49 protein-coding genes and 1 tRNA gene (2 of these 50 cut by a window edge) are annotated in these 56,882 nt (G+C 67.7%); 29 read left to right on the forward strand and 21 right to left on the reverse strand.

Going from position 1 to position 56,882, the window contains the following annotated elements:
- On the reverse strand, nt 1–2,362 hold the 5' portion of the coding sequence (locus tag H7H34_RS03610) for an ATP-binding protein (protein WP_209006143.1). 1,964 nt of this gene lie to the left of the window's left edge; 2,362 of the gene's 4,326 nt are visible here — the first part of the coding sequence; the start codon lies at nt 2,360–2,362; the stop codon falls past the left edge of the window.
- A gap of 417 nt (nt 2,363–2,779) precedes the next feature.
- Between H7H34_RS03610 and H7H34_RS03615 the strand changes: the two genes are divergently transcribed.
- The 8 genes from H7H34_RS03615 to H7H34_RS03650 all read left to right on the forward strand — a co-directional run bounded on the left by H7H34_RS03615 (nt 2,780) and on the right by H7H34_RS03650 (nt 8,627).
- Complete coding sequence (locus H7H34_RS03615; RefSeq protein WP_371811352.1) at nt 2,780–3,166, forward strand: phasin; 387 nt, start codon at nt 2,780–2,782, stop codon at nt 3,164–3,166.
- Between the two features lie 245 nt (nt 3,167–3,411).
- The gene (locus tag H7H34_RS03620) at nt 3,412–3,927 is read left to right on the forward strand and encodes a phasin (RefSeq protein ID WP_120268574.1); all 516 of its coding nucleotides are present in this window, start codon (nt 3,412–3,414) and stop codon (nt 3,925–3,927) included.
- Between the two features lie 181 nt (nt 3,928–4,108).
- Nucleotides 4,109–4,185: transfer RNA gene (locus H7H34_RS03625), tRNA-His, on the forward strand.
- A 176-nt stretch (nt 4,186–4,361) separates the two neighbouring features.
- Complete coding sequence (locus H7H34_RS03630; protein WP_120268579.1) at nt 4,362–4,769, forward strand: hypothetical protein; 408 nt, start codon at nt 4,362–4,364, stop codon at nt 4,767–4,769.
- Nucleotides 4,770–4,941: 172 nt separating this feature from the next.
- A complete protein-coding gene (locus H7H34_RS03635) occupies nt 4,942–5,364 on the forward strand; it encodes a helix-turn-helix domain-containing protein (protein WP_185924286.1) in 423 nt (140 codons plus the stop codon).
- A gap of 252 nt (nt 5,365–5,616) precedes the next feature.
- Complete coding sequence (locus tag H7H34_RS03640; protein WP_120269225.1) at nt 5,617–6,147, forward strand: GcrA family cell cycle regulator; 531 nt, start codon at nt 5,617–5,619, stop codon at nt 6,145–6,147.
- A gap of 301 nt (nt 6,148–6,448) precedes the next feature.
- Complete coding sequence (locus H7H34_RS03645) at nt 6,449–6,829, forward strand: hypothetical protein (RefSeq protein ID WP_120269226.1); 381 nt, start codon at nt 6,449–6,451, stop codon at nt 6,827–6,829.
- A 124-nt stretch (nt 6,830–6,953) separates the two neighbouring features.
- Nucleotides 6,954–8,627 (forward strand): thiamine pyrophosphate-binding protein, encoded by a 1,674-nt coding sequence (locus H7H34_RS03650; protein ID WP_185924287.1) that lies wholly within the window; start codon nt 6,954–6,956, stop codon nt 8,625–8,627.
- An 18-nt stretch (nt 8,628–8,645) separates the two neighbouring features.
- Here H7H34_RS03650 and H7H34_RS03655 read toward each other — a convergent pair whose 3' ends face one another.
- Nucleotides 8,646–11,372 (reverse strand): bifunctional acetate--CoA ligase family protein/GNAT family N-acetyltransferase, encoded by a 2,727-nt coding sequence (locus H7H34_RS03655; protein ID WP_185924288.1) that lies wholly within the window; start codon nt 11,370–11,372, stop codon nt 8,646–8,648.
- A gap of 222 nt (nt 11,373–11,594) precedes the next feature.
- Nucleotides 11,595–12,425: a universal stress protein gene (locus tag H7H34_RS03660; RefSeq protein WP_120268583.1), complete on the reverse strand. Its 831-nt coding sequence runs from the start codon at nt 12,423–12,425 to the stop codon at nt 11,595–11,597.
- A 318-nt stretch (nt 12,426–12,743) separates the two neighbouring features.
- Between H7H34_RS03660 and H7H34_RS03665 the strand changes: the two genes are divergently transcribed.
- Complete coding sequence (locus tag H7H34_RS03665; protein WP_120268584.1) at nt 12,744–13,232, forward strand: fasciclin domain-containing protein; 489 nt, start codon at nt 12,744–12,746, stop codon at nt 13,230–13,232.
- 82 nt (nt 13,233–13,314) lie between these two features.
- Here H7H34_RS03665 and H7H34_RS03670 read toward each other — a convergent pair whose 3' ends face one another.
- Nucleotides 13,315–14,469 (reverse strand): acyl-CoA dehydrogenase family protein, encoded by a 1,155-nt coding sequence (locus H7H34_RS03670; RefSeq protein ID WP_185924289.1) that lies wholly within the window; start codon nt 14,467–14,469, stop codon nt 13,315–13,317.
- Nucleotides 14,470–14,531: 62 nt separating this feature from the next.
- On the opposite strand from H7H34_RS03670, the gene H7H34_RS03675 reads away from it, so the two are divergent.
- From H7H34_RS03675 to H7H34_RS03695, 5 genes are all read left to right on the forward strand, one after another.
- Nucleotides 14,532–16,481 (forward strand): ATP-binding protein, encoded by a 1,950-nt coding sequence (locus H7H34_RS03675; protein WP_185924290.1) that lies wholly within the window; start codon nt 14,532–14,534, stop codon nt 16,479–16,481.
- Nucleotides 16,482–16,515: 34 nt separating this feature from the next.
- Nucleotides 16,516–17,925 carry a sigma-54-dependent transcriptional regulator gene (locus H7H34_RS03680; RefSeq protein ID WP_185924291.1) on the forward strand — a complete coding sequence of 470 codons (1,410 nt, stop codon included), beginning with the start codon at nt 16,516–16,518 and terminating at the stop codon, nt 17,923–17,925.
- 261 nt (nt 17,926–18,186) lie between these two features.
- The gene (gene dctP / locus H7H34_RS03685; RefSeq protein ID WP_120268588.1) at nt 18,187–19,197 is read left to right on the forward strand and encodes a TRAP transporter substrate-binding protein DctP; all 1,011 of its coding nucleotides are present in this window, start codon (nt 18,187–18,189) and stop codon (nt 19,195–19,197) included.
- A 175-nt stretch (nt 19,198–19,372) separates the two neighbouring features.
- A complete protein-coding gene (locus H7H34_RS03690; protein WP_120269227.1) occupies nt 19,373–20,017 on the forward strand; it encodes a TRAP transporter small permease subunit in 645 nt (214 codons plus the stop codon).
- On the forward strand, nt 20,014–21,381 hold the full coding sequence (locus tag H7H34_RS03695; RefSeq protein ID WP_185924292.1) for a TRAP transporter large permease: 1,368 nt from the start codon (nt 20,014–20,016) through the stop codon (nt 21,379–21,381). Before H7H34_RS03690 ends, H7H34_RS03695 begins: the two co-directional genes overlap by 4 nt.
- A gap of 834 nt (nt 21,382–22,215) precedes the next feature.
- On the opposite strand, the gene xseA is transcribed toward H7H34_RS03695, so the two are convergent.
- Nucleotides 22,216–23,694, reverse strand: a complete 1,479-nt coding sequence (gene xseA, locus H7H34_RS03700; protein WP_185924293.1) for an exodeoxyribonuclease VII large subunit — start codon at nt 23,692–23,694, stop codon at nt 22,216–22,218.
- A gap of 118 nt (nt 23,695–23,812) precedes the next feature.
- On the opposite strand from xseA, the gene H7H34_RS03705 reads away from it, so the two are divergent.
- From H7H34_RS03705 to H7H34_RS03715, 3 genes are all read left to right on the forward strand, one after another.
- Complete coding sequence (locus H7H34_RS03705; protein ID WP_185924294.1) at nt 23,813–24,565, forward strand: 16S rRNA (uracil(1498)-N(3))-methyltransferase; 753 nt, start codon at nt 23,813–23,815, stop codon at nt 24,563–24,565.
- A 131-nt stretch (nt 24,566–24,696) separates the two neighbouring features.
- Nucleotides 24,697–26,070, forward strand: a complete 1,374-nt coding sequence (locus H7H34_RS03710) for a glutamate--cysteine ligase (RefSeq protein ID WP_185924295.1) — start codon at nt 24,697–24,699, stop codon at nt 26,068–26,070.
- 82 nt (nt 26,071–26,152) lie between these two features.
- Nucleotides 26,153–26,917 carry a DUF937 domain-containing protein gene (locus tag H7H34_RS03715; protein ID WP_185924296.1) on the forward strand — a complete coding sequence of 255 codons (765 nt, stop codon included), beginning with the start codon at nt 26,153–26,155 and terminating at the stop codon, nt 26,915–26,917.
- A gap of 20 nt (nt 26,918–26,937) precedes the next feature.
- On the opposite strand, the gene H7H34_RS03720 is transcribed toward H7H34_RS03715, so the two are convergent.
- The 4 genes from H7H34_RS03720 to H7H34_RS03735 form a co-directional block, all read right to left on the reverse strand.
- A complete protein-coding gene (locus H7H34_RS03720) occupies nt 26,938–27,918 on the reverse strand; it encodes a sensor histidine kinase (protein ID WP_209006144.1) in 981 nt (326 codons plus the stop codon).
- The gene (locus tag H7H34_RS03725) at nt 27,915–28,592 is read right to left on the reverse strand and encodes a response regulator transcription factor (protein ID WP_120268595.1); all 678 of its coding nucleotides are present in this window, start codon (nt 28,590–28,592) and stop codon (nt 27,915–27,917) included. The genes H7H34_RS03720 and H7H34_RS03725 overlap by 4 nt, the downstream gene beginning before the upstream one ends.
- Complete coding sequence (locus H7H34_RS03730) at nt 28,570–30,195, reverse strand: DUF4153 domain-containing protein (protein ID WP_185924297.1); 1,626 nt, start codon at nt 30,193–30,195, stop codon at nt 28,570–28,572. The genes H7H34_RS03725 and H7H34_RS03730 overlap by 23 nt, the downstream gene beginning before the upstream one ends.
- Nucleotides 30,196–30,434: 239 nt before the next feature.
- On the reverse strand, nt 30,435–30,743 hold the full coding sequence (locus H7H34_RS03735) for a DUF1127 domain-containing protein (protein ID WP_120268597.1): 309 nt from the start codon (nt 30,741–30,743) through the stop codon (nt 30,435–30,437).
- Between the two features lie 228 nt (nt 30,744–30,971).
- On the opposite strand from H7H34_RS03735, the gene H7H34_RS03740 reads away from it, so the two are divergent.
- Complete coding sequence (locus H7H34_RS03740) at nt 30,972–31,859, forward strand: LysR substrate-binding domain-containing protein (protein ID WP_185924298.1); 888 nt, start codon at nt 30,972–30,974, stop codon at nt 31,857–31,859.
- 17 nt (nt 31,860–31,876) lie between these two features.
- On the opposite strand, the gene H7H34_RS03745 is transcribed toward H7H34_RS03740, so the two are convergent.
- From H7H34_RS03745 to H7H34_RS03780, 8 genes are all read right to left on the reverse strand, one after another.
- A complete protein-coding gene (locus tag H7H34_RS03745) occupies nt 31,877–32,818 on the reverse strand; it encodes a DMT family transporter (protein ID WP_120268599.1) in 942 nt (313 codons plus the stop codon).
- A 122-nt stretch (nt 32,819–32,940) separates the two neighbouring features.
- A complete protein-coding gene (locus H7H34_RS03750; protein ID WP_185924299.1) occupies nt 32,941–33,198 on the reverse strand; it encodes a hypothetical protein in 258 nt (85 codons plus the stop codon).
- Between the two features lie 152 nt (nt 33,199–33,350).
- Nucleotides 33,351–33,983, reverse strand: coding sequence for a hypothetical protein (locus H7H34_RS03755; RefSeq protein WP_185924300.1), 633 nt, complete (start codon nt 33,981–33,983; stop codon nt 33,351–33,353).
- Between the two features lie 7 nt (nt 33,984–33,990).
- Nucleotides 33,991–34,623 (reverse strand): thioredoxin family protein, encoded by a 633-nt coding sequence (locus H7H34_RS03760; RefSeq protein ID WP_097175758.1) that lies wholly within the window; start codon nt 34,621–34,623, stop codon nt 33,991–33,993.
- 125 nt (nt 34,624–34,748) lie between these two features.
- On the reverse strand, nt 34,749–35,438 hold the full coding sequence (locus H7H34_RS03765; RefSeq protein WP_185924301.1) for a LutC/YkgG family protein: 690 nt from the start codon (nt 35,436–35,438) through the stop codon (nt 34,749–34,751).
- Entirely contained in the window at nt 35,435–36,901 is a 1,467-nt protein-coding gene (locus H7H34_RS03770; protein ID WP_185924302.1) for a LutB/LldF family L-lactate oxidation iron-sulfur protein, read from the reverse strand. Before H7H34_RS03770 ends, H7H34_RS03765 begins: the two co-directional genes overlap by 4 nt.
- A 41-nt stretch (nt 36,902–36,942) precedes the next feature.
- Entirely contained in the window at nt 36,943–37,761 is an 819-nt protein-coding gene (locus H7H34_RS03775) for a (Fe-S)-binding protein (RefSeq protein ID WP_185924303.1), read from the reverse strand.
- Nucleotides 37,758–38,588, reverse strand: coding sequence for an FCD domain-containing protein (locus tag H7H34_RS03780; protein ID WP_120268606.1), 831 nt, complete (start codon nt 38,586–38,588; stop codon nt 37,758–37,760). The genes H7H34_RS03775 and H7H34_RS03780 overlap by 4 nt, the downstream gene beginning before the upstream one ends.
- A 361-nt stretch (nt 38,589–38,949) precedes the next feature.
- Between H7H34_RS03780 and H7H34_RS03785 the strand changes: the two genes are divergently transcribed.
- The 4 genes from H7H34_RS03785 to H7H34_RS03800 all read left to right on the forward strand — a co-directional run bounded on the left by H7H34_RS03785 (nt 38,950) and on the right by H7H34_RS03800 (nt 43,957).
- Nucleotides 38,950–39,996, forward strand: a complete 1,047-nt coding sequence (locus tag H7H34_RS03785; RefSeq protein ID WP_199681145.1) for a TRAP transporter substrate-binding protein — start codon at nt 38,950–38,952, stop codon at nt 39,994–39,996.
- A 160-nt stretch (nt 39,997–40,156) separates the two neighbouring features.
- Entirely contained in the window at nt 40,157–41,119 is a 963-nt protein-coding gene (locus tag H7H34_RS03790; RefSeq protein WP_209006145.1) for a TRAP transporter small permease subunit, read from the forward strand.
- Nucleotides 41,120–41,135: 16 nt separating this feature from the next.
- Nucleotides 41,136–42,518: a TRAP transporter large permease gene (locus H7H34_RS03795; RefSeq protein WP_120268607.1), complete on the forward strand. Its 1,383-nt coding sequence runs from the start codon at nt 41,136–41,138 to the stop codon at nt 42,516–42,518.
- Nucleotides 42,519–42,613: 95 nt separating this feature from the next.
- A complete protein-coding gene (locus H7H34_RS03800) occupies nt 42,614–43,957 on the forward strand; it encodes a DUF3422 family protein (RefSeq protein WP_185924304.1) in 1,344 nt (447 codons plus the stop codon).
- Nucleotides 43,958–44,601: 644 nt separating this feature from the next.
- Here H7H34_RS03800 and H7H34_RS03805 read toward each other — a convergent pair.
- Together H7H34_RS03805 and H7H34_RS03810 are read right to left on the reverse strand one after the other, a co-directional pair.
- Nucleotides 44,602–45,000 carry a c-type cytochrome gene (locus H7H34_RS03805; protein WP_120268610.1) on the reverse strand — a complete coding sequence of 133 codons (399 nt, stop codon included), beginning with the start codon at nt 44,998–45,000 and terminating at the stop codon, nt 44,602–44,604.
- Between the two features lie 293 nt (nt 45,001–45,293).
- Nucleotides 45,294–46,253, reverse strand: a complete 960-nt coding sequence (locus tag H7H34_RS03810; protein WP_185924305.1) for a LysR family transcriptional regulator — start codon at nt 46,251–46,253, stop codon at nt 45,294–45,296.
- A 183-nt stretch (nt 46,254–46,436) separates the two neighbouring features.
- On the opposite strand from H7H34_RS03810, the gene H7H34_RS03815 reads away from it, so the two are divergent.
- From H7H34_RS03815 to glcF, 3 genes are all read left to right on the forward strand, one after another.
- Nucleotides 46,437–47,933 (forward strand): FAD-linked oxidase C-terminal domain-containing protein, encoded by a 1,497-nt coding sequence (locus H7H34_RS03815; RefSeq protein WP_185924306.1) that lies wholly within the window; start codon nt 46,437–46,439, stop codon nt 47,931–47,933.
- A gap of 76 nt (nt 47,934–48,009) precedes the next feature.
- Entirely contained in the window at nt 48,010–49,227 is a 1,218-nt protein-coding gene (locus tag H7H34_RS03820) for an FAD-binding protein (protein WP_185924307.1), read from the forward strand.
- Between the two features lies 1 nt (nt 49,228).
- Nucleotides 49,229–50,578 (forward strand): glycolate oxidase subunit GlcF, encoded by a 1,350-nt coding sequence (gene glcF / locus H7H34_RS03825; protein ID WP_185924308.1) that lies wholly within the window; start codon nt 49,229–49,231, stop codon nt 50,576–50,578.
- A 91-nt stretch (nt 50,579–50,669) separates the two neighbouring features.
- Here the strand turns inward: glcF and H7H34_RS03830 are convergent, their stop codons facing one another.
- Nucleotides 50,670–51,398, reverse strand: coding sequence for a L,D-transpeptidase (locus tag H7H34_RS03830; protein ID WP_120268614.1), 729 nt, complete (start codon nt 51,396–51,398; stop codon nt 50,670–50,672).
- Nucleotides 51,399–51,612: 214 nt separating this feature from the next.
- Nucleotides 51,613–52,347 (reverse strand): DUF2927 domain-containing protein, encoded by a 735-nt coding sequence (locus tag H7H34_RS03835; protein WP_209006146.1) that lies wholly within the window; start codon nt 52,345–52,347, stop codon nt 51,613–51,615.
- Nucleotides 52,348–52,563: 216 nt separating this feature from the next.
- Here H7H34_RS03835 and H7H34_RS03840 point away from each other — a divergent pair, with 216 nt between their 5' ends.
- The 4 genes from H7H34_RS03840 to H7H34_RS03855 all read left to right on the forward strand — a co-directional run.
- Nucleotides 52,564–53,283: a protein phosphatase CheZ gene (locus H7H34_RS03840; protein WP_120268615.1), complete on the forward strand. Its 720-nt coding sequence runs from the start codon at nt 52,564–52,566 to the stop codon at nt 53,281–53,283.
- A gap of 373 nt (nt 53,284–53,656) precedes the next feature.
- On the forward strand, nt 53,657–54,337 hold the full coding sequence (locus H7H34_RS03845; protein ID WP_185924309.1) for a DNA-3-methyladenine glycosylase I: 681 nt from the start codon (nt 53,657–53,659) through the stop codon (nt 54,335–54,337).
- A 1,376-nt stretch (nt 54,338–55,713) separates the two neighbouring features.
- A complete protein-coding gene (locus H7H34_RS03850) occupies nt 55,714–56,712 on the forward strand; it encodes a TRAP transporter substrate-binding protein (protein ID WP_120268617.1) in 999 nt (332 codons plus the stop codon).
- A gap of 84 nt (nt 56,713–56,796) precedes the next feature.
- Nucleotides 56,797–56,882, forward strand: the beginning of a protein-coding gene (locus tag H7H34_RS03855; RefSeq protein WP_185924310.1) for a TRAP transporter small permease. It continues 421 nt past the right edge of the window; 86 of the gene's 507 nt are visible here — the first part of the coding sequence; it begins with the start codon at nt 56,797–56,799; its stop codon lies off the right edge, out of view.

The following is a 56,882-nucleotide window of genomic DNA, read 5'->3' on the forward strand; positions in this document are numbered from 1 at the left end:
GGGCCTCGTCTTCGGTGGGAGCGGTCTCTTCTGCTCCAGTCTCGGTTTCAGCTCCAGCCTCAGTTTCAGCCTCAGCCGTAATCCCGGCTTCGGTCCCGAGTTCGCCTTGGGCTTCCGGTTCCACTTCGTCCTGCGCGAAGGTGGCCTCGTCCTCGGCAACCGGAAGGACCGGTTCCGCAGGGGCGGCCGGCGGCTCATCGGCCTGCAGGTCATCGCCTTGCTGGTCGGGCGTCTCTTGCACGCTCGCTTCGTCGCTGCCGACCGGCGAGAAGGCCGCGTCGGTCGTGTCCGCATCGTCCGCGGCAAGGATGTCGTCGATCTCCCGCGCGCCCGGCAGGTCCAGCAGATCGGCAACGTCGGCGGTCAGTTCCCGGGGGGCGGGCTCGGCCGCGTGCTCTTCCGGGTCCGAGGCCAGCATGGCTGCCGACACGGCGGCCGGGATGGCGGCAAGATCGGTCGTGCTGTCTTCTGCCGGCGGCACGGCGTCGGCCGTCTCCGCCGTCTCCGTGACGGGGGGCGTCTCCGGTTCGTGCGTCTCGATGCCACCGGTTTCGGCCTCGGCTTGCGCGTCCTCGCGCAGCGTCAGCGCAAGGCCGGTCGCCGCCGGATCCTGTGACGCCTCGCCGGTCCGGCATACACCGAACCCGCGGAAGCCCTCGAACACCCGCTGGCGGTCGAAGGCCGGCAGCGCCGCCATATCGACGGGCACGCGCAGGGCCGCACCGCTGACCGGCCAGTCGACGGTGCGTCCGCTCCAGGTGTCGCGGCGGCGCAGCGCGGCCGCAACCCGGCCGTCCTGATCGAGGTCGAACCTCTCGGCCACCTCTTCCCAGCTGAGCCCGACCACATCGGCGGCCTGCGGGCCGAGCGCCTCGGCAAACTCCGGCGAGATGAAGGTGAAGCGCCGGTCGATATCCATCTTCCAGGCAAAGCGCACCGGCCGCTCGCGCGCCTCGAAGGCGAAACCGGACGTGGCGCCGGCAGGCAGGGCGCCGGCAGGTAGGGCCTCGACAGGCGCTGTGGCCTCACCGTGTCCGTCGTCGATCTCGGTATCGGCGTCGGATTGCGGCTCGGCCTCCACCTCAAGGCGTACCTCGTCCACTGTCTCGATGGCGGGCGCGGTCTCGTCCTGAACAGGCATGTCTTCCTGGGCGGGCGAGGGCGCCGCGATCTCGTCGGCCTCGCGTGTTTCGCCCGTGCCCTCCTCGTGCAGATCCGCCTCGTCCGCCTCCGGGGCGGTCTCGGCAAGGGCCGCGTCCGGCACTTCGTCGGCGATCACGACCGCCTCGGCCGCAGCGACCAGCGTTTCGGTCGTCTCGAGAACAGGGGCCTGCGACGCCGCGTCTCGGGCTTCGGCGGTGTCCGCATCGGCGCCGTCGTCATCTACAGCAATCTCCTGCGACACAGGAGCAGGGGGGAGCGGTTCGCCCGCGTCTGCGGGTGGGATATCCGCAGGCTCGGCGCTTGCTGTCCGGCCCGCCGGGAGAAAGCGCGTGCCGCTGGCAAAGGCGAAAAGGCCGCCCCTGCTGAGGCGGCTGCGCGTCGGCGCTTCGGTTTCTGTCTCGCTCTCGGTCACGGTTTCGGCGGGGACGGGCGCGGCGGCCTCGACAGGGCCGGCCTCGTCCGGCTGTTCCGCTGCCGTCGTCTCGTCGGCCGGCGTTGCGGCGTCGGCAAGATCTGGCGCGATCGCGGGTGCCGCGTCTTCGGCAAGCGGGCGGCCGCCGGCCTCGGCGACCATCAGCACCGCGCCGCTGTCCAGCGTCAGCACGGCCGTCTCGTGCAGCTCTTCGCCGAAAGCGAAGGCCCGGCGCAGGGGCGCATGCTTGGCCTGGCGCAGAGCGGCGCGCACGCTGTCGGCGTCGGGCAGATCCAGCTCGCCCGTGCCGCTGGTCAGCACGGTGCCGCTGCGCTGATACAGCACGGCGACATGATCTTCGCCGCCCAGGAAGTCGACAAGCGCGGCTTCCTCGCCGTCGCCCGCATTGGCCGGGGCGTCGAGCGCGACGATCAACGCGCCGCTGGAGCCGTTCGGCAGGTCGAGCCGGCGGCAGGCGCAGGTCAGCAGCATCACCCGCAAACCGCGATAGAAGCGCAGCCGGTCGATGGTGTCGCGCTCGGTCGAACCGCTGATCGCGACCCGCGCGATGTGCGGGCGCGCAGGCGCACGGCCGAGGCCCGAAAGCTCGGACAGGGCCGCAAGGGTGCCGACGCCGAAGAAGGCCGCGCCCGCCGGGTTCGCCCACAGCAGCGTCTTGCCGTCCTCGGCCCAGATCCAGGCCGGGCGTGCATCCGTCAAATGGCTGCTGGCGGCCGCCAGGCCGCTCAACGCCATGAAGGTGCTCAACTGGCTGTTCATGGGCATGCTCACTCCGCCATTGCAGCCTTGCCGGCATCCCGATCGCCGCGGCCGGTCCTCCTGACAGGGGAGGCGCCGGCAAGGTCCTGTTTCCTCAGGCCTTTGTCGACAGACACTCGAGAATACGCCGAGCTTTCAAAATCCGACGCGGTAAACAAACAGTAAATATCGTTTCGCATCCGAGTCGTCCACGTCAGCCACTGTAAATGGCCGGTTTCTCTTGAACTGTGGTTAATCCGGATGTGGGGCGGCGATATGACTTTGAAAGGTCCTATTCACGCCCGGGACTCCCATTCGGCCCGATTTCCTCTAGGATCGCATGTGTCGCGGGTACTGCGCGTCTCGCGTGCGGCGGCGCGCCGGGGCCTGACGGGCCCAAGGGTCGGGTCAGCGTAAATCAGATCAGCGTGAAGGAGAGGCATCGTGACGAAAAGCGGCAAGACAGGCTTTGAAATTCCCGAGCAGATGCGCGATTTCGCCGACCAGAGCGTCGATCAGGCCCGCAAGGCCTTCGACGAATACATGTCGGCGACGCGCAAGGCCGTGGGCAGCGCGGAAGAAACCGCCCAGACGGTGAAGGCCAGCGCCAATGATATGGGCCGCACCGCGCTTGAATACACCGAGGAACATGTCTCGGCCGCCTTCGATCTTGCCCAGAAGATGGTCCGGGCCAAGGATCCGCAGGAAATGATGCAGCTGCAGAGCGAGTATCTGAAGAAGCAGATGGAAGCCTTGGGCGAGCAGGTGCGCGAACTCGGCGACAAGGCCACCCGGACCGCGCAGGACATGGCCCGCAAGACCAGGGACTGATCTCTCCTCGGCACGCTGCCGTTTTGGCGGCGGAAACGGCGGGTTTCGCGGCCCGGTTTCCCAGGGAGCGGCGGGACTGCCATGCACATGGGCATTGTGCGTTGCAATATTTATGTTGCAATGCACAATGCACTTTGCTATATGGAGGTCTGTAGATGGCGACCAGCGCATCTGGCGTTCCGGTCGCAGGCTTTCCCCGTAAGGCAGCCCGCCCAAGGGCCAGGGATCTGCCAAAGGAGCATACCATGACCGAGACCAAGACCGCTTCCGCTGCGCCGAAGGCGCCGCGTGCCAAGACCGCCAAGGCCGCTGACGCGACCGTTTCCGCTTTCCCGAACTTCGAGGCTTTCACCATGCCGAAGATGGAAATTCCCGCCGTGACCCGCGAGATGGCCGAGAAGAGCATCGAGCAGGCCCGTGAGGCCTATGCCAAGCTCAAGACCGCTGCCGAGGACGCGACCGACCTCATCGAGGACGGTTTCGAGACCACCCGCCGCAGCGTGCTCGACTTCAACCACAAGGCTGTCGACGCGGCCCGCGCCAACACCGACGCCACGTTCCAGTTCGTCAAGGACCTGTTCGAGGTCAAGACCCTGGCCGAGGTGATCGAGCTGCAGACCTCCTTCGCCCGCGCCCAGTTCGATGCGTTCGGCGCCCAGGCCAAGGACATGCAGGAGCTGTCCACCAAGCTGGCCGGCGAGATGAACGACACGTTCAAGGGGGCCGTCGAGAAGGCGTCCAAGGACTTCAAGGCGGCCTGATCCGCCTCCGGTCGATGACCGGAACAGACATCGAGCCCGGGCCGCAAGGCCCGGGCTCTTTGCGTCGCGACAGGGCGTTTGCCCGGTGCGATGCCAGCTTGTGGACGAGCAGTCGGAAAGGCGGTTTGCACCTCTTGCAATCACCGTCGTTTCAAACTAGGTTCCGCCACCGAATTGACGTGCAGACGTAGCTCAGTTGGTTAGAGCGTCGGATTGTGGCTCCGAAGGTCGTTGGTTCAACTCCAACCGTCTGTACCATTCGCCTCCCTCCCCACATTGCTCATTCTCCTTATGCGTGACAGGCCGGCTTGTTGCCGCCTTTCGTGACGTTGCGCACGGCCGCGCCCGACTTTCCTTGCCTCCATCCTGCATCTTGAGGCACCCTGCCATAGGGGGCCGCCGGAACAATTGGACACGCAGGCGGGTTGGGGGAGATGGCAGAGGACACCGGACGGACCGGTCATGCCGGCGATTCAACCGCCTATCGGATGCGTCGGCTGCTCGAGACCTATTACGACTTGACGCTGCAGATCAGCGAGCGTCTCCACGTGCACGACATGTCCGATGTCCTGATGCTGGTGCTGGTTGCGATCGCCGATCTGCGCGGCGCGCCGATGGATGCCGAACTCCTCGCCGAAAAACTCGACTCCTCGCGCTCCACCATCGAGCGCCGCCTCAAGCCCTATCTGGATGACGGCCGGATCGCCAAGGAACGGCGGGGCAAGTCAGTGGTTTACCTATGGTCGGCCGAGGCCGGACAGCGCGAGGAAGCGCCGCCGGACATGAGCGTCGAGATGGTCCGGGCTGTCATGGCGATGGTTTTTGACATTGCCAACGATTGAGCTGACGCAAGGTACAGGCGGGTTAAAATTGTGGATAATCTGCATGACTGCGAAAATTACCCAGTGGATTGCCTGCCGCGCCCGCGACTTGGCGCTTGAGCTGCCGGGAATCGCCCCCGGAAACAGGCCTATTTCGTCAAAATGACGAATGACGACCCTCGGGAGGACCTTCATGGCACATTCAGATGATGAACTCCCGACTCAGGCGCACCGGATTCTGCGCCTCTATGAGATGTTTTTCAGCCTCATGTTCCGCTTCATGGAAGAGTATGAAGTAAACGACCTTGGAAATCTGATGATTATTACGACGATTTCCATCGCTAATGCGAACAGGATCGAGGCGGATATTGAAACTATCTCTGAGGAAACGGACATTCCGTACTCAACAGTACGTAGAAAAATCGAAAAAATGTGTGCTGATGGCATCCTTGAGATGCGAAAAGAAAATCAGAAGCTTGTTTTTTCTATCTCAGACCAGATGAACTTTGCTCACCCGGGTCAGAATAAAGAAGAAATAAGAAGAAAATTCCAGAAAGATGTAATTGATATTGTTGTTAAGTCTATAAACGCAATAATACTTGAGAATAAGAAGTAAAATTCAGAATGAAAAATTCATTTAATTGACCTGTTAAGGTATCGTTAACTATACAATACACATACTCGATGACAGGTTCATCGAGTGACAGAGCCGGGGGGCGGGAACGCTCGGAACGCTCGCCACGGCGATGTGAGTCGCTACCGGAAAAACAGGATGTCGACAGCTGCCGGCGCTCGAAAGGGGCATCGGCGGAACAGGGAACCTGCGTGTGCGCACCAGGTGACCGAAGAGAAGAAAGCGGGGCTGAACATGGCTTGGACTCAGGAACGCGAAGATCTGCTCAGGAAGCTGTGGCTGCAGGGGCTCAGCGCCAGCCAGATCGCCTATGTGATGGCGGGCATCACTCGCAATGCAGTGATCGGCAAGGCCCATCGCATGGGGCTTCCCAAGCGTTCGCCGGCTACCAGCCATCGTCCGAAGCCCCGGGTCCAGCGCGGCAAGCCCTCGCTCGCCCTGGTCGGCGCCAAGCCGGCTCCGCGTGAAAGCATCATCGAGAAGCAGTTCCAGCGCAGCCTCGGCCTCAGCTTCGAAAGCGGATTCCAGGCGGAGCAGGGCGATCGCGTCACGCTGATGACGCTGACCAGCCGCACCTGCAAGTGGCCGATCGGCGATCCGGCGGATGCCGACTTCCACTTCTGCAGCCATGAGGCGGAGAACGGCCGCTCCTATTGCGAGTTCCACCACGGTCTTGCCTATCAGGGTGTCCGTCGCCGTCGTCAGGCGTCCGAGCGCACCGTAGCTGCCGTCCAGGCGATGCCGCTTCGAGCGATCGCGGTCTGACTGCTACGGGTCAGGGTTCGACGCGGGGGCCTTCCCCCTCCCAGGCCACTCGCGTTTGACCCCGGGGCGAGGCCGGTAACGGCCTCGCCCCCTTTTGTTTGAAGGCGCTGCGAGGCCGGCAACGGCCTCGCTCTTTTTGTTTTATGGGGCTGCGAGGCTGAAACTCGTGGTTCGCCGCTCTTGCCGCATTTGCCAGCCGGCTTGATCCTGCTCATTGTCGCTGGGGCGCATTCGCGCAAACTGGCAGCGAAAACGACAGGACCCGCCGGCATCGATGGCCGGCACGACGGGAGCACGCCGCATGACCCTCCATCCCGGTTTGAAGAAGATTCGCCTCAACCTCGCTCGCACCCACGACTTTCCCAGCGGGTCGGCGCGCCACGGCTACGAGTTCGTCGCCCCGCTGGGGGAGGACGGGCATATCGATGCGGCGCAGTGGAAGGCGCATCGCGAGGCCTGCCGCGTGCGCCGGTTCTGGGCGGACGAGGAGGAGGACATCGGTCACCTCCTGCACCGGCCGGGCGGCTCCTGGGCCTTCCGCTACGATATCGGCGGCGACGAGGACGACGAGGCCGGTTATCGCTTCGCCGCCCATGCCTTCGTGCCGGGCGAATATGTTTCCATCCGCGACGAGGACGGCGACCTTCACACGTTTCAGGTGGTGACCGTCCAGGACGTGTGAGCCTTCCCTTCGGCGGAAGACTCATTCCGTTTCGGAATAGGGTGCCGACACTCGTGCCTTTGCGCGCGGGACTGCCGGCGGGTATACCGTGAGGTATACAACACTTGGATCGGGATGGAGTCACATGCACGGGAACGAGGCGCGCCGGGTCGCTGGTACGGGCGGATTTTTGCTGGTCAAGGCGCTGGAGCAGTTGGGCGCCGGCCGCGTCTTCTGCGTGCCGGGCGAGAGCTATCTGCCGGTGCTGGATGCGCTGCATGATGCGGCTATCCCCGTGACGGTCTGCCGCCAGGAAGGCGGCGCGGCGATGATGGCCGAGGCCTGGGGCAAGCTGACCGGCCGGCCCGGCATCTGCATGGTCACCCGCGGCCCCGGTGCCACCAACGCCGCCGCCGGCCTGCATGTCGCCCAGCAGGATTCCACGCCGATGATCCTCTTCGTCGGCCAGATCGAGACCGGCATGCGCGGCCGCGACGCCTTCCAGGAGGTCGACTACCGCCAGATGTTCGGCGGCATCGCCAAGTGGGTCGCCGAGATCGAGGACCCTGCCCGCATCCCGGAGATGCTCTCGCGCGCCTATCACGTTGCGACCTCCGGCCGCCCCGGCCCGGTGGTTCTCGCCCTGCCGGAGGACACGCTGGCGCGCACCGCCGAGGTGATGGAGCTGCCGCCCTTCCGCCCGGTCGAGACCCATCCCTCGCTGGCCCAGATGGCCGAGCTGCAAAAGCGCCTGTGGGCGGCCCGCCGGCCGCTCGCCATTCTCGGCGGCAGCCGTTGGAACGACGCCGCACGCGCGGCCTTCGCCCGTTTTGCCGAGCGCTTCCGCCTGCCGGTCGCCTGCTCCTTCCGCCGGCAGATGTTGTTCGACAACCTGCATCCCAACTATGCCGGCGATGTCGGCATCGGCATCAACCCGGCGCTGGCTGAGCGGGTGAAGGAGGCGGACCTGCTGCTTCTCGTCGGCGGCCGCATGTCGGAGATGCCGAGCCAGTCCTACGAGTTGCTCGACATTCCCTCGCCGCGCCAGGCGCTGGTGCATGTGCATGCCGGCGCCGAGGAGCTCGGCCGCGTCTATCTTCCCGATCTGGCGATCCATGCGACCCCGATCGGCTTCTGCGCCGCGCTGGAGGGCTTGCAGCCGCCGAACGAGATCTCCTGGTCGGGCAGCGCCGACGAGGCGCACAAGTCCTATCTTGCCTGGTCGGGTGCCCGCCCGCAGGTGCCGGGCGCCCTGCAGATGGCACAGGTGATGGACTGGCTGGAGGAAAACCTGCCGGAAGACGCGGTGCTGACCAACGGCGCCGGCAACTACGCCACCTGGGTGCACCGCTTCCACCGCTTCCGCCGCAACAATACGCAGCTCGCCCCGACCAGCGGCTCGATGGGCTACGGCCTTCCCGCCGCCGTTGCCGCGGGGCTGCATTCGCCCGGTCGCCGCGTCGTCTGCTTTGCCGGCGACGGCTGCCTGCAGATGACCATGCAGGAGTTCGGCACAGCGGTGCAGGACGGGTCGGCGATCATCGTCGTCGTCGTCGATAACGGCATGTACGGCACCATCCGCATGCATCAGGAGCGGGAGTTCCCGGGCCGCGTCTCGGCGACCACCCTGGTCAATCCCGACTTCGCGGCGCTGGCCCGCGCCTATGGCGCCCATGCGGAGACCGTGCTGACGGCGGACGAGTTCGGCCCGGCCTTCGAGCGTGCGGCCGCTTCCGGCGGGCCGGCGCTGCTGCATCTCAAGCTCGATCCGGAGGCGATCACCCCGGTGCGCACGCTGAGCCAGATCCGCGCCGGCTGAGCAAGTGCGGAGCCCGTCTCAGGCGGGCTCCACGCTTGTGCCTTCGGCGGGGGCGATCGGCAGCGTCACCTTGGCGATGGCGTCGTCGTCGACCGATGACTTCACGGTGAAGCCGAGCGCGGTGCACATCGCCAGCATGGTGGTGTTTTCCTTCAGGACCTCGCCGGTGATCGTCTCGATGCCGTCCGAGCGCGCATAGTCGATGATCAGCTGCATCAGGGCCCAGCCGAGGCCGCGCCCCTTCAGGTCCGACTGGACGATGATCGCGTATTCGCCCGTGCGGTGGTCCGGGTCGGCATGCAGGCGCACCACGCCGAGGATCTCGTCCGTGCCCGGCGTCAGCGCGGCAAAAGCCATGGCGCGCGAATAGTCCAGCTGCACCAGCCGCTGCATGAAGGCGTGGTTGAACTCCTTGACCGGCGCGAAGAAGCGCAGCCGCAGGTCGTGCGGCGACACTTTCTCGAAGAAGCGGCGATAGCGCTCCTCGTCCTCCGGCCGCACCGGGCGGATGTCGACGGTGCTGCCGTCCTTGAGCTGCAGCTGCTTTTCCCATTCCTTCGGATAGGGCGCGATGGCGAGCCGCGAGGTCGGGTGGCGCCCGCGATGCACTTCCGGCTCGCACAGGGCGATGCGCGCGTCCAGCGCGGTGACGCCGCCGGCATCGGCGACCAGCGGGTTGAGGTCGAGTTCGCGGACCTCCGGCAGGTCGACGGCGATCTGCGCGACCTTGACGAGGGTCAGCGCGATGGCGTCGAGATCGGCGGCCGGGCGGTTGCGGAAGCCGGCGAGCAGCCGGCTGACCCGCGTCTGGCGGATCAGCGCCTGTGCCAGGTTGAGATCGAGCGGGGGCAGGGCGAATGCGACGTCGCCCATCACCTCGACGCCGGTGCCGCCATGGCCGAACAGCAGGACCGGCCCGAAGCCCGGATCGTCGGCAAGGCCGATGAAGATCTCCGTTCCGCTCGCCGAGCGCACCATCGGCTGCAGCAGGATGCCGGTGATCTCGGCCGCCGGATGCGCCGCGCCGATCCGCTCCAGCAGGGTGGCGGCGGCGATCCGCACCGCCTCGGGCGAGGCAAGGTCGAGCACCACGCCGCCCACATCCGACTTGAAGGGGAGCTGCGGCGAGACGAGTTTCAGCGCCAGCCGTTCGGCCTGCATCAGCATGCCGCGTGCCAGTACCTCGGCCTCGTCCGGCGTTGCCGCCAGCTGCCACGGTGCCTGCTTGATGCCGTAGCACGCGAGCAGCGAGGCAATCTCGTCCGGGCGCAGCCAGGTTCGCCCGCTGTCGAGCACCTGTCGCACCAGCCGCTGCGCCGTCTTGCTGTCGGTGGTGAAGCCGGCCGGCAGGCTGGGCGGCGCCGCCATCAGCATCTCGCGGGCATCGGCGTAGCGCACCAGGTGCATGAACGAGCGCACCGCTTCCGAGGCGCTGGCGTGGCAGGGAATGCGCGCGGCATCCAGCGGCTGGCGCGGCAGCGGCGCCCCGGCGGCCAGCGCCACCAGCAGCGGCTTGCGCCGGCCGTAGCCCGATTGCGTCTCGCCATGCGCCTTCGCCAGCTCGCCGGCGATCTCCTCCAGGTCCACGAAGGCGGACGGCGCGGCAACCGCCAGCACCGCATCGACGTTGCGGTCGCCGAGCAGCGTCTTCGCGGCCTCGCCATAGCGGGCAGGCGGCGAGGTCTCGTGCAGGATCAGCGGGTTGGCCCGCGTCTGTCCTTCCCGGCGCAGCGGTTCCAGCTGCGTTGCGGTGGCCGCCTCCAGTTCGGCGAGCTGCCCGCCCTGGCGCTCCAGCTGGTCGGCGGCAAGCGTCGCCAGGCTGCCGCCGGTCGCCAGGATGGCAAGGCGGCGCCCGGCCACCGGCTTCACCCGGCTCACCGTTTCCACCGCCTCGAACATCTCGTCGATATCGCCGACGCGCAGCACGCCGGCGCGCGCCAGCGCCGCATCGTAGACCGCGTCCTGCACGGCGATCCGTCCGGCATGGGTGACGCGCTCGCCGATCCGCTCGCGGCTGGCACCCGAGCGCAGCACCACGACCGGCTTGGAGCGGGCGGCGACGCGGGCCGCCGACAGGAACTTGCGCGGATTGGCGATGGTTTCCAGATGCACCAGGATCGCCCGGGTGCGGTAGTCGAGAGCGAACCAGTCGAGCAGGTCCGACACGTCGACATCCGTGCGCTGGCCGAGCGAGGCAATGGCGGAAAACCCGATGCCGTTGGCCTTTGCCCAGGACAGTGTCGCATTCACCACCGTGCCCGAGCGGGCGATGAAGGCAAGGTCGCCCTTGTCGGCCCCGCACACGCCCATATGGGCGGCCAGCCCCGACGCCGGCGCGGCGATGCCCAGGCTTCCGGGGCCGAGCAGGCGCAGGGTGTGGGGGCGGGCGGCCTGCAGCGTCGCTGTGACGGTGGCCTCGTCCCATCGGTCGTAGCCGGGCGACAGGGCGGCGACGGCGCGGGTGCCGGCGGCCCCCAGCGCCGCGACCACGGCCGGCGCGTCCTCGGGACTGCCGAGATAGAGTGCAAGGTCGGGGGCGGAGGTCAGCTCGGCGATGGCGCGGGCGGCGGACAGTCCGCCGCGGGCGCCGTCCGCCGGACAGGCGATGGTCGTCACATCGCCGGCGAAGCTGCCGCCCGCAAGGCGCGACAGCAGAAGTTCGAGCACCTGCCCGCCGAAACGGTTTGGCCCGACCACGGCCAGCGAGGCCGGGCGGAAGAGCGCTTCGAGATTGCGGATCGTCATCGGCAATCACCCCGGGTTCGTGGGCGGCGCATGCGGCCGCAACAAGCCGCGGCGCGGCGGTTCCTGCCGGAGAGTGTGGTGCGTGAGGGCGGATGTCAAAGGCGGGGATGTCGAAGGCGCCGCCACTTCCCCCGATGTGGCGGCGCCTCGCTCCCGGGCATCAGGGCCGAAGGCCGCGCCCGAAAGCACCTCGTTGCGGGCAGAAACGCTCTGCCCGGCGGATCAATGCGCCATCAGCACCGGCACGGTCATCGAGGCGAGGATCTCGCGCGTTGCGCCGCCGAACAGGAACTCGCGCATGCGCGAATGGCCGTAGCCGCCCATCGCGATCATGTCGACGCCGTGGTCGGAGACGTAGTTGAGGATCGCATCGGCGACGCCCGAGCCGGGCCGCGGCACCACGTCGACGGTGACCGACAGGCCGTGCCGGGCGAGATAGGTGGCGATGTCGGAGCCGGGCTCGCCCTCGGTGATCCGGCGGCCGGTCTCCACGATCATGACGGTGACCTTCTTGGCCATCTGCAGCATCGGCATCGCCGCATGCACGGCGCGGCTTGCCGTCGGGCTGCCGTCCCACGCGACCATGACATTCTTCATCTGCAGGCCGCCGCCGATATAGGGCACGACCAGCACCGGCACGCCGGCCTCGAACAGCACAGTCTCGATCAGCAGCTCGCGCATCGGCTCCGGCGCATCCGGATTGTCCTGGCCGATGACCACCAGGTCGGTCAGCCGGCAATGGCTAAGCACCGCCTCGGCGGAACCGCCGGTGATGACCTCGGCGGTGCGGATCTCGGCGCCGACGCCTGCCTTGCGGGCCATTTCGGCGAAGGTCTCGCCGGCGCTCTTGGCCGCCTTCAGCGCCTGGCCGCGGGCGATCTCGATATAATCCGCCGGCATCGGGCCGGCGATGAAACCGGGCACGACGGGCTCGAAGGCGACCGTCAGGCCGGTCGCATGTGCGCCGGTGCGGGTTGCCAGGTCGAGCGCCATCTGCGCCGCATGCTGTTTGCCGGCCAGGTCGACCAGCGTGAGAATGTCCTTGATAGCCATGGATCGCGTCCCTCCATCTCACACCGTGCCGTTGCAGCCGGAAAGGCTGCCGCGGGGGTTGTGCCGAAATTAGGACGTCCGCTCCCCCCGATCCTTGACCGGGATCAATCTTCGGGTGTGGAACGGACATGCGCGCGTGTCCCGGGATGGGCGCGCGGTTACGCATCGTTGCACAGGATGGATCAGATTTAAATCGGGACTGATTTTAGCCCGTCAGTATTTCATCCGATGTTTTTTGCCTGCGTAAGAACAATCGGAACCCGCGGCATGAGATGTGCGGCGGTATCCCGAAAAATGACAAGCGATACGGAGGCAATTATGCGCAAATACTTCATGGGTGCAGCCCTCGCGACGGCCCTGGCCACTGCCGGCACCGCGAATGCGGCAAATATCGTAGAGACGGCCCAGGAAGCCGGAACCTTCAACACGCTGATCGCGGCCGCTCAGGCTGCCGGTCTGGTCGAGGCCCTGTCGGCCCCCGGCCCGATCACCGTCTTCGCGCCGACCGACGAGGCCTTCGCCGCGCTTCCCGCGGGCACGGTCGAGAATCTCCTGAAGCCGGAGAACAAGGGCCAGCTGGCCGCGCTCCTGAGCTACCACGTGGTCGGCCAGGAGATCACCTCGGATCAGATCCCGGCCGCCACGACCGAGGTCGAGACGCTCAAGGGCGAGGGCGACCGCACGATCACCGTGGTGAAGAGCGACAGCGGCGTGACCGTCGACGGGGCCAATGTGGTCACCGCCGACATCAAGGCCGACAACGGCGTCATCCATGTCATCGACAAGGTGATCATGCCGTCCGAGTGACCTTGCCGAAAGCACTGCATGGAAAGGCCGGCGTTCGCGCCGGCCTTTTCGTTCGGTGGCCCGTGGCGGGCACCGCGTTCGCCTACTGGTCGCGCAGTGCCTCGCGGGCGATGATCAGCCGCTGGATCTCCGAGGTGCCCTCGTAGATCGTGGTGATGCGGGCATCGCGCGCCAGCCGCTCCAGCGGATATTCGCGGATATAGCCGGCCCCGCCATGCAGCTGCAGCGCCGCATAGGTGGCGCGCTGGGCGGCTTCCGAGGCGAAGAGCTTGGCCATCGAGGCCTCGCGGGCGAAGGGCTTGCCCTCGTCCTTCAGCGCCGCGGCCTGCAGGATCAGCAGCCGTGCCGCCTCCAGCTCGGTCTCCCGGTCGGCGATCATCCATTGCACGCCCTGCATGTCGGAGATCGCCTTGCCGAACTGCCGGCGCTCCTTCACATAGGCCTTGGCCCGCTCCATCGCCGCACGGGCGATGCCCAGCGACAGGGCGGCGATGCCGATGCGCCCGCCGGCCAGTTCGCCGACGGCGATGCGGAACCCGTCGTTCTCGCGGCCGAGCAGCGCGCTTGCCGGCACGCGGCAATTCTCGAAATGCACCTCGTTGGTCGCCGAGCCGGTCTGGCCCATCTTCTTCTCGGCCTTGCCGATGACGAGGCCCGGCGTGCCCGCTTCCACCAGGAAGCAGCTGATGCCCTTGCCCTTCGGGGCTTCCTTGTCGGTGACGGCCCACACCACGAAGACGCCGGCATATTCGGCCGAGGTGATGTAGAGCTTGGAGCCGTTCAGAATATAGTCGTCGCCCTCACGTTCGGCGCGTGTGCGCATCGAGGCCGGGTCGGAGCCCGCGCCCGTTTCCGTCAGGCAGAAGGCGCCGGCGGCATAGGTGCCGTCGGTCAGCAGCGGCAGGTAGCGCGCGCGCTGCTCGTCATTGCCCACCGCCTGGATGACCTCGGCCACCATGTTGGAGACCGAGACGGTGACGCCGGTGGAGGCGCAGGCCCTGCCGATCTCCTCCACCGCGATGGCGAAGGCGACGCTGCCCGCGCCCGTGCCGCCATGGTCGGGCGAGATGTTGAGGCCCATGAAGCCGTTTTCGGCAAGCAGCTTCAGATTGGCGAGAAAGGCCTCCCGGCCGCCGCCCTGGTCCAGTTCCTCGGCCAGCGGGGCGATCCTGTCTTCGGCGAGCTTTCGCGCCGTGTCCTGGATGAGATACTCTTCCTCGCTCAACGAAAACTGCATCGGCGTTCCTCCCAGAACAATGATGTCGCCAAAGGGTTGGATCAGGACCGCAAGAACCGGCCATGACAGGTGCAAAGACATACGGCCCGGCGGCCCCGCTGTCCACGGTCGAGGAAGCGCCGGCGCGCGCGCAAGGGTTGCAGGCCCGCTCCCGCTACATGCCGGCATGGGTGTTCCGCCGGCCTCCGCCGCAGGTGCGGCGCGCCCTGTTGTTCCTGCCGCCGCTCCTGGTGCTGCTGCTGGCCGTCTTCGCCGCCGACTGGGCCGAGGTGCAATCGGGCCTGCGCAGCGATGCGGCGGCGCGCGAGCGGCTGACCCTTTACCGCGAGACCATCCTGCGCGAGCTCGAGAAGCATCGCTACCTTCCCTACATCGTCGCGCGCGATCCCCGCGCCGTCGGCGTGCTGGCGGACCCGGATCAGGTGGCCTCCGCCAACCGATTCCTCAAGGATCTGGCGGCGACGACCGGGGCGGATGCGCTCTACGTAATGAATGCGGACGGGCTGACCGTCGCGGCCAGCAATTTCGATACGGCCGGTTCCTTCGTCGGCCGCAACTACTCCTTCCGCCCCTATTTCCACGAGGCGAAGGACGGCGGAGAAGGGCGCTTCTTCGCGGTCGGCGCCACCACCGGCGAGCCCGGTTTCTTCTTCGCCCGCTCCACGCCGGCCGGTGCGCCGGTGCAGGGCGTCGTGGTGGTCAAGGTCGACATGGAGCGGCTGGAGAACAACTGGCGCGAGGCCGGCGAGACCGTGATGGTCACCGACGTGCACGGTGTCGTCTTTCTCGGCACCCGCGACGACTGGCGCTATTCCTCCATCGCCCCGCTCGACGACATGGTCGTCGCCGCCATCCGCTCCGATAGGCAATACGGCAATGCCCGCCTCGCCAGCCTGCAGCAGGGACCGCTGGCCCAGACCCGCCTCGTCCTCGGCGGCACCGCCTGGCGTCAGGCCCGGCTCAAGGTCGGCATGCTCGACTGGACCATCCACTACCTCACGCCGATGAGCGAGGTGCGCGCGCCGCGCGGCATCGTGTGGGCCGGCGCCTTCGCGCTCATCCTGCTTTATGCCATCTGGCTGCTGGTGCTGCGCAGCCGCCGGCTCGGGCGCGTCACCGCCGGCCTGCGCCAGGACGCGGCGACCTTGCGCGATCTCAACCGCCGCCTCGTCGACGAGATCGAGGAGCGCCGCCGGGTCGAGCGGGAGCTGCGCGACACCCAGGCCGATCTTGCCCGCGCCGGGCGCCTTGCCGCCGTCGGCGAAATGTCGGCGGCCGTCGCCCATGAGCTCAACCAGCCGCTCGCCGCGCTGGGCATGTTCGTCTCCGGTGCCCGGCTCTACCAACAGCGCGGCGAGACCGCCGCGGTGACCGAGAACCTCGACGAGATAGATGCGCTGCGCCACCGCATGGCAACGCTCACCCAGGAGCTGAAGCGCTTCGCCCGGCCCGGCGAATCCCGCATCGAGACGGTGGACCTGCGCGACTGCCTGAAGACCAGCGCCAAGCTGGTGCGCCCGCGCATCGAGGAAAGCGGTGTCGCCCTGCAGCTGCATCTCCCCTCGCAGCCGATGACCGCAAACACCGCGCCGCTGCGTGTCGAGCAGGTACTGGTCAATCTGCTGCGCAACGCCATCGACGCCTGCCAGGGCGTGGAGGCGCCCGTCGTCGAGGCCCGCGCGCGGATCGAGGAGGGGCGTGCCGTGATCGAGATCCTCGACAATGGCGAGGGTATCCCCGAGCCGCTGCGCGAGCGCATCTTCCAGCCCTTCTTCACCACCAAGCCGGCGGCGACCGGCCTCGGCCTCGGGCTTGCGATCTCGGCGCGGATCGTGGAAGACCTCGGCGGCGCCCTGAAGACGCGGCCGCGCCGCACGTCCGACGGCGCCTGCTTCATCCTGTCCCTGCCGCTGGCTGAGGACAGGGACGGGGCAGGCACGGTTGCGGCGGACAGGAGCGGGGAGGAGGCGCGGACGCCCTCGCACCAGCTTGACGAGGCCGGTGCGCAGTGAGTTCCGGGTGAGCGCGAGGCGGGAGCAGGACAGCATGACCATCGACAGCGATCGGCAAGCCGCAGCGGGCAGGCGCACGCCGGTGCTCGTCGTCGACGACGATCCGTCGATGCGCGCAGGGCTGCGCCAGTGGATGCGGCTGGCAGACTTCGATCCGGTCGAGGCGGTGGATGCGGAAACCGCGCTCTCGCGCCTTGCCGCCGACTTTCCCGGCTGCGTCATCTCCGACGTGCTGCTGCCCGGCGCCAGCGGCCTGGAGCTGCTGCGGCGGGTCAAGCAGATCGACCCGGACCTGCCGGTGATCCTGATGACCGGCCATGGCGACGTGCCGATGGCGGTGGAGGCGATGCGCCAGGGCGCCGCCGACTTCATCGAAAAGCCTTTCGATCCGGACATGCTGGCGGCGATGGTCCGCCGCGCCACCGGCCATCGCCGGCTGGTGCTGGAAAACCGCGCGCTCAGCCGACGGCTCAGCGACATGAGCGGCTTGTCGGCCCGCCTCATCGGCGAATCCGCCGCCATGGTTCGCCTGCGCGAGCAGATCGGCCATTTCGCCCGCACCGATGCCTCGGTGATGATCATCGGCGAGACCGGCACCGGCAAGGAGGTGGTGGCGCGCGCCCTGCACGACCTGTCGCCGCGCGCCGACGCGCCTTTCGTCGCGCTCAACTGCGCCGCGCTCCCCGAGACCATGGTCGAGGCGGAGCTCTTCGGCCATGAGGCCGGCGCCTTCACTGGCGCCGACCGCAGCCGCATCGGCCGGATCGAGCAGGCCGACCGCGGCGTGCTGTTCCTCGACGAGGTGCCCTCCATGCCGCTCGCCCTGCAGCCGAAGCTCCTGCGCGTGCTGCAGGAGCGCGAGGTCGACCGCATCGGCGGCCGCTCGGCTGTGCCCGTCGACATCCGCATCATCAGTGCGGCCAATGTCGACCCGCGCCAGGCGGTGGCGGAGAACCTGATGCGCCAGGACCTCGTCTACCGGCTCAACGCGGTGGAGATCCGCATTCCTCCGCTGCGCGAGCGCGGCGGCGACATCCGCCTGCTCTTCGACAGTTTCGTCAACCGCTTCATGGCCGAATACGGCATCGACGGCGTTGCCCTGTCGCCCGACGATGCCGGCTTCCTGTCGGCGCACGAGTGGCCGGGCAATGTCCGCGAGCTGCGCAACGCCGCCGAGCGTTTCGTGCTCAACGCGCCGATGGGCGCGCCCTCGCTGCGCGATCTCGTCACCGGCGCAGCCCCCGGCGCGGAAGGGGCGCCGCGCGGGCGCCTGCGCGACCTGATGGAGGAGTACGAGCGGCGCGTCATCGTCGATGCGCTGCGCCGGCATGGCGGGCGGATCGCGCCGGTTCTGGACGAGCTCGACCTGCCCCGCCGCACCCTCAACGAGAAAATGGCGCGCCTCGGCCTCAGCCGCACCGGCGAGGGAGCCGGCGACGCCTGAGTGCAGCAATCGGCAAGATCTTGCCGATTGCTGGTAACCTTTCGGCAAGGTTTTGCCGGTCGATGCCGTCCCTGTTGCACTGCGCAATCGTGCAACCCGCCTTTTCCTCTCCCGGTTCCGGCCCGGTATCGCCGCTTGCGGCCGATCTGGCACGCGGCTTGCCAAGCTTTTCCCAATCGCCTGTCAGGGAGGACGGGCGAGGATAGTGAGATGGCCGTGGCGGCAAGGTCAGCGCCCGGCCGAAATCTTGGGAGGACTGACATGACCCTTTCCCGCAAGCTCGCCGTGCTCGGCACGACGACGATCCTCGGTCTCGGCTTCGCGACCGAGACGATGGCGCTCGAGTGGAACGTCTCCGTCTGGGGCAAGCGCCGCGCCTTCACCGAGCATATCGAGAAGCTCGCCGAGCTGGTCAGCGAGAAGACCAACGGCGAATTCAAGCTGAACATCGCCTATGGCGAGGCCCTGTCGAAGTCGCGCGAGAACCTCGACGGCATCTCCATCGGCGCCTTCGAGATGGCCCAGATCTGCGCCGGCTATCACGAGGACAAGAACCCGACCCTGACGGTCATCGAGCTGCCGTTCCTCGGCGTGCCGGACCTGCCGACCCAGATCGAGCTGGAAAACACGATCTACCAGCACCCTGCGGTCGCCAAGGACCTGATGCGCTGGGATGCCAAGCTGCTGATGTCCTCGCCGATGCCGCAGTACAACTTCGTCGGCAAGGGCGAGGCGCCGACCAAGGTGTCGGACTTCGAGGGCATGCGCGTGCGTGCGCTGGGCGGCATTGGACAGGCCATGACCACCATCGGCGCCGTGCCGACCACCGTGACCGCCTCGGAGACCTTCCAGGCCATCGATTCCGGCACGGTGCGTGCCGCGTCCTTCGCCCCGCACGCCCACCTGTCGTTCCGCACCATCGACGCCGGCAACTGGTGGACCAACAACCTGAACCCGGGCACCGTCAGCTGCCCGGTGGTCGTCAGCAACGCCGCCTATGACGCCCTGCCGGACAATTTCCGCGAGGCGCTGGACAGTTCGGTCCAGGGGGCGATGGAGCATTATCTCGCCGAGTACGACAAGGTGTACCAGAAGTGGTACCCGACCCTGGAGCAGATGAAGATCGAGCAGGTCGAGTTCTCCAAGGAAGAGCTGCAGGCGTTCAAGGAGAAGGCCGGCAAGCCGATCTGGGATGCCTGGGTGCAGAAGATGAACGCGCAGGGGCTCCCGGGCCAGGAACTGCTGGACCTCGCCCTGTCGAAGCTCGACTGACGCGGACATTGCGGACGGGCGCCGGCTTTCTCGCTTGAGAGAACGGCCGGCGCCTTTCCTTCGGGCCCCGTCCGGGGCCCGTTGCCCCATCGCCCCATGGACCCGATGAGCTGGCCCGTGCCTGCGGCCGAAGGCGGATGCCTTGCGGCTGCGGACCGGCCGGCGGGAGCTTGTCATGACATCGCCAACCGCCCAGAGCGGCCCGCCCGGCACCTATATCCGCTTCGACGGATGGCTGCGCGTGGTCGAGAACGCCTTCAACATGATCGCCGCCGTCAGCATCCTTGCCCTGATGCTTCTCGCGGTGGTGCAGATCGTCGGCCGCAATGCCTTCAACTGGCCGGTGCCCGGCTTCATCGACATCACCGAACAGGCGATGGCGGTCTTCGCCTTCATGGGCATCGCCTATTGCCAGCGCGTCGGCGGCCATATCCGCATGGAGCTGTTCCTCGGCAAGCTGAGCGGCCGGGCCATGTGGATCGCCGAGGTCATCGGCATCCTCGGCATCTGGATCGTCGTCGCGGCGCTGATCTACGGCTCCTGGTTCCATTTCGAGCGCTCCTGGACCATCGGCGACAGCTCCATCGATATCGGCTTGCCCACCTGGCCGTCCAAGCTCGTCATCCCCGTTGCCCTGTCCCTGTTGCTGCTGCGCCTGACGCTGCAGCTCTACGGCTATTGTCGCCTGGTGCGCGATCCCTCCGCCGAGCCGGTCGCCGTGCCGGTGCTGGCCGACGTCGAATCCGTCGCCCGTCATGAAATCGAGGAAGCGCTCGGCGACGACGACGCCTCCGGCAAGGGGCAGGAGACGCCGCGATGACCCCGTTCGAAATCGGACTGATCATGACCGGCCTGCTGCTGGTCCTCGTGGTGCTGGGCATGCGCGTTGCCTTCGCCGCCGCCCTTGTCGGCACGCTCGGTCTCATCGCCATTTTCAGCATGCGCATGGGCTTCGAGCGCGGTGTCGTCACCGCTCTCAAGATGGCCGGCACCATCCCGCATTCCAAGTCGGTGACCTATTCGCTCTCGGTGCTGCCGACCTTCATCCTGATCGGCTTTCTCGCCTTCTATGCCGGCTTCACCCGGCAGCTGTTCGAGGCGGCCAAACGCTGGCTGGGCTGGCTGCCCGGCGGCATGGCCGTCGGCACGGTCTTCGCCACGGCGGGCTTTGCGGCCGTCTCCGGCGCCTCGGTCGCAACGGCCGCGGTCTTCGCCCGTGTCGCCATCCCCGAGATGCTGCAGGTCGGCTATTCCAAGCGCCTGTCGGCGGCGGTCGTTGCGGCCGGCGGCACGCTCGCCTCGCTGATCCCGCCCTCCGCAATCCTGGTGATCTACGCCATCCTGGTGGAACAGTCGGTCGCCAAGCTGCTGCTCGCCGGCTTCCTGCCGGGCATCTTCTCGGCAGCCGTCTACGTCGCCATCATCATCGGCATGGCCATTTGGAAGGGCGACGCCCCACCCGTGCGCGGCTTCACCTGGGGCCAGCGCCTCGCCTCCGTGCCGGGCACGCTCCCGATCATCGCCGTCGTCGCGATCATCTTCGGCTCGCTCTACTACGGCTATGCCACGCCGACGGAAGCCGGCGCGCTCGGCGCCTTCGTCGTGCTGGTCTCGGCCTTCGTCAACGGCATGCGCGGCAAGCAGCTGTGGCAGGCCCTGCACGAGACGGCGAAGCTGACGGTGATGATCTTCACGCTCATCTGGGGCGTGCTGGTCTATGTCCGCTTCCTCGGCTTTGCCGGCCTGCCGGAAGCCTTCGAGCAGTTCATCGTCTCGCTGCACATGTCGCCCTGGCTGATCCTCATCCTCATCCTGTGCGTCTATGCGGTGCTCGGCATGTTCATGGATGCGATCGGCATGCTGATCCTCACCCTGCCGGTGGTCTATCCGGCGGTGATGGCGCTGAATGGCGGCGAAACGGTCTCCGCCGCCGACAGCGCCTTCGGGCTGTCGGGAGAAATGTGCGCGATCTGGTTCGGCATCCTGGTGGTGAAGATGGCGGAGCTCTGCCTGATCACCCCGCCCATCGGGCTGAACTGCTTCGTGGTGGCGGGCGTGCGCGACGACATCCCGGTGCAGGAAGTCTTCCGCGGTTGTGTGCCGTTCTTCGTTGCCGACATCCTGACCATCGGCGGCCTGGTGGCGTTCCCCGCCATCATCACCTTCCTGCCCTCGATCATGTGAGGGCGGGCATCGGCCCGAAGACAAAAAGAAAGGGGCGCCCGCCGGGCGCCCCTTTTTCTTGCAACGCTTCGGCCTCCGAGGGAGGGGCCGCATCCTCTCTTCGTCACCCCGTGTTCCACGCCGCCGTCGTTTCACCCTGCGAGGTCACCCCGCCCTCTGACGTCACCCCGGACGAGCATCGCGAGATCCGGGGCCCATTCGTTTCCAGAGCGGTTACGGGAGACACGCCGACGCGCGCTCCCACTCACTGCGTGTCGTCCCGGTTTCGGCGCAGCCGAAGGCCGGGACCCAGTAACCCCCGATCGCACGGCCGAAGTCGCGACGTTGTCGTGAGCAACCCTCGCCGAGGCTGGGGTTGCCGCTTTCGCAAACCTGACGGCTCAGGCGGATACTGGATACCTGCCTTCGCAGGTATGACAGCCGAGAGCGTGGTGAGCGTCTTCCGCCTCACACCTGCCGAGGGTGCCAATGGATCCCGGTTCTGCGCTGCGCTGGTCCGGGATGACCTCCGAGGAGGAGGCACGGCCTCGCATCCCCTCTGCCGTCCGGGATGGCATCCTGAGAATGTGGAGCGCCCCTGCATCCTCTCTGCCGTCACCCCGGACGAGCATCGCGAGATCCGGGGCCTATTCGTTCCCAGAGCGGTTGCGGGAACCCGTTGACCTCTCCTTTCGTCACCCCGGACGGCGCGCGAGCGCCGAGCCGGGGCCGGAGAGCCGAGGGCCTGTCGGAAGCACTCCCTAAAGACACCACAACCGCCGTGCCTCCCCGGTCCCGGGTCGCGACTGCGCCTCGTCCGGGACGACGCAAGGAACGCGGAAGCCTCGCAGCCCCCTAGAACAGCGAGCCCTGTCCGCTTTCGCGCGGCTTGGCGACCGGGCGCGCCTTCGCACGTGGAGCGGCACGCGGCGCCGGCCGTGCCGGTTCGCTTCCCCCGCGGCCCACTCCACTGCCGGCAGGTTCGCCGTCGCCGGCTGCGGTCGCGGCAAGCCGGCTCTCGTCGCCGAATTCGATGGTGAGCGCATCGCCCGGCCGGACGCCATGGGCCGAGCGCAGCGGCTGGCCGTCCGCATCGCGCACCAGCGCATAGCCGCGCGACAGCACGTTCTTGTAGGAGAGGCTTTCCAAAAGCTTGGAGACGCCGTCGAGCCGCGCCCGGTCGCGGGCAAGCTGCTGGCGATGTGCCCTGAGCGCCCGCGCCTCCAGCCCGCCGAGCCGCTCGCGCGCGATCAGCACCGTGCGCGCCAGCGTGTGCGGCGACAGCCGGCCGGCGGCCATCATCTGCCGGCCGCGCTTGTCGCGAAGGCTAGCGCGCAGCGCCGGGGCCAGCCGTTCCGCATAGGTGTCGAGCCGTTGCCGCGGCAGCGCCAGTAGGTCGCGCGGCGAGGGCAGGGCGGCGGAGGCCGCCCGCAATTCGGTCCGCCGGCTGGAGATCAGTCGCAGCAGGCCGGAGATCTGCCGCCGCGCCAGGCCGTCGACGGTGGCCATCAGCTCGCCGCGCACCGGCACGGCGATCTCGGCCGCGCCCGTCGGGGTCGGGGCGCGCAGGTCAGCGGCATGGTCGATCAGGGTCCAGTCGGTCTCGTGGCCGACGGCGGAGATCAGCGGGATTTCCGACGCCGCCGCCGCGCGCACCACGATCTCCTCGTTGAAGCCCCACAGATCCTCGATGGAGCCGCCGCCGCGCGCCACGATGATGACGTCCGGGCGCGGGATCGCGCCGCCCGGCAGCATGCGGTTGAAGCCCTCGATGCCGTTCGCCACCTCGCGCGCGGAGGTTTCGCCCTGCACCCGCACCGGCCAGACCAGCACATGCAGCGGAAACCGGTCGGAGATGCGGTGGAGAATGTCGCGGATCACCGCGCCGGTCGGCGAGGTGACGACGCCGATCACCTTGGGCAGGAAGGGCAGGCGCCGCTTGCGCTCCTCGGCGAACAGGCCCTCGGCGAGAAGCTTGCGCCGCCGCTCCTCGAGCAGCGCCATCAGCGCGCCGACGCCCGCCGGCTCGATCGAATCGATCACCATCTGGTATTTCGACTGGCCGGGGAACGTGGTGATCTTGCCGGTGGCGATCACCTCCAGCCCCTGTTCGGGCTGGATCTTCAGCCGGCTCGCCTGTCCGCGCCAGATGACGCCGGACAACACCGACTGCGCGTCCTTGAGGTCCAGATAGATATGCCCCGAACCGGGCCGCGAGATACGCCCGAGCTCGCCGCGCACGCGCACATAGCCGAAGGCGTCTTCCATCGTGCGCTTGATCGCGCCGGAAATCTCTGACACCGAGTATTCGGAAAGGTTGTCGCTGTCTGCCAAGGCGGGATCCGGTTGGTGCTGTGTGTTCCGCGAGGGGACCGCACCTTGGTCCCCCCGTCAAGACCGCCCGCCCGCCGGTCCACGGCTCTCCTGTTCACGCGTCCCGGAAAACCCCGTCATGCCCCGTTACGAATTCCGCATGCAGCGCCTCCATGTCGAAGACGGCCTTTCCGCCGGCGCGGAGATCGCGCTTGATCGGGCCCAGTCCAACTATCTGCTCAACGTCCTGCGGATGAAGGACGGCGACGAGGTGCTGCTGTTCAACGGCCGCGACGGCGAATGGCGCGCAGCGCTGCGCCAGGAGGGGCGCAAGCAGGCCTCGCTGGTGGCGAGCGAAATGACCCGCCCGCAAGCCCCGCTCCCGGACCTTCACTATCTCTTCGCCCCGCTCAAGCATGCCCGCCTCGACTACATGGTGCAGAAGGCGGTGGAGATGGGCGCCGGCGCCCTGCGCCCCGTCGTCACCCGCTACACGCAGTCGGGCCGCGTCAACCTGGAGCGCATGCGTTCCAACGCCGTCGAGGCTTGCGAACAGTGCGGCGTCCTTGCCGTTCCGGCCATTGAAGAGCCGGTGGCGCTGGAGGCGCTCCTTGCCGGCTGGCAGGCGAGCGAGGGCGCGCGCATCCTTGTCTTCTGCGACGAGGGCGAGGCGAGCCAGAACCCGCTTGCCGCCTTGGATGACCTGTCGCCGGGCGTGCCGCTCGCCGTGCTCGTCGGGCCGGAAGGGGGCTTTTCGGAAGAGGAGCGCGCCCTGCTGCGGGCGCAGCCTTTCGTGGTGCCGATGCCGCTCGGTCCCCGGGTGCTGCGCGCCGACACGGCGGCCGTCGCCGCTCTCGCGGTGGTTCAGGCGCGGCTCGGCGACTGGCACTGAGCCTGTCCTTGCCGCCGGCAGCGGCGCTGTTTTCGCAGCATTCCGCCACTGGATTAGATCACGAAAAATCTCATTTGTTTTGGCCGGGGCGGCTGAGTATGGTGCGCGCCGACCACGCGAAGGGATACCCCATGGCCCGCGATACCATTGATTCCACCCCGGTCGCGGGGGTGGCCGACCTCGCTGCGACGCTTGAGGCCGGCTGCAAGCCGACGGACTCGTTCCGCATCGGTACGGAACACGAGAAGTTCGCCTTCCGCCTTGCCGACAATTCTCCGGTCCCCTACGAGGGGCCGGCCGGCATCGAAACCCTGCTGACGGGCATGGAAGGCCTGCTCGGCTGGGAGCGGATCGAAGACAACGGCCTCGTCATCGGCCTTGCCGATCCGGTCGGCGGCGGTGCGATCTCCATCGAGCCCGGCGGCCAGTTCGAGCTGTCCGGCGCGCCGCTGGACAACCTGCACCAGACCTGCCGCGAGACCAATGCGCATCTGGCGCAGTTGCGCCAGATCGCCGAGCCGCTCGGCATCGGCTTCCTCGGCCTCGGCATGACGCCGGACTGGCGCCGCGAGGACGTGCCGGTGATGCCGAAGTCGCGCTACGAGATCATGACGCGCTACATGCCGAAGGTCGGCAGCCTCGGCCTCGACATGATGTACCGCACCTCGACCATCCAGGTGAATCTCGACTTCGCCTCGGAGGCCGACATGCGGGCCAAGATGCGCGTCGGCCTGGCGCTGCAGCCGGTCGCCACCGCGATCTTCGCCAACTCGCCCTTCACCGACGGCAAGCCGAACGGCTTCCGCTCGTTCCGGGCCGAGATCTGGAAGGACACGGACAACGACCGCTCCGGTCCGCTGCCCATCGCCTTTGAGGACGGCTTCGGCTTCGAGAGCTACGTCGAATGGGCACTCGACGTCTCGATGTATTTCGTCAAGCGCGGCGGCACCTATTACGATGTCACCGGCACCACCTTCCGCGCCTTCATGAACGGCGCGCTGGAAGGCGTCGTGCCGGACGCGCGGCCCACCATCGGCGACTGGAACAACCACCTGTCGACCCTGTTCCCCGATGTGCGGCTGAAGAAATACCTGGAGATGCGCGGTGCCGACGGCGGTCCGTGGCGGCGCATCTGCGCCCTGCCGGCGCTCTGGGTCGGCCTTCTCTACGACGAGGGCATCCTCGACCAGGCGGGCGAGATGATCCGCGACTGGACCGAGGAGGAGCGCGTTGCCCTTCGCAACGACGTGCCGCGCCTTGGCCTCGAGACGCCGTTCCGCGGCGGCACGGTGCTGGATCTCGCCCGCGAGATGGTCGGCCTCTCCCGCGAGGGGCTGAAGCGCCGCGCCCGCCTCAACGATGGCGGCCAGGACGAGCGCGTGCACCTTGCCGCCGTCGAGGAGACGGTTGCGAGCGGCATGTCGCCGGCCGATGTCATGCTGCGCCGCTACAACGGCGACTGGGAGGGCGATCTCTCCCGGGTCTACACCGCTTACGCCTATTGAGGATCCGCGGCGGCGCAAGTCATTTGACCGCGCCGCCGCGACAGCGGAAGATGCCTGTTCCTGAAAGTGGAAAAGGCATGCGATGACCGAGAGCTTTCCTGCCCTGGGCGCCTTCGATCCGGCTGCGGTCGGCGAGGCGATGCGTCGCCAGTTCGGCTGGGGCGAGAGCGAGGTCGCCCGCGCCGCCGAGGCCTTGATGCCGGCGGCGCTCGCCGGCATGCGCCGCTACGCTGCCTCTCCCTCCGCGCTCGAGGGCCTGCTCGCCCTGATGCCCGGTCCCGGCCGCGCCGCAGCGCTCCCCGACCCGTCCGCCCTGGTGGGCGAGCCGCTGGCCCTCATCTTCGGCCCGTCCGAGGTGCAGCGCTCCATCGCCGAATATGTCGCCCAGCAGACCGGGCTGGAGCTTCCCGGCGTCGAGACCATGATGCCGGTCGTCGCAACGCTTGCGCTCGGCCAGGCAGCCCGGCGCTTCACCGTCGGCCCGGCGCGCGAGCTGCTCGACGCCTTTCTTGCCGGCTATGCCCGCGGCCGGCCGAAGCCGGTGCCCAACCCGATGCGGGTGATGGAACCTTACGCGCAGGCGATGCGCTCGTTCTGGGACGGCTATCTCGGCCTTGTCGGCGCCGCCACCGCGACCGGTGCCTCGGCGCAGGAGCAGGAGGAGCCGCCGGCACCCGAAAAGGCACCCGAGCCTACACCCGAACCCGTCGATGAGCCCGCCGACGAGGCGGCTGCGGATGCCGGTTCGGCTCTTGTCGACAGCTGGCTGTCGCTCGGCCGCGACATCCAGGAGCGGCAGATCCGCAGCTTCGAGACCCTGTTCGAGCAGGCGGCGAAGAAAGACTGACCCGCTCGCGCAGCGCCGTCTCAGGCTTGCGGGAACTCGATGCGGAAGGCCGCCCCGCTGCCGTCTGTTGCCGGCTCCAGCGAGATGCGCCCGCCATGGGCGCGCAGCAGGCTGGCGACGATATGCAGTCCCATGCCCGTTCCCCCGCTGTCCCGCCGGGTGGTGAAGAACGGTTCGAAGATCCGCTCGCGATTGCCGCTCGACACGCCGCGCCCGTCGTCCCGCACGGTGATGACGAGCAGATCCGCCTCCTGCCGGGCGTCGATGCTCACCGTCTTCGCCCCGTGCCCGGCCGCATTGCCGAACAGATGCGAGAAGACGATCTCCGCCCCCTCCCTCGCCAGCGGCAGCATGGCATCCTCGCTGCCGGCGACGATGCGCAGGCCGGGATGGCGCGGCGCCAGCCCTTCGATCGTCGCCGATAGGCGCGTGCGGCCGCGATAATCCGCCTCGCGCGCCGCCGCCACCTGGCGCAGCGCCTCCATCTGCCGGTCCAGCTGCTGCCCGGCGCCGCGGATCTGCGCCACCAGGTGCCGGTCGGCCGGCGACAGCTCGGCGCTGTCCTCCAGCAGTTCGGTCGCCGCGCGCAGGGTCGAGATCGGCGTGCGCAGCTCGTGCGTCACATGGTTTGTGAAGCTGCGCACGGTGGTCTCGCGGTTGCTCAGCGTCGCCGCCATGTCGATGACGCTGAGACCCATGTCGTGCAGCTCGCGTGTGCCGAAATGATCCGGCCGGGCGACCGTCTCGCGGCCAGGTGCGCGCATCGCGGCGGCATAGGCGGCAAGGGCCGTGACCGGCCGCAGCAACACGCGCAGCAGCATCAGCCACAGCACGGCGGTCAGCAGGCCGATGATCGCTGCCAGCAGCACCGCCGCATGGCGGAAGCCGATTTCCGGGCCGAGATAGCGCAGCGCCACGATGCCGGCGAGCGAGAGCGCCAGCGTGCCTGCCAGCGCGCCGCCCAGCACCAGCCACAGCGAGGGGCGCCACTTGCGGGTCACGGCGTGCAGGGCCCCATGCGGATGCCGACGCCGTGCACTGTCTCCAGCGCCTCGCCGCCGCCGGCGCCCGCCAGCTTCTGGCGCAGGTTCCGCACATGGCTGTCGAGCGTGCGGTCGGAGACCTGGCTCGCCGCCCCCCAGACGATGTCGACGATCCGAGCGCGCGACACCGTGCGCCCCGGATCCTGCATCAGGGCGGCGAGGATGCGCATCTCGGTGGAGGTGAGGGCGATGGCGGTGCCGTCCAGCCGGCAGTCATGCGCCTGCGGGTCGAGCTCCAGCGTCCCGTGCCGCATCACTCGCCCGTTCGCCGCGCCGTTTCCGCGCTTCAGGATCGCCCGGACCCGCGCCACCAGCTCGCGCGGGCTGAACGGCTTGGTGACATAGTCGTCGGCGCCCAGCTCCAGCCCGACCACCCGGTCGATCTCCTCGTCCCGCGCGGTCAGGAACAGCACCGGCACCTCGGACCTCGTCCGCAGCCTGCGGCAGACCTCGAACCCGTCGATCTCCGGCAGACCGACGTCGAGCACGATCAGGTCCGGCCGCTCGCGGGCCGCATGGGTGAGGGCGATCTGCCCGTCCGCCGCGGTCAGCACGTCGAAGCCGGAGCGCTGCAGCGTGATCGACAGCAGGTCCCGCAGATGCGGGTCGTCATCGACGACCAGGATTTTCATTCATCCGCCTCCGGACCTTTTCCGCTTCCAGATAGCCGATGGTCCTCCAGGTGCGAAAGTCCCAATCGCGCCAGCTGTCGATGCGCGGCCGCACGGTCTTGCACCAGGCATCGGAGGGAGCATGGCTCGGCGCCACCGGATAGCCGGTCTCGCAGACGGGCTCGCCCGGGCCCTTCAGCCGGGCGATGTTGTGGCTGGCGACGATATGGGAGAAATTGACGAAGGAGCAGAGATAGAGCGTCGCCAGCGCCAGCGCGGCAACCCGCCTCAGCAGCCACCCCGTCGAGCGCTCGCGCCGGATTTGCCAGGCGATCAGCACGAGACCGAGGCCGACCAGCACCGTCCAGATCGCGGCGTGGATGCGCAAGGTGGTCAGCCCGTAGGCCTCGACATACATCCACAGCCGGTAGCCGGCCGCGCCCGTCAGCGCCAGGTTCTGCGCAAGCCACAGATACATCAGGCCGCGCAGCCCCGGCCGGGCACCGAGATAGGGACGCGCCAGCACGGCAAAGCCGCCGGCCAGCACGGCCGTGGCCATCAGCGCGAAGGCCCCGCGCCGGGCATAGGCCGAATAGGTCAGCCCCTCGGGCAGTTCGCCGCCGGCCAGCAGATAGCGCACATCCGTGCCGACCTGTACCAGCAGCATCGCGTTGAACAGGACCAGCGCCAGCGTTACCGACCCGGCATTGAGGCCGAGCCACCGGCCGGCCGGCGCGCCGGCGTCGAGGGCCGGCATTTGCGGCAGCACGCCGCCGGGCCACGACAGGAACGGCCAGACGAACGAGGCGACGATCGACAGGAACACCACGCGCCACAGCAACGCCGCGAAGTGGATGTCGAGGGTAAACAGCTGGTCGATCCAACCCTCGATCACGGGATTGGCCACCGCCAGCAGCACCAGCAGCGCCGTTGCGCCCAGCAGCGGGAAGGCGAGGCGGCTTGCCGCTTTCAGCGCCATCGTTCCGGTGTCTTCGCCCCGGCCTCCCGCCTGCACCGCGAGAGAGGCGAAGCGGATCGCCCTGAAGGGCTGTTTCACCGACGACAGCAACAGCTGGGCGGCCTTGAGGGCGACCTCGGCCGCGCCCGGTCTTGCCGCAGCGCGTGCCCAGACGAGGCTGACGGCAAGGCCGCTGACGGCGAAGGCGACGGCGAGCAGCTGATGGTGCTCGATCAGCGGCAGCTGGCTTGCCACGAGCAGCAAGGCCGGTCCGCGCGGGATTCTGCGGCCGGGCAGGGTGGCGACAGTGGCGAGGAAGACGGTGACGGCGAACGGCACGAAGGCGAGCCCCGGCCAGCGGTGATAGAGCAGCAGGTTCGCGGCGATCACGCAGGCAATGAGCGCGGCAAGGTGTGCTGTCGGCGGCCAGCGGAAGCGGTCGTCCGGCGGCCCGTGGTCGGTGCCGGCCTTTGCCTGCGTCCCGCTCTCCGCGGCGACCGTCTTCGGCGGGGCGGCTTGCGATGGTGCCACCTCCGACAGGGCCGCACCTTGCGGGGACGGCGTTGCTGCGGCGGGGCTGGCTGAAGCGGCGGCGGCACTCAGCCACCATGCCTCCCGTTGCAGCGGGCGCGGCAGGCTGCGGTCCAACCTTGCGGCAAGCGTCATCGTCTTCCTCCTTCGGGCACGATCCGGGCCGATCCGGGCGGATCGGCTGCCGGATGCGTGCCACGGCGCCTCGGCAGGAGGCCTGAAGGAGTTCTGCAGATTTTGTGCAGATGCCTGCGGAAGGCAAAAAAAACCCGCCTCGGGGGGAGGCGGGCAAGGTGAGTCGGCGAGGGGCCGACAGGGCCTCGACACCGGGCGTAGGGAGAAGGTCTCGGAGAGACGCCCGGTGCAAAGAGGGGTCAGGCGCCGCGCTTGCGGCGTCCGGAAAGGGTCGACATGCGGCGCTCGTTCCGCAGCCGGGAGAGCTGCGCGCTCGGATCGACATAGTCGGTCGCATAGAGCGAGGCAGCGACGTCGGAGCGCGTCACGCCGATGTCGGCCAGCATGTAGTCGTCGAGATCGAGCAACCCGGAGATCGCCTTGCGGTTCTGCCGGCGGCGCCATGCCGCGACGGTGAGCGTCAGAAGCGAGGTTGCTGCGGTGCCGAGCGTGGCGAGAAGGGAAACACGCGCCGGCCCGGCGATCGGGGTATTGCATGCCTGCGTCATGGCAAGACTCTCCTTTCCGGCGCCCCGGTATGGTGCGCCTGGTATGTGCTGTGGCGGGGCTGCCGCCTCCGTTCGTTTCGTATGACAAGAGAATATGAAGCGCGGATCGATTTAACAAACGAATGTTTTCGATGGATATTGATCTTGATCCGTGATGTATTGAGATCAGGACACAGTCAGCGCGGAACGCGGCCTTTTGGCGCGCTGCGCAAGCCGGAGGCGGCAGCCATGGCCCATGCTCTCGATATCGACCAGTTGCGCACCTTCCTCGCCATTGCCGAGCTCGGCAGTTTCACCAAGGCGGCGGACGCGGTGAACAAGACCCAGTCGGCGGTCTCCATGCAGATGAAACGGCTGGAGGACCGGCTGGAGCGGCCGATCTTCGTCAAGGACGGGCGCCAGTCGCGCCTGACGGAGGACGGGCATCGCCTCATTGAGTTCGCCCAGCGGATGATCCGTCTCAACGACGAGACGGTGACGGCCTTTTCGGCCCCCTCCATCGTCGGCCGTGTCCGTCTCGGCCTGCCCGACGACTATGCCGAGCGGTTGTTGCCCCAGGTGCTGGCCGCCTTCGCCCGCCTCAACCCGGCCATCGAGATCGCCGTGCAGTGCCAGGGGTCGACCTTTACCGGCGAGATGATCGAGCGCGGCGAGCTCGACCTTGCCATCGTCACCTCGGGCGATTGCGTCAAGGTGCAGGGCGAGGTGATCCGCCGCGAGCCGCTCCACTGGGTAGCGCCGGCCAACCAGTGCCTGCATTGCGAGGAGGTGCTGCGCCTGGCGCTCGGCCCCACCACCTGTTCCTGGCGCAGCCAGGCGGTCTCGCTGCTCGACCGCATGAACCGCCCCTATTGCATCGCCTATACCTCTTCCAGCGCGGCGGCGCTCATTGGCGCCGTTCAGGCCGGCCTTGCCATTGCCGTCCTGCCGGAAAGCGCGATCCGCGCCGGCATGCGCATCCTGTCGGAGAGCGATGGCTTCCCGATGCTGCCGCCCTGCGACATCACCATGGTCCGCGCGGCCGCCGCCACCGACCCGGTGCATGACGCGCTTTGCGCCCATATCCGCGCGGCCATCGGCAATGTGAGTTCCGAGATGCTGATCGCTGCCGAATAGGCGGCGAGCCGCCGCCCTCAGCCCTTGGCGCGGCCCGAGCGCAGCACCAGGAGATTGCCGCCGAGTACGCAGACGAGGCCGGCAATGGCGTCCGGTCCCCAGTGGAAGTTCTCCAGCACGGTCGAGACCAGAAGGGCGACGACCGGGAACATCACCGTCGAATAGCCGGCCCGTGCCGAGCCGATCCGCGCCAGCAGCGTCAGGTAGCAGGCGAAGGCGACGACCGAGGCCACCACCGCCAGATAGACCATCGCGCCGAGATAGGCCGGCGTCCATTCGATGGCGAAGGATGCCCCGCGCGCCAGCGCGAACAGGCCGAGCAGCACCGTCCCGTAGACCATGCCCCAGGCTGTTGCCGAGACCAGCGGAATGCCGCTCTTCTGGTTGGCGGTGGAGACCATGTTGCCGAGGCAGAAAGACAGCGTTCCGGCAACGCACAGTCCAAGGCCGAGCAGGGCGGTGGCGTCGAGACCGCTGTCGGCCGCGCCCATGATCTGCGGGCGGAACAGCAGCGCGACGCCCGCAAAGCCGAGCAACGCGCCCAGCATCACCCGCCGGCTGATACGCTGGCCGAAGATCGCAAAGCCCAGGATCATGTTGAAGACCGAGGCGAGCGAGAACACGACGGACAAAAGCCCCGAGGGCACGTATTGGCCGCCGTAGTAGAACAGCGTGAAATTGGTCGAGAAGATGAAGAAGCCGAGCCCCGCGAAGCGCAGATGCGTGCGCAAGGGGAAGCGCAGCTGCGCGCCGCGCGCCATCGCCCAGCCCATCATGATCGCCGCAGCCAGCATGAAGCGCCAGAACACCGAGACTTCCGGCGCCACCACGCCGAGCTGCAGCTTCAGCGCGTACCAGGAAAAGCCCCAGGCGAGCACGGTGAGGCCGTAAAGCCCCATGTCCAGAGGGGAAAGGGCAGGGTCGTCGCGAAGGGCGGCGCCGGGAGCGAGCGTGGTCATGGGATGGCTTCTAGCAGGGAAGGGATGGAACGATCATGCCCCATCCTTTCCCTCGCGACCAATCAGGATTGTTGACCTGATCGATGCATCCTGTTGATGGTTCGCGTGCGCCGCCACAACCCTTATGAGCGCCGCGTGCGCCAGCGGGCGCGCAGGCCTTCCGAGGTCAGGTAGACGAGGCCGAAGAGATACAGGCCCGTCATCGTCAGCATGGTGACGATCAGCACCGGATAACCGTACCAGGCAACCGCCAGCAGCCACAGCGCCACGATATTGAAGAAGAAGGCGAAGCGCTCGGTCTGGCCGCCGCGGCGCGCGCTGCGCAGCATGGAGCCGAACACAGGGATATATTCCAGAAGGCGGATGAGCCTGCTTGCCATGGGAAACCGTCCTGTTGTCGCAGCGCCCGAACGGCCCCCTCGGGCCGCCCTCCTTGAGGGCGCGTCTCGGCAACAGATGCGCCGGCCTCGCGCGGGATAGAATGCGGCGAGACGTCCCTGCGACAATCAGGACCTGCCAGAATCAAGACCTGTCAGGCGCTCTCCGCGCTGCCGTGCCAGAGCGGGCGGAAGCCGGCGGCCAGCACCGCAATGCTTGCCGGCGGAGTCAGCAGCTCTGCGCCCGTCTCCGGCGCGCCGGCAAGGGCGGAGGGATCGGCCGGGCGATATCCGGTGAAGCTCCAGGTGAGCCACCGCCCCTCGCGCCGCGTCAGGATCGTCTCGCCGAGCCGCACCATCGCCCCGTCGGGCAGCGTCTCCAGTTCGCCGAAGGCAAGGCGTGTGCGCTCGGCGGTGCGCTCGCCATGCAGCTGCCGGTCCATCTCCGGCGCGCTGGGCGGGGCGGCGAGCCCATGTCCCCGCTGCCAGGCCTCGCGATAGCGTAGCGCATCCGCACGTCGGCACTCGAAGCAGGGCCGGTGCCCGGCGGCCATTGCCGTCACCTCGTCGAGGAAGAACAGCTCGGTATAGCCCTCGCCCATCACCTGACGCTTGCGGCCGCGAAACTCCAGCACGCAGCAGATCCAGGCGCGCGAGCGCCAGCGCGCCCGACCGAGCGTCTGCGTCTGCGGATCGTGCAGCCGGCCGCCGCGATTGCCCATCATCGTGCCGCGCGCGGCGACGGCATGCAGGCCGCCGTCAGCGGACACCCGGTTGCTCAGAGGCATGGCGCGCTCAGCCAAGCCGCCAGTCTTCCGTCTCCACGCCCTTGTCGCGCAGCTGGTTGACTCGGTCGTTGGAGTAGCGCTGGAAGCCTTCGCTCTGATAGGCGCCGCTGCGCACCCATTCGAAGAAATGGTAGAAATAGAAAGGCGGCAGGTAGCCCTGGATGCGCGCGATCTCCGCCTCGCGGCCGGTCTTGCCGGCAACGGCGTCGGCGTCGGGCGGGAAGAACAGGATCGTCGGGGTGAAGTTGACCAGCCAGCGCCGGCCGAGCGCGCGCTCCTCCATCGCCTCGCCGTCGAAATCGGTGGTCTCGCGCGCGCCGAACAGGTCGAGCTGCAGGATCGCGAAATTCTCCTTCATCCAGGGCAGGTAGTCCTCGCGCGCAAGATTCACCTCGTGGGTCTTGCGGCAGAACGGGCAGCCGCCCTGTTCGAACATCACCACGAAATGCTTGCCCGCCGCCTGCGCCTCGGCCAGGTCGTCGCCAAGGTCCAGGAAGCTCTCGACGAACCAGTCCTGCTTGTACAGCCCGTCGTCGCCCAGCGTCGCCGCGCGTGCGGAGTGCGGCCGGACGAGCGGCAGGCTCGCCCCGGCGGCACCGGCCGCCAGCGCGGCCAGCGAAAAGTCGCGTCTCGTGATCATGCTGTTTCCTCCCGACACATTCCTTTCTTGGAATGTATCAGCTCGCAGCAACGGTTGCATCCGCAATGGTGAGCAATCACACGGGCGTGAGGGCGGGTGCGGCCGGAAAGGCCCGGCCCCCGGCCTCAGGCTCCTCGGGCCTCGCCCACCACCACGATATGCAGCGCCCGCGGTCCGTGCGCGCCGAGCAGCAATGTCTGCTCGATATCGGCCGAGCGCGAAGGGCCGGTGATCATGTTCACCGTGCGCGGCATGGTGCCCTTGCCGTGGATCCCGCGGATCCGCTCCCACAGGCTCTCGTAGTCGCCGGCGATATCGGCCGCCGACACCACGACGATATGGTGCTCGGGCAGGAAGTTCAGCGTCGTCGGATTGTCCGGGCCCGAGGTCAGCATCAAGGTGCCGGTCTCGGCGATGCCGCCGAAGGCATGCGAGACGGTGGCGAGATCCGCATTCTCGGCCCGCCCGCGGTCGACCTCCAGGTTCGGCTGCGCCGCCCAGGGCATGGCGGCCAGCCGCGCATCCTCGCCGAAGCGAACCCGCGCCGGCAGGTTCTTCGACTTCAGATAGTCGGTCACCGCCTGCGGCACCTCGGCGGCGCTCGCCACCCGGGCGATGCTCGCCTGCACCTTTTCCGCCATCTCGCAGAACAGCGCCACCTGTGCCGCCGGGGCCAGCTGGCCGCGCGCCGGGATCAGCCCCTTGGGCGCGCGCTGCAGCCGGTCGGCCACTGCCGCGCGGCGGGCCGTGTCGTCGCCCTTGCGCCCCATGGCGGAGCGCATCTTGGCCAGGATCGAGGCTTTTGCATCGCTCATGCGGAGGCCCTTTCGCCGTTTGCCGGGCCGTTTCCGCCCCGTGCCCTTGCCTCTTTCGCCTTGGCCCATTGCGCCTGGAAGGTGCCGCCCTGCGGTGCCGGCAGGTCGCGATGCCGTGTCCAGCCGCCGGCCAGCGGCAGGAAGGAGAAGCGTCCGCGCGCCCGGCCCATGAGGCCGAGCGTCGTCATGGCGACGCGCGTCGCCATCCGGTACAGCGCCGGCCGCTTGGCGAAAAAGGCCCAGGCCGCCAGCCCGTAGCGGGCGGCCGCCGGGTTGAGGTTGCGCGAGAACTCGCGCTCGCGCCAATGGCGCATCATCTTCGGCAGCGGGATGCGCATCGGGCACACGCTCTCGCAGCGCCCGCAGAAGGTCGAGGCGTTCGGCAGGTGGCCCGACTGGTCTACACCGATCAGCGAGGGCGTCAGCACCGCGCCCATCGGGCCGGGATAGACCCAGCCATAGGCGTGGCCGCCGACCGCGTGATAGACCGGGCAGTGGTTCATGCAGGCGCCGCAGCGGATGCAGCGCAGCATGTCCTGGAACTCGGTGCCCAGCATCGACGAACGGCCGTTGTCGAGCAGCACCACATGGTACTCCTCCGGCCCGTCGGGATCGCCGGCCCGCTTCGGCCCGGTCGACAGGGTCGTGTAGACCGACATGTCCTGGCCCGTCGCCGAGCGCGCCAGCACGCGCAGGATCTGCGACACGTCCTCCAGCGTCGGCACGATCTTCTCGATCGAGGCGACCACCACATGCGCCTTCGGCAGGATCTGCGTCAGGTCGCCGTTGCCCTCGTTGGTGACGATGATCGAGCTGCCGGTCTCCGCGACCAGGAAGTTGGCGCCGGTGATGCCGATATCCGCCTGGAAATACTTGTCGCGCAGCACCGCGCGCGCTTCGCTGAGCAGCGTTGTCGGCTCTTCCAGGTTGCGGTCCGGGTCGAGATGGGTATGCACCCGGCGAAAGTCCGCCTCGACCTGGTCCTTGTTCACATGCACCGCCGGGGCGATGATGTGGCTCGGGTGCTCGCCGCGCAGCTGGATGATGTATTCGCCCAGATCCGTCTCCACCGGGGCCACCGAATGCTCCTCGAGGAAGGCGTTGAGGCCGATCTCCTCGGTGATCATCGACTTGCCCTTGGTCACCGTCCGGGCGCCGCGCTTGCGGCAGATGTCGAGGATGATGCGCCGAGCGTCTTCCGCCGTCTCGGCCCAGTGGACGTGGCCGCCGGCCGCCTCCACCTTCTCGGCATAGGCTTCCAGGTACAGGTCCAGATGGGCCAGCACGTGGTCCTTGATGTCGCGCGCATTGTCGCGCAGCTGGTCGAATTCCGGCAGCGCCGCGGCCGCCGTCGCGCGCTTGGCGATGAAGCCGGAGCGCACATGGCCGAGCGCGCGCTGCAGCGGCGCATCGTCCAGCGCGTGGCGCGCGTTGCTCTTGAACTGTGGCGAGGTGATCTGCATGTGAGGCTGGCTCCCGTGCGCTGGCCCGTGACCGGAGGCGGTCAGCGGCTCCGCTTTTCGCCGATGGCCGGCTGGTCGGTCATGCCCGCCAGCACTTCGGCGACGTGGCGGACCTCGATGGCGGACCCCTCGCGCTTGAGCTTTCCGGCCATGTTCATCAGGCAGCCCAGGTCGCCGGCAAGCAGCATCCCCGCGCCGCTTTCGCGGATGGTCTTGGTCTTTTCCTCGACGATCTTGTTGGAAATGTCGGGATACTTGACGCAGAACGTGCCGCCGAAGCCGCAGCACACGTCCGGATCGCGCATTTCCTTCAGTTCCAGCCCCTCGACCGAGGCCAGCAGCTTGCGCGGCTGGCGGGCGATGCCGAGTTCGCGCAGGCCCGAGCAGCTGTCGTGATAGGTGGCGCTGCCGTTGAAGCGCGCCTCGACGCTGGCGATGCCGAGCACGTCGGTGAGGAAGCTGACCAGCTCGAACACCTTGGCGGAAAAGGCCGAGGCCCGCTCCTGCGCGGCCGTGTCGCCCTCGAACAGCTCTTCATAGTGCTTCTTCAGCATGCCGGCGCAGGAGCCCGAGGGCGCGACCACATAGTCGTAGCCCTCGAAGGCCCGAATCACCTGCTCGGCGATGGCCCGGGCGTCCTTCCGGTCGCCGGAGTTGAAGGCCGGCTGGCCGCAGCAGGTCTGGGCCGCAGGCACCTCGACGATGCAGCCCGCGTCTTCCATCAGCTTCACCGCCGCAAAGCCGACGCTCGGGCGGAACAGGTCGACGAGGCATGTCACGAAAAGGCCGACCCGCGGGCTGGTTTTGGGCGCCTGCGGTGTCTCGTCTGGCTGCGCGCCAGTCTGCGCGGTGGCTGTCATAGCGTTCCTGCTTCTTCTGTCGGTCGGCGGGGGGCCCGCCGTCGCTTGCTGTCGTCCTGCTCGCTCTCCAGGCGTTGCGCCAGCCGCAGCTCCGAGACGACGCTCCAGCTGCCTGCGCGTGCCATGGCGTAGGCGACCTGCTCGACAAAGTCGATATGCGAACTGGCCGCATCGCCCGCCCGCGCCGCATCGCCCGCCATCACCGCCTCGAAGATTTCCCGGTGCTGCTCCAGCAGTTTCTCCCGGGAACCCGGATAGCGATAGAGCTGCACACGGCTGTAGAAAACCCCATCGGCGAGCAACCGGTAGCACGAGCGCAGCGTGTGCAGCAGCACGATATTGTGCGCGCTCTCGCCGATCGCCTGATGGAATTCCACGTCCAGTTCCGCCTCGCGCGCAAAGTCCTCGCTGCTGTGGGAGGCTTCCATGGCGCGGAAGATCCGGGACATGATCTCGCGGTCCGCGTCCGTCGCCCGCTCGGCGGCCAGCCGGGCGGTGGTGCGTTCGATCTCGCGGCGATATTCCAGATAGTCGGCAATGGCCGGCGGGTGCCTGCGCACCAGTTCTACGATGGCTTCGGAGAAAACGGTTCCGATCACGTCGGCGATGAAAGTGCCGCCGCCATGACGGGTCACCAGCAGGCCCCGTTCCTCGAGAGTCTTGATGGCATCGCGCAGGATGGGGCGCGAGACGTCAACTTTCTTTGCCAGATCACGTTCGGCCGGCAGCCGGTCGCCGGGGCGCAGAACCCCCTGCAGGATCAGTTCCTCCACCTGATCGACAACGGAATCTGCCGTCCGGTTGTGATGGATCTTCTGGAATACCATCGTCCCGATCTTGTTTATTGCAACGCAGCGGAAATTCATCGCAACGCAATAAATTTCTTGGCGTTGAAGTAGGTTGGGGCAATTTATTCCGTATTGCGTTGAGTGGTCAATATTGTTATCCAATTAGCGCGGGTCGGTTTTCTCCGGTTGGGAGGCCGGTTTCCGGTCCGCGGGAGATGGGCATGGGTGTTGCCAGGCCAGGTTGTGCGGCGACAATCTGCCGGCACAGGCAGGCATCCGTGTCCGTCCTGTTGCGCGATGGGGAGCGTTTCGACGTCGGGGCATGCAGGGCATTGCGTCCGCCATGCCATCGGGGTTTCCGGTCCCTGGAGCGCACAATGTTCCTAGGGAGGACCTGAACGTGAAATCTTTCATTTCTGCAGTTGCCGTAACAGCGTCTCTTGCGATCGGTGCGACATCGCCGGCCGTCGCGCTGGACAAGCTGGACTGGGATCTCCAGTCCACCTATCCGGGCTCGCTCACGCAGCTCGGCACGCTGGGCAAGCTCGTGTCCGAGCGCCTTGCCGCGGTTTCCGGCGGTGAGATCAACCTCAAGTTCCAGGAGCCGGGTGCCATCGTTCCCGCGCTCGAAGCCTTCGACGCCGTGGCGTCGGGTGCCGTGCAGGCGGCCTGGTCGACCCCGGGCTACTGGACCGGCAAGGACAGCTCGCTCGCGCTCTTCGCGGCCGTGCCGTTCGGTCCGAGCGCTCCGGAATATGTCGCATGGCTGAAGTTCGGCGGCGGCCAGGAGCTGCTCGACGAGATCTACGGCTCCTACGGCATCAAGTCGCTGGTCTGTGCGGTCATCGCGCCCGAGGCGGCTGGCTGGTTCCGCAAGGAAATCAACACCGTCGACGATCTCAAGGGCCTGAAGATGCGCTTCTTCGGCCTCGGCGCCAAGGTCATGCAGAAGCTCGGCGTGTCGACGCAGCTGCTCGCCGGCGGCGACATCTTCCCGGCTCTCGAGCTCGGCACCATCGACGGCACCGAGTTCTCCATGCCGGCGATCGACCTGAAGCTCGGCTTCTACCAGGTGGCGAAGTACTACTACTTCCCGGGCTGGCACCAGCAGTCGACCTTCTTCGACCTGATGATGAACAAGGCCGAGTGGGACGCGCTGGACGACCAGACCAAGGCCATCTTCGAGACCGTCTGCGAAGCCAACATGATCTATGGCATCGCCGAGGGCGAGGCCATCCAGTCCGCGGCGCTCGCCGAGCTGGAGAAGCAGGGCGTCAACCTCAAGACCTTCGACCCGGCCATCCTGGAAGCTCTCCAGACCGCCTGGAACGAGGTCGTCGAGGAAGAGAAGGCCGCGAACCCGAACTTCGTGAAGGCTTGGGAGTCGCTCTCCAAGTTCCGCAAGGAATACGAGACCTGGTCCAACATCGGTTACCTCAAGAAGTAACCAGGATCGCCTGACAGGGCGGGTCCGCACCGCCTGAACCGGTGGTGCGGATCCGTCGTTTGCGCGAGTGGCCGGTAAGGTCTCCGCGCCCGACGGCGAGCCGGACGCCGACCGCGCAGCCGTACGGTCCACCGATTACCCGGTCGGGGAGAGAGTTCCCATGTCAACGCTGATAAGCCTAGCCGGCATCGCGGCTTCACTCGTCGCGGCGTTCGAGCCTGGCATTCCTGCCTATATCCTGTGCGCTGCGGGCTTCGCGCTCGGCATCGTCGGCGGCTTTCTCGGGGGGCGTGTGTCGCTCGCCATCGCCGCCATGGTCCTGGCCGCCTTCGTCTTTGCGGTCACCGACACCGGAATGACGGCCATCCTTGCCTCGATGGACGTCAACCCTCGCAATTTCTTCCGCACCTATGACGGCCTGTCGGGCGTGATCGGATCGATGGCGATCCTGCTGATCACCTTGCTGATCATGCGCACCCGTGCGCCGCAGGCCTACGAGACCATGCTGCAGACCTCCGACGACTTCGACCGCGTGGTCGTGGGCGCCGGCAAGCTGGCCTCCTGGATCTTCGTGCCGTTGATGCTGATCATCTTCTACGATGTCAGCCAGCGTAAGTGGCTCGACTTCGACACGTCGATCATGGACACGCCATTCTACGTCGACAGCACCAAGCTGCAGGAAATGGAGTGGCATCTGCATGCGACGCTGTTCCTGCTCTGCCTCGGCTTCGCCTACCGTGCCGACGGACATGTGCGGATCGAGCTGATCCGCGACCGGCTGTCCCAGCGCGCCAGGGTGTGGATGGAGCTGGCGGGCATCATTCTGTTCCTGCTGACCTATTGCTACCTGATCGTCTCGTTCGGCTGGGTCTATGCCAGCAAGTCCTTCGAGATCGGTGAGGTCTCGGCCGCCCAGACGGGCCTGAGCCATCGCTGGGTCATCAAGGGCATGCTGCCCGTCGGCTTCGCATTGCTGTTCACAGCCGGTGTCTCCGCTGCGCTGCGTTGCGTCGTCTATCTCTTCGGACCGTCCTACCTGAACGAGCGCTCCGGCGACTATGCCGGCACGCATCACGCGGACCTGCCGAAGGATGTGGCCACCAACGGGCCGATTACGGACTGATCGGAGAGCTCGAAACATGACTTTCGTGGAACTTTTGCCGATCTACATGTTCGTGGCGCTCGCGCTGCTGCTGTTCACCGGCTTTCCCGTCGCCTTCATCCTCGGTGGTGTCGGCCTCGGCTTCGCATTCCTGGCGCAGGAGCTGGGCGCCTTCAACGTCGCCCGACTGGTCATTCTGCCCAGCCGCATCTTCGGCAGCACCATGGAAAATCCGGTGCTGGTGGCCATTCCCATGTTCACCTTTATGGGCACGATGCTGGAAAAATCCGGCGTCGCGAAGGACCTGCTGCAATGTCTGCAGGTGCTGACGCGGCGCGTGCCGGGCGGCCTTGCCCTGTCGGTCACGCTGATGGGCACGATCATGGCCGCGACCACGGGCATCATCGGCGCCTCGGTGGTGATGATCACCCTGCTGGCGCTGCCCGTGATGCTGGAGCGCAACTACCACATCCCGCTGGCGACCGGCACGATCGCGGCCTCCGGCACCCTCGGCATCCTGATCCCGCCGTCGATCATGCTGGTGATCATGTCGGACCTGATGTCGATCCCGGTCGGCACCGTGTTCGTCGCGGCCATCGTTCCGGGCCTGCTGCTGTCGGCGCTCTACACGATCTACATCATCGTGCTGTGCCGCATCCGTCCGCAGCTCGCCCCGCCGCTGCCCGACGACATCGGCCCTTCCACCCGCGGCGAATTCTGGATGATGATCCTCAAGAGCTTCATCCCGCCGGTCTTCCTGATCGTGGTGGTGCTCGGCTCGATCTTCGCCGGTCTCGCCACGCCGACGGAAGCGGCCGGCGTCGGTGCCCTTGGCTCCACGCTGCTCGCCTTCGTCAACCGCCAGCTCACCTTCGAGGTGATGAAGGATGTCTGCTACCGCTCGGCGCTCACCGGCGCCATGCTGTTCGGCATCTTCCTCGGCGCCACCTGCTTCTCGCTGGTGTTCCGCTGGCTCGGCGGCGATGCCCTGATCGACGAGTTCATCGCCTGGGCGGGCGTCGGTCCCTGGGGCATCCTCTTCGTGCTGATGGGCATGGTGTTCTTCCTCGGCTTCTTCTTCGACTGGGTCGAGATCACCCTGATCGTGCTGCCGGTCTTCGGGCCGATCGTCGCCGGGCTCGATTTCGGCGACCATCTGGCCGGGTTCGAGGGCGTCGGCGAGGTGGCGCTGATCTGGTTCACGATCCTGGTATCGACGAACCTGCAGACATCGTTCCTGACGCCACCCTTCGGCTTCGCGCTCTTCTACATGAAGGGCGTGGCGCCACCGGGCGTGACGATCCAGCACATCTACAAGGGCATCATTCCCTTCGTGATGCTGCAGCTCATGGGTCTTGCGCTCTGCATGCTGTTCCCGGGCATCGTCCTGTGGCTACCTAACGCATTGCTCGGCAATTGACGTCTGTGGCCTAATGCTGCCCCGCTCGCGAAGTCATTCTCGCGGGCGGGGCATTTCTTTGCGTGGACGGGACACTGGCAAGCGAGGGGCTGGGCATGGCGAACAGCGACAGCGAGGGGCAGCCGCGAGGCGCGGAGCCGCATCTCCCGGGGTTCGCGCCCCATCCCGCCCGCGATCTCGTCCTCGGCGAGCTGCATGCCCGCCCGTTCCGCCCGCTCATCGGGCCGCGCGTCTTCCTGCGCTACGGCTTCACTGTCGATGCGGCGGCCGCGGAGGCCGACCGCGACTGGTTCGCCGGCTATTGCCGCTCCCTCGGGTTGCAGGGGCCGGGCGAGGCGGAGCGGCACCATCTGGTGGAGATCGGCGAGGGCGCGCTGCGCCGCGAGCGGCACGGCGAGTTCCTCACCTATACCTGGGACGGGCCGCTCGATGCCGCCGCCCCGGTCGAGGCCGCGCCCGCCGGCCACCCCTTCGGCGCCCGCTTCCGCGCACCTGGGCCGATGATGGTCGCCGTGCGCTGCGACGTGGTGCCGGCGGACGGGGAGGCTTTTTCCCGGCGCTTCGCCCAGTTCGACCGCACCAGCTTGTGCGTCTCGCAGACCGATGGCGGCGCCTCGGTCATCGCCACCGATTTCCGCCAGGACCGCGACGGCCTCACCCGCATTCTCGTCGGCGACCGCTCGCTTTCGCCGGTGCAGGCCGGCGCCCAGAGCCAGCGGCTGCTGGAGCTGGAGACCTACCGCATCTTCGCCATGCTCGGCCTTGCCGAGGCGCAGCGCCAGATGCCGCGCGTCTCGGCCATCGAGGATGCGCTGCTGGCGCTGGCCGAGCGCATGCGCACCAGCGACGGGCTGGAGGCCAACCGCGCCCTGCTCGGCGAGCTGATGCGCCTTGCCGCCGATCTGGAGGCGAGCGCGGCGGAGAGCGCCTATCGCTTCGGCGCCAGCCGCGCCTATTACGGCATCGTCCGCCAGCGGCTGGAAACCTTCGGCGAGGACCAGCAGGACGGCTACTTCACCTTCACCCAGTTCCTGTCGCGGCGGCTGGCACCGGCCATGCGCACCTGCGAGACGCTGGAGGAGCGGCAGGTCAAGCTGTCGGAAAAGCTCGCCCGCGCCGCCACCTTGCTGCGCACCCGCGTCGACGTCGAGCTGCAGGAACACAACCGCTCGCAGCTTGCCGCCATGAACCGCCGCGCCCGACTGCAGCTGCGCCTGCAACAGACGGTCGAGGGCCTCTCGGTCGCCGCCGTCAGCTATTACGTGGTGGGGCTGATCGCCTATCTCGCCAAGGGCGCCAAGACCGGGCCGCTGGCAGCCTGGCTGCCCTCGCCGGAGCTGATGACCGGCCTTGCCGTGCCGGTGGTGCTCGCCGCCGTCTTCCTCACCGTCCGCCGCATTCGCAGCCATCACAGCGAGGAAGACCACGGCGAGGGGTGAGGGGAGGCTCCCGCGGCCGTCATCCCGGCCGCGCGTCAGCGCAGAGCCGGGAACCATTGGCACCCTCGGCAAGCATGAGGCGGCAGCGCGTCGCCACCTCCACCTCTGTCATACCTGCGAAGGCAGGTATCCAGTATCCGCCGGGGCGGATGGTGGCGCGAAGGCAGCCGTCACCGGCGTTCCGGCGGCAGAGCGGAGGCTCGGGCTGAACCGTTCGGGGTTACTGGATCCCGGTCTTCGGCTGCGCCGAAACCGGGATGACATCCTGCGGGTGGGCGGACGAGGTGCTTTCCTCGCCGAGGTTCGGAAGGTTGTCGTGATCCCCTCCGCCGGACCTCGAGGCTACGTCAACGATCTGAATTGAGGACGCCAGAGAGAGGGGCGGTCCCCCTCCCGCAGTCCCCGCAAAGGAAAAGGGATCCGTCCGGGGGAACGGCTCCCCCCAATACCCGCAAAGGAAAAGGGATCCGTCCGGGGGAGCGGCTCCCCCCAATACCCGCAAAGGAAAAGGGAGCCGTCCGGGGGAACGGCTCCCCCAAAATACCCGCAAAAGAAAAGGGAGCCGTTCGGGGGAACGGCTCCCTTGAAACTGTCATGTCGTCGCAGATGCGCGCGTCATACGCTCCCGCCCGCGGCGGGGCGGGTCACTTCTTCGTGCCGTCGAGCGCGAACTGCGACAGATAGGCGATGATGTTTTCGCGCTCGTCTTCCTTCTTCAGGCCGGCAAACGCCATCTTGCCCTTCGGGATGATCTTCTTCGGCGCCTCGAGATAGGCCGACAGCGTCTCGGCATCCCAGGTCTTGCCGGCTTCCTTGCCTTCCAGCAGCGCCGGCGAATACTTGTAGTCGTCGACATGGCCCCAGCCGGCGTCGACGACACCGTTCAGGTGCGGACCGACCTTGTTCTTGGCGCCTTCGCCGACGGCATGGCAGGCCATGCACTTGCGGAACACCTTCTCACCCGCGGCGGCATCGCCTTCGGCATGGGCGCCCGCGGAGAATGCGAGCACGGCGGCGCCGGCCAGCAAAACGAGACGTTTCATAGGTTTTTCTCCCAAGACTTCTCTATTTGAACGGTCGGACCGGGGTCCGTCTTGTGCCCGGATGCCAGACAGGCCTGGGACAGGCAGGCCCGGAGTCCAAGTCGCGGCAGACTAGCACGATCCCGGCACGCGTCATCCTGCCCCTACCGAGGCAACATGTCGCATTTTTCGAAACTATGGCTTTTTCTCCGCCTCCGCCAGAGCCGCGGACAAAAAGCAGCCGGCGCGGGGAGGCGCGCCGGCTGGAGTTGCGGCGGTCGCCGGCGGGCGCCGCCGCGTGCCTGTCGTTCGTGTCAGCCGGTGACCAGCGCTTCCGCGGGCTTGTCTTCCGGCAGGGCCAGCCACTGGTCCAGGCCCTCGTCCCAATAGGGGGAGGGGCCGTAGAGCCTGGCCATGAAGTCGATGAACACCCGCACCTTGGCCGGCAGGAAGCGGCGGCTCGGATAGACCGCGTGCAGGCCGACATTCTTCGAGGCGCGATACTGCGGCAGCACGATGCGCAGCTTGCCCTCGCGCAGCTCCGGACCGATGTCCCAGGTCGAGCGCAGCGCGATGCCGAGCCCGGCCAGCAGCGCCTCGCGCACCACCTCGCTGGAATTGGTGCGGATAGGCCCGCCGGTGCGCACGATCTCGGTGCCCTGCGGCCCGGTCAGCCGCCAGATCTCCTGCTGGGTGGTGGAGATGCAGGCATGCTCGTTCTGCAGCTGCTCGATGGTCTGCGGCGCGCCGCAGCGCTCCAGATAGGACGGGGCGGCGCACAGCACCCGGTGCACCGGCGCCAGCCGCCGGGCGACGAGGCTGGAATCCTCCAGCTCGGCGATGCGGATGGCCAGGTCGTAGCCTTCCCCGACGATGTCGATGAACTCGTCGGACAGGTCCAGGTTGAACGAAAGATCCGGGTTGTCGGCCAGGAACGCACCCAGATGCGGGGCGATGTGCATCCGGCCGAAGGCGGTCGGTGCGCTGACCTTCAGCGTGCCGCGGGCCAGCGCCGAGCGGCGGGTGACGAAGGTTTCCGCCTCCTCGATGGAGGCCAGGATCGCCACCACCCGCTTGTAATAGCCCTGTCCGGCCTCCGTCAGCGCCAGCTGGCGGGTCGTGCGTTGCAGCAGCCTCGTGCCCAGCCGGTCTTCCAGCCGGCGCAGCCGTTTCGACACCACGGCTGGCGACAGGCCCATTTCTCGCCCGGCCGCGGACATGCTGCCGGCGGCCACCACCCTGGCGAAGATTTCCATGTCGGGAAAATCTGTCATTTTCAACGCACCGGACTTGGTTCTTGTAAATCTTCAACGCTTTATAACGGACAAGCCGTCTGGCATGTTTTGCAAGGTGCCGTCACCGTCCGGCATCGCATATCCGTCTTATCCTTGATATTACGCGGGATGGCACCCGTCGGATCTTAAGTTCGGCGTGATTGTGTCGAGGGAGGAAACGACATGAGCGGCATTGCCATGCCAAAGCCCGACGAGGCCGTCCTGTCGCGCCGTGGCGAGATCGTGCGGGCGCTGAAGGAGATGGTGCCGGGCGAGGGCGTCATCGACACCGACATCGGCATGCGGGTCTACGAGACCGACGGCTTCAACGCCTATCGCCAGATGCCGATGGTCGTGGTCCTGCCGGAAACCGTCGAGCAGGTCTCGGCCGTGCTGCACTACTGCCACGAGAACGGGGTCAAGGTCGTCCCGCGCGGCGCCGGCACCTCGCTGTCGGGCGGGGCCCTGCCGCTCGGCGACGGCGTGCTCATGTCGATGATGAAGTTCAACAAGGTGCTGGACATCGATGCGGCCAACCGCGCCGTCGTCGCCCAGCCCGGCGTCACCAATCTGGGCATCACCCGCGCGGTCGAGCATCTCGGCTTCTACTACGCGCCCGATCCTTCCTCGCAGATCGCCTGCTCCATCGGCGGCAACATCGCGGAAAATTCCGGCGGCGTGCACTCGCTGAAATACGGCCTTACCACCAACAACGTGCTGGGCCTGGAAATGGTGCTGATCACCGGCGAGGTGATCCGCCTCGGCGGCAAGCATCTCGACAGCGAAGGCTACGACCTGCTCGCCCTGATGACCGGGTCGGAAGGCCTGCTCGGCGTCGTCACCGAGGTCACGGTGCGCATCCTGCAAAAGCCCGAGACGGCGCGCGCCGCGCTCGTCGGCTTCCCCTCCAGCGAGGCCGGCGGCCAGTGCGTTGCCGAGATCATCGGCGCCGGCATCATTCCCGGCGGCATGGAGATGATGGACGAACTCGCCATCAACTTCGCCGAGGACTTCGTCAATGTCGGCTATCCGCGCGAGGCGGGAGCCCTGCTGATCGTCGAGCTCGACGGGCCGGAGGCCGAGGTCGACCATCTGCTCGCCGAGGTCGAGGCCATCGCCCGGCGCAACGGCGCCACCTCGCTGCGCGTCTCCACATCGGAGGAAGAGCGTCTTGCCTTCTGGGCCGGTCGCAAGTCGGCCTTCCCGGCGGTGGGCCGCATCTCGCCCGACTATCTGTGCATGGACGGCACCATTCCCCGCCGCGCCCTGCCGCAGGTCCTCGCCCGCATGCGCGAGCTTTCCGAAAAGCACGGGCTGCGCTGCGCCAATGTCTTCCATGCCGGCGACGGCAACCTGCATCCGCTCATCCTCTACGATGCCAACAAGCCGGGCGAGCTGGAGCGGGCGGAAGATTTCGGCGCCGACATCCTGCGGCTTTGCGTCGAGGTTGGCGGCGTCTTGACCGGCGAGCACGGCGTCGGCATCGAGAAGCGCGACCTGATGCCGGTGATGTTCTCCGAGGACGATCTCAAGCAGCAGCAGCGGGTCAAGTGCGCCTTCGATCCCAAGCAGCTGCTCAATCCGGGCAAGGTCTTCCCGGAGCTGCACCGCTGCGCGGAGCTCGGGCGCATGCATGTCAGCAAGGGCCAGCTGCCCTTCCCGGACATTCCGCGCTTCTGACGGTCCACGCTTCCGACGAAGCGCCAATCTCGAACCCGCCAATCTCGAACCCTCAAGCCAGGACGAGAAGATCAAGATGCCCGACACGTTCAAGCCGCGTACGGCGGAGGAGGCCCGCGACGTCGTCCGCTGGGCGATGGCCGAGCACGAACCGCTGGAAATCGTCGGCCAGGCCTCCAAGCGCGCCATCGGGCGCCCGGTGCAGGCCGGCCATCTGCTCGACATGTCGGGCCTTGCCGGCATCGAGCTCTACGAGCCCGAGGAACTGGTCCTTACCGCGCTGCCCGGCACGCCCATCGCCGAGATCGAGGCGGCGCTGGCGGCCAGCAATCAGGAACTTGCCTTCGATCCGCTGGACTACGGTCCGCTGCTCGGCAACCCGGCGGGGCAGGGCACGCTCGGCGGCGTCATCGCCGCCAACCTTGCCGGCTCCAAGCGGCTGAAGCACGGGGCGGCGCGCGACCATGTGCTCGGCATGGACGCGGTCTCCGGGCGCGGCGAGATCTTTCATTCCGGCGGCCGCGTGGTGAAGAACGTCACCGGCTACGACCTGCCGCGCGCTCTCACCGGCTCCTGGGGCACGCTGGCCGTCGCCACCCGCATCACGCTGAAGGTGCTGCCGCGGGCGCAGACCGAGGCGACCTTCCTGCTCTCCGGCCTTGGCGATGCCGAGGCCGCCACGACGATGACGACCGCCATGGGCTCCTCGGCCGAGGTCTCGGCCGCTGCCCATCTGCCCGCCGCCGCGGCGCAGGATCTGGCCGCGCGCGGTCATGCGCTCTCCGGTCCCGCGACCCTGTTGCGGCTGGAAGGCTTCGGCCCCTCCGTCGACTACCGCTTCGAGCGGTTGCGGGCTCTTCTCGGGGCCGGCCGTTCCGTTTCGCGGGTGGAGGCGGACGCCTCCCGCGCGCTGTGGCGCGCGGTACGCGATGCGGATGCGTTCGTCGGCACCGACGATCTCGTCTGGCGCCTCTCCGTCGCCCCGACCGCCGGTGCCTCAGTCGTCGCGCAGCTTGCCGGTCGGTTCGCCTGCAAGGCCTTCTACGACTGGTCCGGCGGTCTCGTCTGGCTCGCAGTGCCCGGCGCTGATGCCCGCGCCGAGGCGATCCGCGCCGCCATCGCCGCCTGCGGCGGCGGCCACGCGACCCTGGTGCGCGCGCCCGCGCCGCTGCGCTCTTCCATCCCCGTGTTCCAGCCCCAGCCGGCCCCGCTCGCCGCCCTTGCGGCCCGGCTCAAGGAGCAGTTCGACCCACACGGCATCCTCAACCCGGGCCGCATGACGGCGGGACACTGACATGCAGACCAGTTTCTCCATTCATCAGCTTGCCGACCCGCATATGGCGGAGTCGGAGAAGATCCTGCGCAAGTGCGTCCATTGCGGCTTCTGCACGGCCACCTGCCCGACCTTCGCCCTGCTCGGCGACGAGCTCGACAGCCCGCGCGGCCGCATCTACCTGATCAAGGAGATGCTGGAGAACGACCGGCCGGCCGATGCGCGCACCGTGCGCCATATCGACCGCTGCCTGTCCTGCCTCTCCTGCATGACGACCTGCCCCTCGGGCGTGCACTACATGCACCTGGTCGACCATGCCCGCGCCCATATCGAGAAGACCTACCGCCGTCCGCTCGGCAACCGGATGGTGCGCTCGCTGCTAGGCTTCGTGCTGCCGCATCCCGGCCGCTTCCGCCTGTCGCTGGCCGCCGCCTTCTATGCTCGGCCCTTCGCTGGCGTGCTGCGTGCGTTTGGAGGCCCGTTCAAGTCGCTCGGCGCCATGCTCTCGCTCGCGCCCCTCAAGGCGCCGTCCCCCTCCTCGCTGAAGCAGGGGAGCGCCTATCCGCCCGCCGCCACTGCGGCGCGCAAGGGCCGCGTTGCCCTGCTCACCGGCTGCGCCCAGCCGGTGCTGGCGCCGGAGATCAACGAGGCGACCGTGCGCCTGCTCAACCGCGCCGGCGTCGAGGTGGTTCTGCCGAAGGGCGAGGGCTGCTGCGGCGCGCTCGTCCATCACATGGGCCGCGAGGAGCAGGCGCTCACCGATGCCCGCCGCAATGTCGATGCCTGGACGCGCGAGATCGAGGGCGAGGGGCTCGATGCCATCCTGATCACCGCGTCCGGCTGCGGCACGACGATCAAGGACTACGGCTTTATGCTGAAGGACGATCCCGCTTATGCGGAAAAGGCCGCGAGGGTCTCCGCGCTGGCGAAGGACGTGACCGAGTATCTCACCGGTCTCGACCTCGGCGTGCCGGTGCGTGCCACGGGTCTGACGGTCGCCTACCACTCGGCCTGCTCCATGCAGCACGGGCAGAAGATCACCCGCCAGCCGAAGACGCTTCTGACCGCCGCCGGCTTTGCCGTGCGCGACGTGCCGGAAGGGCACCTGTGCTGCGGCTCGGCCGGCACCTACAACATCCTGCAGCCGGACATCGCCCGGCGCCTGCGCGACCGCAAGGTCGCCAATATCGAGAAGACCTCGCCCGATCTCGTTGCTACCGGCAATGTCGGCTGCATCACCCAGATCGGCAGCGGGACGCAGCTTCCGGTGATGCACACGGTGCTGCTGCTCGACTGGGCCTATGGCGGCCCGGAGCCCGCGCTTCTCGCCGAGGCCGGTCTCGGCGAAGCGCGGCTCGCCGTTCCCGCCTGATCGCGGCACGCAGCAGGGCTGACAAACGAAAAACCCCCGGGCGGCCTGGCCGTCCGGGGGTTTTGCTTGCGGGGAACTTGCAGAAAAGTCGTTAGAGAACGTGCACCTTGGCGCCGACCGGCACCCGGTTGTACAGGTCGATCACGTCCTCGTTGCGCATGCGGATGCAGCCCGAGGAGACCGCCCGGCCGATGGTCCAGGGCTCGTTCGAGCCGTGGATGCGGTAGAGCGTCGAGCCGAGATAGAGGGCGCGCGCGCCCAGCGGGTTCTTCGGACCGCCGGCCATGTGCACCGGCAGGCCCGGCTGGCGCTTGCGCATTTCCGCCGGCGGGCGCCAGTCCGGCCACTCGGCCTTGCGCGTCACCTTGTGCGTGCCGGCCCATTCGAAGCCCGGACGGCCGACGCCGACGCCGTAGCGGCGGGCAAAGCCGCCCTTCTCCACCAGGTAGAGATAGCGCGCCTCGGTATCGATCACGATGTCGCCGGGCTTGTGCTTGCCGTCATAGGCGACGGTGGTCGGCAGGAAGCGCGGGTCGACCTGGCGCTGCACCTGCTTGGGGCGCGTGGCCGCGCCCGGGGCGACGCCCATGTGGCGCACCCGTTCCATGCGCTGCGGCTGGCGCATCACCGGGCGGGTGGTCACCTGCGGGCGCATCTGGCGGCGATGGGGCTGCAACTGCAGCACCCAGGGCTCGGTCAGGTCTGGGCTCAGCAGAAGCGGCGGCGCGCCGGCGCCGCTGCGATAGTCGGCCTTGGCAGGGGACAGCGCCATCGCGCCGGCCAGCATCGCCGCGGCAAGTAGAAATCCTGTTCGCTGCATCGACGTACTCGCAACCTCTTCGTCGCACCACGGGGACCGCCGGGGCGGCAGGGCACGGGCGGATCGTTCGAAAGTAGCGGCTGCTCGGCAGTCAATCGTAAACCTTGCGGCAAGACGCGCCGCTTTCTCTTCGCTTGGTTAGCGCCAGGTTGAAGGACATGGTCAACGCCGCGTGAATCGGGCGGGCTTGCCGGTTAACGCGGGCGGCGCGCCGTCAGTTCACCAGCGGGCGCACCTGGCGCACGATCCCCGGCAGCAGGGGCTGGACCTGCTCGGGGCTCATGCCCGGCCTGATGCTCGGGTGGTAGAGCATGTTGAGCAGCAGCCGGTCGAACGTGGTGAAGCGGCTGTGGCGGGAGCGGTCGTTGAATACCGAGTGTGACAGCGAGGTGTCGTCGTTCATCGGCCCCAGGCCCTGCAGCAGTTCCTCCACCAGGCAGCGGCGGAACAGGAAGTCGCCCTCGTCGGAGACGATCACCGCCGCCGATTGCGAGATGCCGCGCCGGTCGGAGACGACCCGCACCAGGCAGCGGCCCGGCACGTCGGCGGTCGGGTCCTTGTAGATGTGCCGGCGGACCACGTCGCGATACTGGCCCCGGTCGACCACATAGACGTGGAAATTCGCCTCGGCCGGCGTCGGCACGACGATCGTCGACAGGCCACGGACCCCGGTGCCCATCTGCTCGATGAAGCGGTAGACCATCGGCTTGCGGTTCTTGGCCGCCAGATTGTGGACGTAGAAGCGCACCGGCCCGGTGTATTTCTTGACGAGATAGGGCTGCCAGCTCCACGAGCGGTATTCCAGCCCGAACACCGTCTTCATGAAGCCGTCGATCAGCTCTTCGGTGGAGAAGGTGTACGGGGCGGCCGCCGACGGGGCAGTGCTGCCGGAAAACGCCGGCAGGGCAAGGCAGAGCAGCAGCAACAGTCTCGACAGCGGTCGGCGCAAGATCGCGATTCCGGTAACGGCATTTCAGGTCAGGCGTCGCTCGCCATCAGGGAGCATACAGAACCGGGCAGGGGATCGGAACGCAAAATCGCGGTCGGTGGCGAATGCCGTTGCGGCAGTGCCTCCGGAACAATTCCTTAAATCTCTGGAGCTATACGTTATTCCCACTGCCCCCCGGTACAGCCTGCCCCGGAAGACGTGGAGACGACCCCAACCATGATGGCCACCAGAAGAGCCTTTAGAGCCGAGAGCCTCTTGCAGCAGTCGAATGCTGATGGAGGGTCGGGGTACGGTTCTGATGTGCAATACAAGACCCTGATGGCCGAGATTTCCTCGATCAAGGCGATGATTCGCCCGGCCGAGGAGGTTGGCAACCAGGTCCTGGAGCAGTTCAAGAAGGAACTGGGCGAGGCGGTAAAGCTCAAGGCGGAGCTCGATTCGATCTACGAGGCGATCGCCAAGACCAAGCACGAGATCGCCACCCTGCACCACACGACCGGGCAGGACAGCCACGAGATGAGCCGCGTCACCAACGAGCTCGACGCGGTGGTCAGCGGTACGGAAGGGGCGACCGAGGGCATTCTGTCGGCGGCCGAGTTCATCGACGAGACGGCCAACACGCTGGCGGCCCGCCTGCGCGGCCAGGACGCGGAGCTTGCCCACGACATCCAGGAGAAGGTCGTCCAGATCTTCGAATCCTGCAACTTCCAGGACCTCACCGGCCAGCGCATCACCAAGGTGATCAACACGCTGCGCTTCATCGAGGACCGCATCATCCGCATGATGGAGATCTGGGGCGGCATCGAGAGCTTCAAGGCGATCGAGCCGGAGGAGCAGCCGACCCGCGAGGGCGATGCGGCCCTGCTCAACGGCCCGGCGCTGGAGACCGACGAGGGTCTCGCCAGCCAGGACGACATCGACGCGCTCTTCGCCTGAGCGCGTCCACGCCCCCGCGGAGCCGGCGAACGTAGTGAGCCTGGCGCGAGCGAAACACCGGGAGAGGCGAGCGGAGACCCTGCGAGCCGGAATCAGGCCGCAACGGCGGCCTTGGCTTTGCCCGCCCCCGCGGAGCCGGCGAACGTAGTGAGCCTGGCGCCAGCGAAACACCGGGGGAGGCGAGCGGAGACCCCGCGAGCCGGAACCAGGCCGCAACGGCGGCCCGGGCTTTGCCCGCCCCCGCGGAGCCGGCGAACGTAGTGAGCCTGGCACGAGCGAAAAAAACGGCATCGCTTCACAAGCTTTGCCGTTCCTGCTATCTCGAACAAAGAGTGAACAATCGGGCGCGCGAAACGCGCTGCAAGGAGGCGCGATGAGCGAGGCGGCGGACGGACAGGGCGGTGGGACCGAAGCACGGGACGACCTGCCGCGCGGGCTGCTGCGCGGCGAGGACGGCCATTGCCGCTGCGGGTGGCATGGCAACAAGCCCGATTATCTTGCCTATCACGACAGGGAATGGGGCCGCCCCGTCACCGACGACCGGCGCCTGTTCGAGAAGATCTGCCTGGAAGGGTTCCAGTCGGGCCTGTCCTGGCTGACCATCCTGCGCAAGCGCGAGAGCTTCCGCGCGGGGTTTGCCGGCTTCGACTTCGAGGCGGTGGCGCGGTTCGGCGATGCCGATGTGGAGCGGTTGCTGCAGGATGCCGGCATCGTCCGCCATCGCGGCAAGATCGTCTCGACCATCAACAATGCCCGCCGCGCCTGCGATCTTGTCGCCGAGCGCGGCTCGCTCGCCGCCTATTTCTGGAGCTTCGAGCCCGGACCGCAGGACCGGCCGGACTATTGCGACCACGCGTCGGTGTCGGTTCTTGCCCAGACACCGGCCTCCCGCGCCCTGTCGAAGGACCTGAAGAAGCGCGGCTGGAGCTTCGTCGGCCCCACCACGGTCTATGCCTTCATGCAGGCCATGGGGCTGGTCAACGACCATCTCGAGGGCTGCTGGGTGCGCGAGGAGGCGGAACGTCAGCGCCAGGCGCTCGTCCGCCCGACATAAGGCAGGGCCTTTCTTCCCTTCGGCCGTCATCCCGGCCGCGCGCAAGCGCAGAGCCGGGACCCATTGGTACCCTCAGCAGGTGCGAGGCGGAGCGCGGCCCGCCCCTTGCCCGCCGTCTTCGCTCTGGCCCCTGCTTTCGTCATCCCGGGCAAGGCGAAGCCGCGACCCGGGACCGGAGAGCCACTGACCCTGCCTTTCTTGCCGGAGCTTCTCCGCACTCACCCCGGCTCTCCGGTCCCGCATCTCGGCTTCGCTGCGTGCGGGATGACGAGAGGAGAGGTTAGCGGCCTCCCGACATCGCTCTGGAAACCAATAGGCCCCGGATCTCGCGTTGCTCGTCCGGGGTGACGTGCGGAGGGGATGCGGGATCGCGCCTCCTTCTCGGCCGTCATCCCGGGCAAGGCGCAGCCGCGACCCGGGACCCATTGGCACCCTCAGCGGGGGTGAAGCGGAGCGCGGCCCACCCCTTGCCCGCCGTCTTCGCTTCGCCCCACTCGCAGGCTGTCATCCCGGTTTCGGCAAAGCCGAAGACCGGGATCCGGTACCCCCGAACGGTCAGGGAAGGCCTCGGCGCTCCAGCCTCTCCGGCGTCATCCCGGGCAAGGCGCAGCCGCGACCCGGGACCGGCGAGCCACTGACCCTGCCTTTCTTGCCGGAGCTTCTCCGCACTCACCCCGGCTCTCCGGTCCCGCATCTCGGCTTCGCTGCGTGCGGGATGACGAGAGGAGAGGTTAGCGGCCTCCCGACATCGCTCTGGAAACCAATAGGCCCCGGATCTCGCGTTGCTCGTCCGGGGTGACGTGCGGAGGGGATGCGGGATCGCGCCTCCTTCTCGGCCGTCATCCCGGGCAAGGCGCAGCCGCGACCCGGGACCCATTGGCACCCTCAGCGGGGGTGAAGCGGAGCGCGGCCCACCCCTTGCCCGCCGTCTTCGCTTCGCCCCACTCGCAGGCTGTCATCCCGGTTTCGGCAAAGCCGAAGACCGGGATCCGGTACCCCCGAACGGTCAGGGAAGGCCTCGGCGCTCCAGCCTCTCCGGCGTCATCCCGGGCAAGGTGAAGCCGCGACCCGGGACCGGAGAGCCACTGACCCTGCCTCTCGTAGCCCGGCGTTTCCGAAACCGCCCCTTGCCCGCCGCCCTCGCGGTTTCTCCCGGTGTCAGTTGTGAGTGGCGGGCACATGGAGGTTGCGCGGTCCCCTCGCTTCGGCTTAGCTGGCATGGCATTTGCCACAAGGGGTTGCCATGGAGCGACCGGGACGGCCCCAGCGGTTGTCGTCTCCCGTCCGCTCCGCAGCCAGAACCCTTGTCGGAACGACAGGCGCCGGGAAACGGCGTCGCTTGGGGCGCGCGACGCGCTGCCCATGGGAGGACTGACATGAAATTCGCGCGCTATGCCATCGGCCTTGCCGCCGGCCTTGCGATGACCGCTTCCGCGGCCTTCGCCGACACCACTACCCTGCGCATCACGCTGCAGCTGCCGCTCAAGAGCCATCTCGGCGAGAACGTCAGCCTGTTCAAGCAGAAGGTCGAGGAGATCTCCGCCGGCGACATCAAGGTCGAGATCTACGACTCGGCCCAGCTCTACAAGGACAACGAGGTGCCGCAGGCCGTCGGCTCCGGCGCCATCGAAATGGGCGTCGCCTCGCTGACCCGCTATGTCGGCGACGTGCCGGCGGTGGACGTCTTCTACATGCCGTTCCTGCTCAACAGCGAGGATCTGGTGCGCAAGGCGGTGGCTCCGGGCAGCCCGGTGCGTGGCCCGCTCGACGAGGCGATCCTGGAGACCGGCGCCCGCGTCGTGTGGTGGCAGGCCTATGGCGGCTCCGTGCTGCTGTCGAAGGGCGAGCCGATCCGCACTCCGGCCGACCTGAAGGGCAAGAAGGTCCGCGTGTTCGGCAAGACGCTCGGCGAGTGGATCAAGGCCGCCGGCGGCGCGCCGACCCTGGTCTCCGGCTCGGAGCAGTACATCGCCTACCAGCGCGGCACCGTGGATGTCGGCATGACCGGCGTGTCCGGCGTCGACGCCCGGCGCCTGTGGGAGGTCATGGACACGATCACCGTGACCAACAATGCCGACATCGAGTTCATCGTCGTGATCAACGAGCAGTTCTGGCAGGGCCTGCCGGAGCAGCACCGCGCCTGGATCACCGAGGCGGCCCTGTTCGCCGAGAAGGACGTGCGCGACCGCATGTCGGACATCGAGGCCACCTCCTACAAGGCCGCTCGGGAGAACGGCATGACCATCTACGAGCCGACCGCCGAGGAAATCGCTGCCTGGGAAGCCGCCGCACAGCCGGTCTACGACCAGTTCCTCGCCGACGCGGGTGAACTCGGCGCCAAGGTCCTCGAGGCCGCCCGCGCCCTCAGGAACTGACCCCTTTTCCGGAATGAGCGTCGGGGCGGCCCGTTCCGCCCCGGCGCACCCGGACCTTCCGCAATACAAGCTGGGATTGACCCGATGCTGCGTGTGATCGACGCCGTTTCCCGACTGGCCGGGACGGTGGCGGGCTGGGCCTATTTCGCCACCGCCCTGATGCTCGGCTA

The organism is Stappia sp. 28M-7 (assembly GCF_014252955.1).
GTDB lineage: Bacteria > Pseudomonadota > Alphaproteobacteria > Rhizobiales > Stappiaceae > Stappia.

Bases quoted from the DNA above. Each gene is read 5' to 3' on its own strand.
- H7H34_RS03620 (WP_120268574.1), top strand. From the start codon at position 3,412: ATGACCGAGACCAAGACCGCTTCCGCTGCGCCGAAGGCGCCGCGTGCC.
- H7H34_RS03630 (WP_120268579.1), top strand. From the start codon at position 4,362: ATGGCAGAGGACACCGGACGGACCGGTCATGCCGGCGATTCAACCGCC.
- H7H34_RS03635 (WP_185924286.1), top strand. From the start codon at position 4,942: ATGGCACATTCAGATGATGAACTCCCGACTCAGGCGCACCGGATTCTG.
- H7H34_RS03640 (WP_120269225.1), top strand. From the start codon at position 5,617: ATGGCTTGGACTCAGGAACGCGAAGATCTGCTCAGGAAGCTGTGGCTG.
- H7H34_RS03645 (WP_120269226.1), top strand. From the start codon at position 6,449: ATGACCCTCCATCCCGGTTTGAAGAAGATTCGCCTCAACCTCGCTCGC.
- H7H34_RS03650 (WP_185924287.1), top strand. From the start codon at position 6,954: ATGCACGGGAACGAGGCGCGCCGGGTCGCTGGTACGGGCGGATTTTTG.
- H7H34_RS03655 (WP_185924288.1), bottom strand. From the start codon at position 11,372: ATGACGATCCGCAATCTCGAAGCGCTCTTCCGCCCGGCCTCGCTGGCC.
- H7H34_RS03660 (WP_120268583.1), bottom strand. From the start codon at position 12,425: ATGGCTATCAAGGACATTCTCACGCTGGTCGACCTGGCCGGCAAACAG.
- H7H34_RS03665 (WP_120268584.1), top strand. From the start codon at position 12,744: ATGCGCAAATACTTCATGGGTGCAGCCCTCGCGACGGCCCTGGCCACT.
- H7H34_RS03670 (WP_185924289.1), bottom strand. From the start codon at position 14,469: ATGCAGTTTTCGTTGAGCGAGGAAGAGTATCTCATCCAGGACACGGCG.
- H7H34_RS03675 (WP_185924290.1), top strand. From the start codon at position 14,532: ATGACAGGTGCAAAGACATACGGCCCGGCGGCCCCGCTGTCCACGGTC.
- H7H34_RS03680 (WP_185924291.1), top strand. From the start codon at position 16,516: ATGACCATCGACAGCGATCGGCAAGCCGCAGCGGGCAGGCGCACGCCG.
- dctP (WP_120268588.1), top strand. From the start codon at position 18,187: ATGACCCTTTCCCGCAAGCTCGCCGTGCTCGGCACGACGACGATCCTC.
- H7H34_RS03690 (WP_120269227.1), top strand. From the start codon at position 19,373: ATGACATCGCCAACCGCCCAGAGCGGCCCGCCCGGCACCTATATCCGC.
- H7H34_RS03695 (WP_185924292.1), top strand. From the start codon at position 20,014: ATGACCCCGTTCGAAATCGGACTGATCATGACCGGCCTGCTGCTGGTC.
- H7H34_RS03705 (WP_185924294.1), top strand. From the start codon at position 23,813: ATGCCCCGTTACGAATTCCGCATGCAGCGCCTCCATGTCGAAGACGGC.
- H7H34_RS03710 (WP_185924295.1), top strand. From the start codon at position 24,697: ATGGCCCGCGATACCATTGATTCCACCCCGGTCGCGGGGGTGGCCGAC.
- H7H34_RS03715 (WP_185924296.1), top strand. From the start codon at position 26,153: ATGACCGAGAGCTTTCCTGCCCTGGGCGCCTTCGATCCGGCTGCGGTC.
- H7H34_RS03725 (WP_120268595.1), bottom strand. From the start codon at position 28,592: ATGAAAATCCTGGTCGTCGATGACGACCCGCATCTGCGGGACCTGCTG.
- H7H34_RS03730 (WP_185924297.1), bottom strand. From the start codon at position 30,195: ATGACGCTTGCCGCAAGGTTGGACCGCAGCCTGCCGCGCCCGCTGCAA.
- H7H34_RS03735 (WP_120268597.1), bottom strand. From the start codon at position 30,743: ATGACGCAGGCATGCAATACCCCGATCGCCGGGCCGGCGCGTGTTTCC.
- H7H34_RS03740 (WP_185924298.1), top strand. From the start codon at position 30,972: ATGGCCCATGCTCTCGATATCGACCAGTTGCGCACCTTCCTCGCCATT.
- H7H34_RS03745 (WP_120268599.1), bottom strand. From the start codon at position 32,818: ATGACCACGCTCGCTCCCGGCGCCGCCCTTCGCGACGACCCTGCCCTT.
- H7H34_RS03750 (WP_185924299.1), bottom strand. From the start codon at position 33,198: ATGGCAAGCAGGCTCATCCGCCTTCTGGAATATATCCCTGTGTTCGGC.
- H7H34_RS03755 (WP_185924300.1), bottom strand. From the start codon at position 33,983: ATGCCTCTGAGCAACCGGGTGTCCGCTGACGGCGGCCTGCATGCCGTC.
- H7H34_RS03760 (WP_097175758.1), bottom strand. From the start codon at position 34,623: ATGATCACGAGACGCGACTTTTCGCTGGCCGCGCTGGCGGCCGGTGCC.
- H7H34_RS03765 (WP_185924301.1), bottom strand. From the start codon at position 35,438: ATGAGCGATGCAAAAGCCTCGATCCTGGCCAAGATGCGCTCCGCCATG.
- H7H34_RS03770 (WP_185924302.1), bottom strand. From the start codon at position 36,901: ATGCAGATCACCTCGCCACAGTTCAAGAGCAACGCGCGCCACGCGCTG.
- H7H34_RS03775 (WP_185924303.1), bottom strand. From the start codon at position 37,761: ATGACAGCCACCGCGCAGACTGGCGCGCAGCCAGACGAGACACCGCAG.
- H7H34_RS03780 (WP_120268606.1), bottom strand. From the start codon at position 38,588: ATGGTATTCCAGAAGATCCATCACAACCGGACGGCAGATTCCGTTGTC.
- H7H34_RS03790 (WP_209006145.1), top strand. From the start codon at position 40,157: ATGTCAACGCTGATAAGCCTAGCCGGCATCGCGGCTTCACTCGTCGCG.
- H7H34_RS03795 (WP_120268607.1), top strand. From the start codon at position 41,136: ATGACTTTCGTGGAACTTTTGCCGATCTACATGTTCGTGGCGCTCGCG.
- H7H34_RS03800 (WP_185924304.1), top strand. From the start codon at position 42,614: ATGGCGAACAGCGACAGCGAGGGGCAGCCGCGAGGCGCGGAGCCGCAT.
- H7H34_RS03805 (WP_120268610.1), bottom strand. From the start codon at position 45,000: ATGAAACGTCTCGTTTTGCTGGCCGGCGCCGCCGTGCTCGCATTCTCC.
- H7H34_RS03810 (WP_185924305.1), bottom strand. From the start codon at position 46,253: ATGACAGATTTTCCCGACATGGAAATCTTCGCCAGGGTGGTGGCCGCC.
- H7H34_RS03815 (WP_185924306.1), top strand. From the start codon at position 46,437: ATGAGCGGCATTGCCATGCCAAAGCCCGACGAGGCCGTCCTGTCGCGC.
- H7H34_RS03820 (WP_185924307.1), top strand. From the start codon at position 48,010: ATGCCCGACACGTTCAAGCCGCGTACGGCGGAGGAGGCCCGCGACGTC.
- glcF (WP_185924308.1), top strand. From the start codon at position 49,229: ATGCAGACCAGTTTCTCCATTCATCAGCTTGCCGACCCGCATATGGCG.
- H7H34_RS03830 (WP_120268614.1), bottom strand. From the start codon at position 51,398: ATGCAGCGAACAGGATTTCTACTTGCCGCGGCGATGCTGGCCGGCGCG.
- H7H34_RS03840 (WP_120268615.1), top strand. From the start codon at position 52,564: ATGATGGCCACCAGAAGAGCCTTTAGAGCCGAGAGCCTCTTGCAGCAG.
- H7H34_RS03845 (WP_185924309.1), top strand. From the start codon at position 53,657: ATGAGCGAGGCGGCGGACGGACAGGGCGGTGGGACCGAAGCACGGGAC.
- H7H34_RS03850 (WP_120268617.1), top strand. From the start codon at position 55,714: ATGAAATTCGCGCGCTATGCCATCGGCCTTGCCGCCGGCCTTGCGATG.